General features: G+C 68.3%; 56 protein-coding genes and 15 pseudogenes. 44 read left to right on the top strand and 27 right to left on the bottom strand.

Annotated features, from left to right (window positions below):
• Window positions 1-945: 945 nt before the first annotated feature.
• Complete coding sequence (locus E6R62_RS40370; RefSeq protein ID WP_206308889.1) at window positions 946-1,116, bottom strand: hypothetical protein; 171 nt, start codon at window positions 1,114-1,116, stop codon at window positions 946-948.
• A gap of 9 nt (window positions 1,117-1,125) precedes the next feature.
• Here E6R62_RS40370 and E6R62_RS40365 point away from each other — a divergent pair, with 9 nt between their 5' ends.
• Together E6R62_RS40365 and E6R62_RS30505 are read left to right on the top strand one after the other, a co-directional pair.
• Complete coding sequence (locus E6R62_RS40365; RefSeq protein ID WP_206308888.1) at window positions 1,126-1,833, top strand: hypothetical protein; 708 nt, start codon at window positions 1,126-1,128, stop codon at window positions 1,831-1,833.
• The gene (locus E6R62_RS30505; RefSeq protein ID WP_240801997.1) at window positions 1,830-2,465 is read left to right on the top strand and encodes an HAD-IA family hydrolase; all 636 of its coding nucleotides are present in this window, start codon (window positions 1,830-1,832) and stop codon (window positions 2,463-2,465) included. Before E6R62_RS40365 ends, E6R62_RS30505 begins: the two co-directional genes overlap by 4 nt.
• Window positions 2,466-3,093: 628 nt before the next feature.
• On the opposite strand, the pseudogene E6R62_RS30495 reads toward E6R62_RS30505, so the two are convergent.
• Window positions 3,094-3,309, bottom strand: a pseudogene (locus tag E6R62_RS30495) (IS256 family transposase); the annotation flags it as partial.
• 371 nt (window positions 3,310-3,680) lie between these two features.
• A complete protein-coding gene (locus tag E6R62_RS30490) occupies window positions 3,681-4,904 on the bottom strand; it encodes an alpha/beta hydrolase (RefSeq protein ID WP_240801996.1) in 1,224 nt (407 codons plus the stop codon).
• Between the two features lie 142 nt (window positions 4,905-5,046).
• On the opposite strand from E6R62_RS30490, the gene E6R62_RS30485 reads away from it, so the two are divergent.
• From E6R62_RS30485 to E6R62_RS41355, 3 genes are read left to right on the top strand one after another with little or no spacing between them, the layout of a single operon-like run.
• A complete protein-coding gene (locus tag E6R62_RS30485; RefSeq protein WP_206308887.1) occupies window positions 5,047-6,246 on the top strand; it encodes a sensor histidine kinase in 1,200 nt (399 codons plus the stop codon).
• A complete protein-coding gene (locus E6R62_RS30480) occupies window positions 6,243-6,929 on the top strand; it encodes a response regulator transcription factor (RefSeq protein WP_136216706.1) in 687 nt (228 codons plus the stop codon). Before E6R62_RS30485 ends, E6R62_RS30480 begins: the two co-directional genes overlap by 4 nt.
• 32 nt (window positions 6,930-6,961) lie before the next feature.
• Window positions 6,962-7,240 carry a hypothetical protein gene (locus E6R62_RS41355; protein ID WP_240801995.1) on the top strand — a complete coding sequence of 93 codons (279 nt, stop codon included), beginning with the start codon at window positions 6,962-6,964 and terminating at the stop codon, window positions 7,238-7,240.
• A 470-nt stretch (window positions 7,241-7,710) separates the two neighbouring features.
• Here E6R62_RS41355 and E6R62_RS30470 read toward each other — a convergent pair.
• A pseudogene (locus E6R62_RS30470) lies at window positions 7,711-8,961 on the bottom strand (IS256 family transposase).
• A 299-nt stretch (window positions 8,962-9,260) separates the two neighbouring features.
• Window positions 9,261-9,662: a hypothetical protein gene (locus E6R62_RS30465; RefSeq protein ID WP_136216705.1), complete on the bottom strand. Its 402-nt coding sequence runs from the start codon at window positions 9,660-9,662 to the stop codon at window positions 9,261-9,263.
• A gap of 382 nt (window positions 9,663-10,044) precedes the next feature.
• Here E6R62_RS30465 and E6R62_RS30460 point away from each other — a divergent pair, with 382 nt between their 5' ends.
• The 5 genes from E6R62_RS30460 to E6R62_RS30435 all read left to right on the top strand — a co-directional run bounded on the left by E6R62_RS30460 (window position 10,045) and on the right by E6R62_RS30435 (window position 14,954).
• Window positions 10,045-10,287 carry a hypothetical protein gene (locus E6R62_RS30460; RefSeq protein ID WP_136216704.1) on the top strand — a complete coding sequence of 81 codons (243 nt, stop codon included), beginning with the start codon at window positions 10,045-10,047 and terminating at the stop codon, window positions 10,285-10,287.
• Window positions 10,288-10,918: 631 nt separating this feature from the next.
• Window positions 10,919-11,467 (top strand): hypothetical protein, encoded by a 549-nt coding sequence (locus tag E6R62_RS30455; protein ID WP_136216703.1) that lies wholly within the window; start codon window positions 10,919-10,921, stop codon window positions 11,465-11,467.
• Window positions 11,468-12,032: 565 nt separating this feature from the next.
• Window positions 12,033-13,382 carry an SMI1/KNR4 family protein gene (locus tag E6R62_RS30445; RefSeq protein ID WP_136216702.1) on the top strand — a complete coding sequence of 450 codons (1,350 nt, stop codon included), beginning with the start codon at window positions 12,033-12,035 and terminating at the stop codon, window positions 13,380-13,382.
• Window positions 13,383-13,555: 173 nt separating this feature from the next.
• Window positions 13,556-13,969, top strand: a complete 414-nt coding sequence (locus E6R62_RS30440; RefSeq protein WP_206308892.1) for an SgcJ/EcaC family oxidoreductase — start codon at window positions 13,556-13,558, stop codon at window positions 13,967-13,969.
• A gap of 53 nt (window positions 13,970-14,022) precedes the next feature.
• Window positions 14,023-14,954 (top strand): IS5 family transposase gene (locus tag E6R62_RS30435; protein WP_240802001.1). Its coding sequence is split into 2 segments (ribosomal slippage): window positions 14,023-14,386 and window positions 14,386-14,954, totalling 933 coding nucleotides; the frame shifts between segments, so codons are not numbered across the junction.
• Between the two features lie 130 nt (window positions 14,955-15,084).
• On the opposite strand, the pseudogene E6R62_RS30430 reads toward E6R62_RS30435, so the two are convergent.
• Window positions 15,085-15,497, bottom strand: a pseudogene (locus E6R62_RS30430) (IS5 family transposase).
• Between the two features lie 426 nt (window positions 15,498-15,923).
• Here E6R62_RS30430 and E6R62_RS41920 point away from each other — a divergent pair.
• From E6R62_RS41920 to E6R62_RS41340, 6 genes and pseudogenes are all read left to right on the top strand, one after another.
• A pseudogene (locus E6R62_RS41920) lies at window positions 15,924-16,388 on the top strand (SMI1/KNR4 family protein); the annotation flags it as partial.
• A 33-nt stretch (window positions 16,389-16,421) separates the two neighbouring features.
• Entirely contained in the window at window positions 16,422-16,625 is a 204-nt protein-coding gene (locus E6R62_RS41345; RefSeq protein WP_240802000.1) for a histone-like nucleoid-structuring protein Lsr2, read from the top strand.
• 508 nt (window positions 16,626-17,133) lie between these two features.
• The gene (locus E6R62_RS30420; protein ID WP_136216699.1) at window positions 17,134-17,613 is read left to right on the top strand and encodes an Imm49 family immunity protein; all 480 of its coding nucleotides are present in this window, start codon (window positions 17,134-17,136) and stop codon (window positions 17,611-17,613) included.
• A gap of 335 nt (window positions 17,614-17,948) precedes the next feature.
• Window positions 17,949-18,166: pseudogene (locus tag E6R62_RS30410) on the top strand (IS110 family transposase); the annotation flags it as partial.
• Between the two features lie 363 nt (window positions 18,167-18,529).
• Entirely contained in the window at window positions 18,530-18,829 is a 300-nt protein-coding gene (locus tag E6R62_RS39880) for a hypothetical protein (RefSeq protein ID WP_168714223.1), read from the top strand.
• Between the two features lie 19 nt (window positions 18,830-18,848).
• The gene (locus E6R62_RS41340) at window positions 18,849-19,001 is read left to right on the top strand and encodes a hypothetical protein (protein ID WP_240802002.1); all 153 of its coding nucleotides are present in this window, start codon (window positions 18,849-18,851) and stop codon (window positions 18,999-19,001) included.
• A 39-nt stretch (window positions 19,002-19,040) separates the two neighbouring features.
• Here E6R62_RS41340 and E6R62_RS41335 read toward each other — a convergent pair.
• Window positions 19,041-19,391: pseudogene (locus E6R62_RS41335) on the bottom strand (transposase); the annotation flags it as partial.
• 94 nt (window positions 19,392-19,485) lie between these two features.
• Between E6R62_RS41335 and E6R62_RS30400 the strand changes: the two are divergent.
• A pseudogene (locus tag E6R62_RS30400) lies at window positions 19,486-19,649 on the top strand (ISL3 family transposase); the annotation flags it as partial.
• 63 nt (window positions 19,650-19,712) lie between these two features.
• On the opposite strand, the gene E6R62_RS30395 reads toward E6R62_RS30400, so the two are convergent.
• A complete protein-coding gene (locus E6R62_RS30395; RefSeq protein ID WP_136216698.1) occupies window positions 19,713-20,315 on the bottom strand; it encodes a DUF6000 family protein in 603 nt (200 codons plus the stop codon).
• Window positions 20,316-20,563: 248 nt separating this feature from the next.
• Between E6R62_RS30395 and E6R62_RS30390 the strand changes: the two are divergent.
• The 3 genes and pseudogenes from E6R62_RS30390 to E6R62_RS30380 all read left to right on the top strand — a co-directional run.
• Window positions 20,564-20,887 (top strand): annotated as a pseudogene (locus tag E6R62_RS30390) (transposase); the annotation flags it as partial.
• Window positions 20,888-20,930: 43 nt separating this feature from the next.
• Window positions 20,931-21,518, top strand: a complete 588-nt coding sequence (locus E6R62_RS30385; RefSeq protein WP_136216697.1) for an SMI1/KNR4 family protein — start codon at window positions 20,931-20,933, stop codon at window positions 21,516-21,518.
• A gap of 98 nt (window positions 21,519-21,616) precedes the next feature.
• Complete coding sequence (locus tag E6R62_RS30380) at window positions 21,617-22,030, top strand: hypothetical protein (RefSeq protein WP_136216696.1); 414 nt, start codon at window positions 21,617-21,619, stop codon at window positions 22,028-22,030.
• Between the two features lie 33 nt (window positions 22,031-22,063).
• Here the strand turns inward: E6R62_RS30380 and E6R62_RS30375 are convergent, their stop codons facing one another.
• Complete coding sequence (locus tag E6R62_RS30375; RefSeq protein WP_136216695.1) at window positions 22,064-22,447, bottom strand: ribosomal protein L7/L12; 384 nt, start codon at window positions 22,445-22,447, stop codon at window positions 22,064-22,066.
• A gap of 85 nt (window positions 22,448-22,532) precedes the next feature.
• Here E6R62_RS30375 and E6R62_RS30370 point away from each other — a divergent pair, with 85 nt between their 5' ends.
• Together E6R62_RS30370 and E6R62_RS41330 are read left to right on the top strand one after the other, a co-directional pair.
• Entirely contained in the window at window positions 22,533-23,081 is a 549-nt protein-coding gene (locus tag E6R62_RS30370) for a transposase (RefSeq protein ID WP_136216694.1), read from the top strand.
• Window positions 23,078-23,431: pseudogene (locus tag E6R62_RS41330) on the top strand (HNH endonuclease family protein); the annotation flags it as partial. The gene E6R62_RS30370 and the pseudogene E6R62_RS41330, both read left to right, overlap by 4 nt.
• Window positions 23,432-23,770: 339 nt before the next feature.
• Here E6R62_RS41330 and E6R62_RS42270 read toward each other — a convergent pair.
• Both E6R62_RS42270 and E6R62_RS30360 read right to left on the bottom strand, forming a co-directional pair.
• Window positions 23,771-24,172, bottom strand: a complete 402-nt coding sequence (locus E6R62_RS42270; protein ID WP_368773876.1) for an HTH domain-containing protein — start codon at window positions 24,170-24,172, stop codon at window positions 23,771-23,773.
• A gap of 736 nt (window positions 24,173-24,908) precedes the next feature.
• Window positions 24,909-25,325 (bottom strand): DUF5958 family protein, encoded by a 417-nt coding sequence (locus E6R62_RS30360; RefSeq protein WP_136216692.1) that lies wholly within the window; start codon window positions 25,323-25,325, stop codon window positions 24,909-24,911.
• A 216-nt stretch (window positions 25,326-25,541) separates the two neighbouring features.
• Here E6R62_RS30360 and E6R62_RS30355 point away from each other — a divergent pair, with 216 nt between their 5' ends.
• Window positions 25,542-26,732: a HEAT repeat domain-containing protein gene (locus E6R62_RS30355; protein WP_136216691.1), complete on the top strand. Its 1,191-nt coding sequence runs from the start codon at window positions 25,542-25,544 to the stop codon at window positions 26,730-26,732.
• A gap of 186 nt (window positions 26,733-26,918) precedes the next feature.
• Here the strand turns inward: E6R62_RS30355 and E6R62_RS39875 are convergent, their stop codons facing one another.
• Window positions 26,919-27,062 (bottom strand): hypothetical protein, encoded by a 144-nt coding sequence (locus tag E6R62_RS39875; protein ID WP_168714228.1) that lies wholly within the window; start codon window positions 27,060-27,062, stop codon window positions 26,919-26,921.
• 160 nt (window positions 27,063-27,222) lie between these two features.
• Here E6R62_RS39875 and E6R62_RS30350 point away from each other — a divergent pair, with 160 nt between their 5' ends.
• The 3 genes and pseudogenes from E6R62_RS30350 (at window position 27,223) to E6R62_RS30340 (ending at window position 29,880) form a co-directional block, all read left to right on the top strand.
• Window positions 27,223-27,936 carry a hypothetical protein gene (locus tag E6R62_RS30350; RefSeq protein WP_136216690.1) on the top strand — a complete coding sequence of 238 codons (714 nt, stop codon included), beginning with the start codon at window positions 27,223-27,225 and terminating at the stop codon, window positions 27,934-27,936.
• Window positions 27,937-28,011: 75 nt separating this feature from the next.
• Window positions 28,012-28,443: a hypothetical protein gene (locus E6R62_RS30345; protein WP_136216689.1), complete on the top strand. Its 432-nt coding sequence runs from the start codon at window positions 28,012-28,014 to the stop codon at window positions 28,441-28,443.
• Window positions 28,444-28,750: 307 nt separating this feature from the next.
• A pseudogene (locus tag E6R62_RS30340) lies at window positions 28,751-29,880 on the top strand (IS630 family transposase).
• Window positions 29,881-29,882: 2 nt separating this feature from the next.
• Here the strand turns inward: E6R62_RS30340 and E6R62_RS30335 are convergent.
• A complete protein-coding gene (locus E6R62_RS30335) occupies window positions 29,883-30,281 on the bottom strand; it encodes a pyridoxamine 5'-phosphate oxidase family protein (RefSeq protein ID WP_168714227.1) in 399 nt (132 codons plus the stop codon).
• Between the two features lie 758 nt (window positions 30,282-31,039).
• On the opposite strand from E6R62_RS30335, the gene E6R62_RS30330 reads away from it, so the two are divergent.
• Window positions 31,040-32,053 carry an NAD(P)H-dependent glycerol-3-phosphate dehydrogenase gene (locus E6R62_RS30330; RefSeq protein ID WP_240801994.1) on the top strand — a complete coding sequence of 338 codons (1,014 nt, stop codon included), beginning with the start codon at window positions 31,040-31,042 and terminating at the stop codon, window positions 32,051-32,053.
• A 479-nt stretch (window positions 32,054-32,532) separates the two neighbouring features.
• On the opposite strand, the gene E6R62_RS41325 is transcribed toward E6R62_RS30330, so the two are convergent.
• Window positions 32,533-32,997, bottom strand: a complete 465-nt coding sequence (locus E6R62_RS41325; protein ID WP_240801993.1) for a helix-turn-helix domain-containing protein — start codon at window positions 32,995-32,997, stop codon at window positions 32,533-32,535.
• Window positions 32,998-33,048: 51 nt separating this feature from the next.
• Entirely contained in the window at window positions 33,049-33,957 is a 909-nt protein-coding gene (locus E6R62_RS30320) for an aldo/keto reductase (protein ID WP_136216688.1), read from the bottom strand.
• Between the two features lie 73 nt (window positions 33,958-34,030).
• Here E6R62_RS30320 and E6R62_RS30315 point away from each other — a divergent pair, with 73 nt between their 5' ends.
• Window positions 34,031-35,023: a DUF5937 family protein gene (locus tag E6R62_RS30315; protein WP_240801999.1), complete on the top strand. Its 993-nt coding sequence runs from the start codon at window positions 34,031-34,033 to the stop codon at window positions 35,021-35,023.
• A gap of 143 nt (window positions 35,024-35,166) precedes the next feature.
• On the opposite strand, the gene E6R62_RS30310 is transcribed toward E6R62_RS30315, so the two are convergent.
• From E6R62_RS30310 to E6R62_RS30300, 3 genes are all read right to left on the bottom strand, one after another.
• The gene (locus E6R62_RS30310; RefSeq protein ID WP_136216687.1) at window positions 35,167-35,421 is read right to left on the bottom strand and encodes a hypothetical protein; all 255 of its coding nucleotides are present in this window, start codon (window positions 35,419-35,421) and stop codon (window positions 35,167-35,169) included.
• A 68-nt stretch (window positions 35,422-35,489) separates the two neighbouring features.
• Window positions 35,490-35,669 (bottom strand): hypothetical protein, encoded by a 180-nt coding sequence (locus tag E6R62_RS30305; RefSeq protein WP_136216686.1) that lies wholly within the window; start codon window positions 35,667-35,669, stop codon window positions 35,490-35,492.
• Window positions 35,670-35,737: 68 nt separating this feature from the next.
• On the bottom strand, window positions 35,738-36,052 hold the full coding sequence (locus E6R62_RS30300; RefSeq protein WP_136216685.1) for a hypothetical protein: 315 nt from the start codon (window positions 36,050-36,052) through the stop codon (window positions 35,738-35,740).
• Between the two features lie 54 nt (window positions 36,053-36,106).
• On the opposite strand from E6R62_RS30300, the pseudogene E6R62_RS42085 reads away from it, so the two are divergent.
• Both E6R62_RS42085 and E6R62_RS40360 read left to right on the top strand, forming a co-directional pair.
• Window positions 36,107-36,349, top strand: a pseudogene (locus tag E6R62_RS42085) (transposase); the annotation flags it as partial.
• A pseudogene (locus E6R62_RS40360) lies at window positions 36,346-36,444 on the top strand (IS5/IS1182 family transposase); the annotation flags it as partial. The pseudogenes E6R62_RS42085 and E6R62_RS40360, both read left to right, overlap by 4 nt.
• A gap of 72 nt (window positions 36,445-36,516) precedes the next feature.
• Here E6R62_RS40360 and E6R62_RS30285 read toward each other — a convergent pair.
• Both E6R62_RS30285 and E6R62_RS30280 read right to left on the bottom strand, forming a co-directional pair.
• Entirely contained in the window at window positions 36,517-36,714 is a 198-nt protein-coding gene (locus E6R62_RS30285) for a DUF6233 domain-containing protein (protein WP_136216684.1), read from the bottom strand.
• A 127-nt stretch (window positions 36,715-36,841) separates the two neighbouring features.
• Complete coding sequence (locus E6R62_RS30280) at window positions 36,842-37,138, bottom strand: hypothetical protein (RefSeq protein WP_206308886.1); 297 nt, start codon at window positions 37,136-37,138, stop codon at window positions 36,842-36,844.
• A 168-nt stretch (window positions 37,139-37,306) separates the two neighbouring features.
• Between E6R62_RS30280 and E6R62_RS30275 the strand changes: the two genes are divergently transcribed.
• The 3 genes from E6R62_RS30275 (at window position 37,307) to E6R62_RS30265 (ending at window position 40,704) form a co-directional block, all read left to right on the top strand.
• Window positions 37,307-38,095 carry a hypothetical protein gene (locus E6R62_RS30275; protein WP_136216683.1) on the top strand — a complete coding sequence of 263 codons (789 nt, stop codon included), beginning with the start codon at window positions 37,307-37,309 and terminating at the stop codon, window positions 38,093-38,095.
• A 975-nt stretch (window positions 38,096-39,070) separates the two neighbouring features.
• Window positions 39,071-39,256, top strand: coding sequence for a hypothetical protein (locus E6R62_RS30270; RefSeq protein WP_136216682.1), 186 nt, complete (start codon window positions 39,071-39,073; stop codon window positions 39,254-39,256).
• Between the two features lie 425 nt (window positions 39,257-39,681).
• Window positions 39,682-40,704, top strand: a complete 1,023-nt coding sequence (locus E6R62_RS30265) for an ATP-dependent DNA ligase (RefSeq protein WP_240801992.1) — start codon at window positions 39,682-39,684, stop codon at window positions 40,702-40,704.
• 14 nt (window positions 40,705-40,718) lie between these two features.
• Here the strand turns inward: E6R62_RS30265 and E6R62_RS30260 are convergent, their stop codons facing one another.
• Complete coding sequence (locus E6R62_RS30260) at window positions 40,719-40,961, bottom strand: hypothetical protein (protein WP_240801991.1); 243 nt, start codon at window positions 40,959-40,961, stop codon at window positions 40,719-40,721.
• A 173-nt stretch (window positions 40,962-41,134) separates the two neighbouring features.
• On the opposite strand from E6R62_RS30260, the gene E6R62_RS30255 reads away from it, so the two are divergent.
• Window positions 41,135-42,040 (top strand): Ku protein, encoded by a 906-nt coding sequence (locus tag E6R62_RS30255; RefSeq protein ID WP_136216681.1) that lies wholly within the window; start codon window positions 41,135-41,137, stop codon window positions 42,038-42,040.
• A 161-nt stretch (window positions 42,041-42,201) separates the two neighbouring features.
• A pseudogene (locus E6R62_RS41320) lies at window positions 42,202-42,276 on the top strand (carbonic anhydrase); the annotation flags it as partial.
• On the opposite strand, the pseudogene E6R62_RS41315 reads toward E6R62_RS41320, so the two are convergent.
• Window positions 42,266-42,418 (bottom strand): annotated as a pseudogene (locus tag E6R62_RS41315) (carbonic anhydrase); the annotation flags it as partial. The pseudogenes E6R62_RS41320 and E6R62_RS41315 overlap by 11 nt on opposite strands.
• A gap of 288 nt (window positions 42,419-42,706) precedes the next feature.
• Between E6R62_RS41315 and E6R62_RS30240 the strand changes: the two are divergent.
• The 5 genes from E6R62_RS30240 (at window position 42,707) to E6R62_RS30220 (ending at window position 48,133) form a co-directional block, all read left to right on the top strand.
• Window positions 42,707-43,003 (top strand): hypothetical protein, encoded by a 297-nt coding sequence (locus E6R62_RS30240; protein ID WP_136216680.1) that lies wholly within the window; start codon window positions 42,707-42,709, stop codon window positions 43,001-43,003.
• Entirely contained in the window at window positions 43,000-44,835 is a 1,836-nt protein-coding gene (locus E6R62_RS30235) for an AAA family ATPase (RefSeq protein ID WP_136216679.1), read from the top strand. Before E6R62_RS30240 ends, E6R62_RS30235 begins: the two co-directional genes overlap by 4 nt.
• A 175-nt stretch (window positions 44,836-45,010) precedes the next feature.
• Window positions 45,011-46,630, top strand: coding sequence for an IS21 family transposase (gene istA / locus E6R62_RS30230; RefSeq protein WP_136216678.1), 1,620 nt, complete (start codon window positions 45,011-45,013; stop codon window positions 46,628-46,630).
• Between the two features lie 10 nt (window positions 46,631-46,640).
• Window positions 46,641-47,435 carry an IS21-like element helper ATPase IstB gene (istB, locus tag E6R62_RS30225; protein ID WP_136216677.1) on the top strand — a complete coding sequence of 265 codons (795 nt, stop codon included), beginning with the start codon at window positions 46,641-46,643 and terminating at the stop codon, window positions 47,433-47,435.
• 65 nt (window positions 47,436-47,500) lie between these two features.
• Entirely contained in the window at window positions 47,501-48,133 is a 633-nt protein-coding gene (locus E6R62_RS30220; RefSeq protein WP_136216676.1) for an SMI1/KNR4 family protein, read from the top strand.
• Between the two features lie 364 nt (window positions 48,134-48,497).
• Here E6R62_RS30220 and E6R62_RS30215 read toward each other — a convergent pair.
• The 4 genes and pseudogenes from E6R62_RS30215 to E6R62_RS41915 form a co-directional block, all read right to left on the bottom strand.
• Window positions 48,498-48,902 (bottom strand): annotated as a pseudogene (locus E6R62_RS30215) (DEAD/DEAH box helicase family protein); the annotation flags it as partial.
• 69 nt (window positions 48,903-48,971) lie between these two features.
• A complete protein-coding gene (locus E6R62_RS30210; RefSeq protein WP_136216675.1) occupies window positions 48,972-49,400 on the bottom strand; it encodes a MarR family winged helix-turn-helix transcriptional regulator in 429 nt (142 codons plus the stop codon).
• Window positions 49,400-49,816 (bottom strand): polyketide cyclase, encoded by a 417-nt coding sequence (locus tag E6R62_RS30205; protein ID WP_136216674.1) that lies wholly within the window; start codon window positions 49,814-49,816, stop codon window positions 49,400-49,402. Before E6R62_RS30205 ends, E6R62_RS30210 begins: the two co-directional genes overlap by 1 nt.
• A gap of 216 nt (window positions 49,817-50,032) precedes the next feature.
• Complete coding sequence (locus E6R62_RS41915; protein ID WP_276615672.1) at window positions 50,033-50,161, bottom strand: hypothetical protein; 129 nt, start codon at window positions 50,159-50,161, stop codon at window positions 50,033-50,035.
• A 39-nt stretch (window positions 50,162-50,200) separates the two neighbouring features.
• Between E6R62_RS41915 and E6R62_RS39870 the strand changes: the two genes are divergently transcribed.
• From E6R62_RS39870 to E6R62_RS40355, 3 genes are all read left to right on the top strand, one after another.
• Window positions 50,201-50,350: a hypothetical protein gene (locus E6R62_RS39870; protein WP_168714226.1), complete on the top strand. Its 150-nt coding sequence runs from the start codon at window positions 50,201-50,203 to the stop codon at window positions 50,348-50,350.
• A gap of 198 nt (window positions 50,351-50,548) precedes the next feature.
• Window positions 50,549-51,400 (top strand): ATP-dependent DNA ligase, encoded by an 852-nt coding sequence (locus tag E6R62_RS30200; protein WP_240801990.1) that lies wholly within the window; start codon window positions 50,549-50,551, stop codon window positions 51,398-51,400.
• Between the two features lie 266 nt (window positions 51,401-51,666).
• Window positions 51,667-52,920 carry a hypothetical protein gene (locus E6R62_RS40355; RefSeq protein WP_206308893.1) on the top strand — a complete coding sequence of 418 codons (1,254 nt, stop codon included), beginning with the start codon at window positions 51,667-51,669 and terminating at the stop codon, window positions 52,918-52,920.
• Between the two features lie 462 nt (window positions 52,921-53,382).
• Here E6R62_RS40355 and E6R62_RS39860 read toward each other — a convergent pair whose 3' ends face one another.
• Complete coding sequence (locus E6R62_RS39860; RefSeq protein ID WP_168714225.1) at window positions 53,383-53,853, bottom strand: transposase; 471 nt, start codon at window positions 53,851-53,853, stop codon at window positions 53,383-53,385.
• Here E6R62_RS39860 and E6R62_RS39855 point away from each other — a divergent pair.
• Window positions 53,827-54,156 carry a hypothetical protein gene (locus tag E6R62_RS39855; protein ID WP_168714224.1) on the top strand — a complete coding sequence of 110 codons (330 nt, stop codon included), beginning with the start codon at window positions 53,827-53,829 and terminating at the stop codon, window positions 54,154-54,156. The genes E6R62_RS39860 and E6R62_RS39855 overlap by 27 nt on opposite strands.
• The last annotated feature ends 898 nt before the right edge of the window (window positions 54,157-55,054 follow it).

The following is a 55,054-nucleotide window of genomic DNA, read 5'->3' as shown; positions in this document are numbered from 1 at the left end:
CCCAGCTCTGCTGACCGGCGACGGTCACCTCGCACCCCACCGCGCGATCCTCAAGCTGATCGACCTGCTGCACGAGGCCGGCATCGCCGGGATCGTCCGGCCGTCCTGCCCCGGCTGCCACAGAGTCGTACGCATCGACAAGCCTCTGGATGGAAAGCGGGTCTGCCGCATGTGCATCTCCCACTCCCGTATAGAGGAGTGCTCGGGATGCGGAGCCCGCCGAGAGCCCGCCACCCGCGACGACCAAGGCCGGCCGGTGTGTCCGAACTGCCTGGTCAGCGACCCGGCGAACCTGGAGACCTGCATCAACTGCGGCCGACGAAGGGTCGTGAACACCCGCACACCGGACGGCCCGCTCTGCCAAGGCTGCCCCTCCTTGCCCACCGCGACTTGCAGCATCTGCGACGCGGAGAAACCTTGCGGCACCTCCCGGACTACGGGTCGGCCATGGTGCCTGGACTGCCAGCGTCACTCTGCGCCGTGCTCGGCCTGCGGCGGCGTCGCGGCGGTCGTCTCCGGAACTCTCGACCAGCCCCTTTGCCTGGGCTGCACCGCGCCTGAGGTCTGGCACACCTGCCCCACCTGCAGCGAGCCCGATTACCCGCACCCCGGCCAGTGCGCTCGTTGTCTCATCAATCGGCGCCTCAACGAGCTCCTGGGCCCTCCGTCCGCTGCCCTCCATCCCGGTCTCGAAGCCCTGCGGAACAACATCGCCACCACCGAGCACCCACTCACCGCCAATCGGTGGCTGAACAAGCCGCTCGTGTCTCCGGTCCTGGCCGACCTCGCGGCCGGCAGACGAGCCCTGACTCACGAGGCCCTCGACGAGCTGCCCGACAGCCCGCCCCTCGCCCACCTCGCCAAGTCCTCGTCGGTGTCGGTGCCCTGCCCGAGCGGGACGAGTACATGGTCCGCCTCGAACGTTTCCTCACGGGCCTTCTCGCATCACAGCAAGACCCCGAACAGCGCAAAGTCCTGCATCAGTACGCGATATGGCACCTGGTCCGTCGACGACGCCGACGCAGCAACGGCCGCCACCTCACTCCGCAGCAGTTCGCATCCGCGCGTCAACGCACCCATGCGGCCGTCGCCTTCCTTACCTGGCTTCAGGCTCACGACCTCGCCTTGGAGACGTGCCGACAGGCCAACCTCGACCAGTGGCTCACCGACGACTCCGCGACCTACCGCCACACAGCCGGGCACTTCGTCCGCTGGGCTCGCGCCAACAAGCTCACCACCGTCCACGTCCCCGCTGTCCGCTGGCACGGCCCCACCCAGCCACTGGATGACGAGCACCGGTGGAACGTCGCACGCCGGCTCCTGCACGACGACACCCTCAAACCCGAAGACCGCCTCGCAGGACTGCTTCTCCTCCTCTACGCACAAGGGCCATCGGCGATCCACCGACTGACCATCGAGGACGTCGAGGTCGGCGCCCAAAAGGTACGTCTCCACCTCGGTAATGCACCCGTTCAGCTGCCCGAGCCCGTCGCCCAGCTGGCCCGCACCGTCGCCGCGAACCGCAAGGGGCACGCGACCATCGGCGCCCTGGCTCCCTCTACATGGCTCTTCCCCGGAGGCCAGCCCGGACGCCCGATCAGCACCACACAGTTGACGCAGCGGCTGAACAATCTCGGTATCCGCCCCAACCAGGCCCGCAGCACCGCTCTTTTCCAGCTCGCCACCGAGATCCCCGCCGCGATCCTCGCCCGCACCCTGGGCATCCACACCGACGTCGCCGTCGCCTGGCAACGCCTCTCGGCAGGCGACTGGGCCAACTACGCCGCCGAAGTGAGCTCGCGGACAACCACCATCAAGGAGTCCTCATCATGATTTCGCGCCCCTACGACGCGGTTCTCTGCGACATCGACGGTGTCCTTCGGCACTGGCCGAGCGCCGACGACCTCGAACGCAGCCACGGACTTCCCGAAGGCGCGCTCGCGGCCGCAGCCTTCGCGCCTTCCCGCCTGCACCCCGCGATCACCGGAGAAATCACCGACGAGCAGTGGCGCTCCGCAGTGGCCGAGGACCTCGCTGAAATCTGCGGATCGAGCGACCGCGCCCACGCCGCAGTCACCGCCTGGTCCGATCTGATGCCCCGTGTCGACCATGAGGTCGTGTCGCTCCTCACCCAGGCCCGCGCGGTCGCAACCGTCGCCCTGGTCTCCAACGCGACCACCCGGCTGGAGAGAGACCTCGCCCGACAAGGGCTCGACGATCTCGCCGACACCGTGGTGAACACTGCCCGCATCGGCCTCATCAAGCCCGATCCTCGCGTCTACCAGCTGGCCGCCGAGCGGGTCGGAGCCCCGGTCCACCGCTGTCTGTTCATCGACGACACCGCCGCCAACGTCACAGCAGCCCGCGACGTGGGGATGACCGCCCTCCACTACCGACAGATCGAAGATCTCCGCGCAACCCTGGCAGTCCTCGTCAGCGCGGCACCAGACGCGCAGCACAGGTGACCCGCAGGAGGCATTCGGACGGTTCCAATACCCGACGTCACCATTAGCGCCGGTTTCCCATCTGCAGCTGGAGTCGATCCTGGCCATGTGTCGGCGTACTTCGTTGAGTGCTCCACGAAGTACGGAGATACGTGCACCACGCGAGGCGAGCGACCTGGACGTGCTGTTCGGCGGTGAGCTCGCATGACCCGGCAGGGATCGCGGGCCAACTCTGGATCTTCCGGGCCAGGCGCAGGGGGGGGCAGGCAGGTGGACGAAGATGTCGAACCGCACGTTCGCTGTTCGCGGGGTGACATGACGGGCGAAGAGGCCGTCCACGATGACAACGGGCGGAGCTGGCCAACGCGGCGTCGGTGTCGTGCGCGAGACGCGTGAAATCCAGCGACCGGGGATCGCCGACGTCCAACCGCGGCACCCCGGGTTCATCCGGCTCCCAAACCCCCTGCTCAGGAGTGAGGAATTAGTAGTCGTCACCGCAGAGTACCCGCGCTGGCCCCCGGGGCGTCGTAGCCGCCAGTGCGGTAGCCAGTGTGGTCTTTCCCGCCCCGGCACCTCCAGTCAGCGTGACCAGCATGTTCTCTCCTCGCTGTCGTGGTGACGCCCGGAGCATCGCATACGACCCGAGGACTCACGCCACCAGGTCCGAGGCGCGCTCCACGAGGTGACCGTTCATGAAGCGGGCGCCGGCACGGACCAGGGGCACCAGGTGCGCCCCGGTGATCGCGCGCCAGCGGGCCTGTGCGGACTCGACCAGTTTGAACACCATCGCCAGGGCCGCCGCCGGGCTGCCGGCACCGCGGGTGACCTTCGTCCGCAGCTTGACCGTGGAGAACGTCGACTCGACACGTCGCAACCCGTCTCATACACGCCCACTGCCACCGCCGCCTCCGCGACGGCAGCACCGGGACAGCACTTCTGCCTGCCCGACAGCCCTCGCGGCTTGCTTGAGCCGGTTGCCTGGAAATCGGGCACGGCCGGATCTGAGGGGGCCCCAGCGCGGAGACGCGCTGAGGCTACCCGACGAGCTGTTCTTCTCCACCCTGACCCGACGTCTACTACGCCGCGGCCAGTTCGCCTTCCGCGACGAACTGGCCGCGGCCATCGACACCTTCGTCTTGGCCTACGACGAACACGACGCCAAGCCCTACCGCTGGCCCTACGACGGCAGCCCACTCAAAGCCGCATCAACCCCCGAAGGATCAACGCGGCGCTGCACTAGTGCTGGAAGAGTACTTCCGGATTGTTCGGCGAGGGGCCGTCCAGCAGCGGACTGTGGATCCCCTTCAGCGTCTGGTCGAAGAACGCCGTCACGTACTCGCGGGTGATCACCAGCCCGCGTTCCGGGGAGAGGCCCTGCGTCGGGAACCCGGCCTGCTTCTTAAGCAGGTCCAGGTCGCTGAAGTTGAAGTGGTCGGCGTCGGTGACCGTCAGCCACTCCTTGTAGCCGCCGAGGGCGGCCCATGCCTGCTCCCACGTGGTGTTGTGGCCGCCGGCCGAGTGGTTTTCGGCCGTGCCCAGCATGAGGAACGGCCGGTTGATCTGGCCGGGCATCGGGGTCGGGTGGAAGGTGCCGTCCATGTTCACTCCGGCCCGTACTCGCGGGTCGGCGATCATCGTGGCGGCGGCCGACGCTCCGCCGAGGGAGTGTCCGGCCATGCCGATCTGGTGCTTGTCGATGAGGTGTGCCAGGCGCCACGCGGTATTGCCGTGCGTCAACTGGTCGATCACGAAGGACACATCCGTCGCGCGGCTGGCGACGACGGAGTCGAGGTTGAGCGCCGGGTTGTCGCAGATCACGCACGACGACGTCTGGCCGTTCGCCAGCGTCTCGCCGCTGTCCTCGTTGGTGTGGCCGACGAGCGCGACGACGTAGCCGTGGCTGGCCAGGTCGGTCGCGAGCGCGGTGAGCGTCATGCGCGGGTTCTCGTGCGCGGCTGAGAGGACCACCAGCGGATACTTGCCCCTCTGCGGCCGCGCGCCGTCGAAGGCGTGGGTGGTGACGCTGGAAAGGGTCTGCGGGGTGACGCCGGAGCTCGCCGGCGTCTTCTGGCGCTGGAGGATTCCGGCTGCCTCGCCGAGGGTCATGTAAGGGGCCGGAGTCCCGGTCCCGGGGACGGCCGGATAGATCATCGTGACGGTCAGTTGGCGGGGGCCGGATGACGGCACCCACGGGTCGGTACGGTTCGCGTCGGTGAGGTGGATGACCTCCTTGCCGGCGGCGTAGGGGCCGGTCGGCGCGGGGAGGGTGCCTTGGAAGGACCGTGTGGGCGCGGTGGCCGTGGCCGTGGCCGGTGCGGTGTCGAACGCGTGCGTGGCCACCGATGTGGCCACCGGTGTGGCCGACGGTGTGGTCGTGGCGGCGAACCCGGTGCCGGTTCCGGTGACGAGGGCGGCGAGCGCCAGCGCCGCGACAGCGCTGATACGGCGATTGCGTTTCATGGGATCGACGCTAGGTTCCGCAGCTCCTCCGTCGCGTCGGCCGGTGGATGTCACCGTTCCCCAGGCCGTCGGCCCGGGGGTGTACCCCGCGTACATCCCCGGGGCGACGCGCGGAGCCGACGCCGCTGAATACGATCTCCGTATGGAAGAGCTTCTCCAGCGTCTCTCGACATCGAAGCGCGTGACCTGGCTGACGGACCGGGCCGTGGTACTGGCCACCGCCTGCTTCTACGCGCTGATGCTCTGCTGGTCGATCCGTCGTGGTCCCGGCCTGTTCCGGTTTCCCGGCCTCGGGCCCTTCCAGATGATGGGTCTGTGCGTCGTGCTCGCCCTTCCGGTTCTGCTGATGCGCCGTCTGCCGGCGGCGGTCTTCGCGGCGATCCTGGGCGAATCGGTCCTCGGCGACCTCTTCGGCGTGCGGCCCTTGATCGTGTTCGTCCTGCTCGTCTTCTTGGGCGGGCACCTCGCCGTCCGGCGGCCAAAGGCTGCCGCCGTCGGCTCCGTCGCGGCCGTCGCGGCCGCGTTCGTCGAGAACATCCACGTCTACCCCGGGGAGACCGTCAGCGACGCGGCCCAGTGGGCCGGGCAGTTCGCGTTGTGGTTCGCGGTCGCGTGGGTCTTCGGGGGGGTGTATCGCAAACGCCGTGAGTACCTCGGAGCCTTGCATGAGCAGAGGGCGGCCCGCGCCGTCATGGCCGAGCGGCTGCGGATCGCCCGCGAACTGCACGACAGCGTCGCGCACAGCATCGGGATCATCACGGTGCTGTCGGGAGCGGCGGCGCGGGTCGTGGAGACCAAGCCCGAGCAGACGCGGCAGGCGCTGACCGGCATCGAGTCCACCAGCCGCCAGACGCTGCTCGAGCTGCAGCGCATGCTCGGAGCGCTCCGCCGCGCCGAGCCGGACGACGCCATGCCGGGGGCCGCTCCGCTGGCGCCGGCCGGCAGCCTGGCGGATATCCCGCGGCTCGCCGAACGCACGGCCGACGCCGGGGTGCGGGTCCACGTGGCCTGGCGGGGCGAGCGGCGTCTGCTGCCGCCGGAGATCGAGCTGTCGGCGTTCCGGATCGTCCAGGAGTCGGTGACGAACGTGGTGCGGCATTCCGGGGCGCGGACGTGCCGGGTCGCGGTCGGATACGAGCCGGAGGGAGTGACGATCGAGGTGGTGGACGACGGGGGCGACGGTCCCGGCGGGCCCGGCCGTCCCAGGCGCTCGGCGGCGGCCGGCGGGAGCGGCTTCGGCCTGCTCGGCATGCGCGAGCGGGTGTCGCTGCTGTCCGGCCAGTTCAGCGCGGGCCGGCGTCCGGAGGGCGGATTCCGGGTGGCTGCGAGGCTCCCGGCATGAGCGTGCGAGTACTGCTGGTCGATGACCAGCCGCTGATGCTGGTCGGGCTCGGGATCCTGATCGGCGGCACCGCCGACCTGGAGGTGGTCGGGGAGGCCGGCGACGGCGTCGAGGCGGTGCGCCTGGTGCGCGAGCTGCGGCCGGACGTCGTGGTGATGGACATCCGGATGCCGGGCATGGACGGGATCGAGGCGACCCGGCAGGCGACCGCCGAGCCGGACCCGCCCAAGGTGCTGGTGCTGACGACCTTCGACGACGACGAGTACGTCTACGGCGCTCTGCGCGCCGGCGCCAGCGGATTCCTGCTCAAGAGCATGGCCCTGGACGCGGTCCTGGCCGCGATCCGCGTGGTGGCGGCCGGCGACGCGTTGCTCGCGCCGAGCGTCACCCGACGGCTGATCGCCGCCTTCGCCGGAACCTCCGCCACCCCCGCGGCCCCCGCACCGGCCACCGAGCCCGCCCAGGACTCACGTCTCATCGCTGGGATCACCGACCGGGAGCGCGAGGTGCTGGCACTGGTCGGACAGGGGCTGTCGAACGGTGAGATAGCCGAGCGGTTGGTGATCAGCGGGGCGACGGCGAAGACCCATGTCGCGCGTCTGTTCGCCAAGCTCGAGGCCCGGGACCGCGTCCACCTGGCGATCATCGCCTACGAGAACGGACTCACGCCGGGTAGACGGTAGGGCAGGGTGAGAAAGAGCAATAGTCAAGACCTGTGAACGAGATGACGTGCGAGCAGGCTGCGGCACCCACCGAGTTCGATCCTATGCTGACGGTCGTGCAGGTACTGGGTGTGAGCAATGAGGACGAGATGGTCGCCTGCTTCTTGAGCGGCGAGCTGTCTAGCCAGAGGTTCGGACAGAACCTCCGGCCCCATCTGGCGGTAGCCGGGCAGGCAGAGCAGTTGCTGACGCATCCGGACCTCTCCGACGCTGGAGCGAACTTCGCACGTCGCGCTCTGCTCGCCGCGACGCGGGTACGGCGAGAACCGTGACCTGTTCGAGAACTTCCCCGCTCACGTCACATGGACCAGGGCACTCCTGTCCACCGACGAGGCGGCCGACGTGCGGTACCTCGACTATCCCTACTGGGTCGAACTGTCGGGTGGCAGCCGCCGGCCGGCCGACGCGGCCGCACGCATCAAGGCAGGGCTACGGGGCGTTCGACGTGCCCAACAAACCGTTCGTCGACGCGGCCCACGCGTTCATCAGAGGTGAGCGATTTCCTCCGCTCACCTCGTCGGAGAGAGGCAGGACAACCTGGTCTGCCTTGAGGGCCACCTGCGCCTGACCGCCTACGCCCTCGCCGGCTTCCCGGCCGACATCGAGTGCCTGATCGGCACCGCGCCAGCCATGGGACGCTGGGCGCGGTAGTCCAGTCGCGCCAAGCTCTCGCCGCCCCAAATCAGCCTGACTGAGGATAGGCCAGCTCAGCCATGGGTCGGCTGGTGGCTCCTTCAGCCAATCAGGCTGCCTGCTCCTCGCGTTCGACGAGGACGCCGTTCTCGAACCGTGCCCCGGCGCGGACCAGGGGCACCAGATGGGCACCGGTGATCGCACGCCATCGAGCCCGAGCTGACTCGACCAGCTTGAACACCATCGCGAGCGCGGCCGCCGGGCTGCCCGCACCTCGCGTGACCTTGGTCCGGAGCTTGACCGTCGAGAACGTCGACTCGATCGGGTTCGTGGTCCGCAGGTGGATCCAATGCTCGGCCGGGAAGTCGTAGAACGCCAGGAGTTCCTCCCGGTCGGCGGTGATTTTCGCGACGGCCTTGGGGAACTTGGCGCCGTAGGTCTTCGCGAACGCCTCGATCGCCTTCTCCGCGTGGCCGCGGTCCTCCGCGTTGTAGATCTCCTGCATCGCCTTCGTCGCCCCGGGCTGCGCGGACTTGGGCAGGCAGTTCGTGACGTTGCGGGATTTGTGGACTCAGCACCTCTGCGGCCGTGCGGCCGGGAACACTTCGGCGAGCGCCCGCCACAGGCCCATCGCGCCGTCGCCGACCACCAGCTCGGGGTCACGCATGCCGCGTCGGCGGCAGTCTCGCAGCAGGTCGGCCCACGACTCGGTGGACTCCCGCAGGCCCTCGGCCAGGGCGATGAGTTCCTTGGTGCCGTCCAAACGGACCCCGAGCAGGACCAGGACGCACGAGTGCGCCTGGCCGAGGCGGACCTTGGGGTGCACGCCGTCGGCCCACACGTAGACGAAGTCGCGGTCGGACAGCTCCCGGGCCTGGAAGGCGGCGTGATCGTCGCTCCACTGCCTGGTCAGCCGTGTCACGGTGGCGGGCGACAGGCCGGCGGTGCCGCCGAGAAACTGCTCCAGAGCGGGCACGAAGTCCCCGGACGACAATCCGTGCAGGTAGAGCAGCGGCAGGACCTCGGAGATCTTCGGCGACTTGCGGCACCACGGAGCCAGGATCTTCGAGGAGAACCGCTTGCGCTCGCCCGTGACTTCGTCGACGCGGCGGTCGTTCACCCGCGGTGCCCTGACCTCGACCGGGCCGGCCGCGGTGACCACGGTCCGGATCTGATGGTGGCCGTTGCGGACCACGAGACGTCGGCCGGCAGAATCGGTCTCGGCAGTCAACTCGGCTATGTACTGGTTGACTTCCGCCTCCAGCGTGGCGGCGAGCATCCGGCGGGCGCCCTCACGGACGATTTCGTCGATCAGGGAGCCGGACTGGGTCGAGCCGTCGTCGGTGACTACGCTGAGCACGGGCGTGCCTTCCCAACCCGCGCTGCAACGCGGGCCTATTCGGAGACCATCAAAGGATCATTCGGGAAGGTACGCCCTTCGCGTTCCCTCGCCGATCCACAGGTTCCGAGCATTGCTCTCAAGGCCCGGCACTCTGACAGCGGACGCCGTCGCTTTTGAAGCCAGCAAGGCAGCAGGGGCGGGGAAGTTGTCGGTCAGCGTGGAGAGCAGGCGGTTGAAGCCCGAGTGCGGTCACGGACAATTGGCAAGCGGCCGAAGTGGACGCGGGTCTTCAAGGGCAGCCGAGCGATGAGGGCGCCTTACCAGCCGCGGTCATTCACCCGGCCGCGTTCGACGGTCACGTTCGGGGGCCAGACGCCATGCTCGATGAGGTGTGCCACGGCATGGCCGGCGGCATCGAAGGTGACGGTGTCGCGGTCGTCGTAGCTATCGACCTGTCCGGTGGACATTACGTAGCCGCCGGAGCAGCCTGCACCGCGTGGATCGACGAGGTGCTCATCGAGCTCGCCTGACCGACCCCTCAATGTGACCTTCGCACGTTGGCCATTGGTGACCACAGCCAGGAGCTCACCAGTGTCATTTTCAAACCAAGTCTCCTGGCTCGCCCAGTCCCACCGGTGTCGAAGCAGGTGTCGAGCTTCTTCGCCGGAGTACGCATGACCGGCGGAACCTTGCAGATGCCAGCGGTTGGTGTAGGACACGGCGCTCCTGTTTTGATCTTGCTGCGTGGGAAATGGACAGCCAGGGGGACAGCGGGGCCGATGGGAGGGGCCGCCCAGGGCTGGTGCCCACCGTACGAAGAGCCCCGCTTCCGATGCGAGGCGGGGCGGGGCGGTGGTAAGAGGGGCACGGCGAGCTTGGGCTCCCATGCTTCTCGCCTGGCACCGGATGACGACGGACGTCGCTCTGGTGCGCCCCGCGATGTGCGCCACCGGACCGATCCGGTGTGCGCCACCCGACGATGCGCGACAGTCTCGCGCGCACCCGGTACACCGCCCCCCCCGCACAGCACCGCGCCCCCCGGTCCGAGCTTTCGTCTGCGCCGACCGTGCCGGTCCGCGGTGCGGCTGCGAGCGTGGGCGGATGTTGCTGCGACGCCTCATCGCGATGGACATGCGTCCGGTCGCGATCGACCGACTCGGCCAGGACGCACCGCTCGCCGCACTCAAGGCAGCCCGCACACTGGAGATCATCGCCCAGCGCACCGCACACTGGCCGGCGCGGCATGCCCGCGCTCAAGAGCCCGCCGCCGTGGCGGCCGCGCTGGGCCTGAACACTGATGAGGCCCGCAAGCTCACGGCCAGGTACGGCGGCTGGAGCCGCTGACCTGTGGTCGGCCCTGGCTCGACCTCTCGGAAGCACACAGGGTCCTTCCCCCCAGCCCAATCACGCCAGACCCTGACCAGTGCGAGTAGCAGCGGCCTACCGCTGGGGTTGAATACCGGGAGCCGCTCGTGCTCTCGATTCGGCGGCTGCACCCACCTCAACCTCGGCCGCAGCGCACTCGCCGACCTGAAATGGTGTACAGCTGCCATCGCCCGCCACGGAGCTCGGCTCGGCGTGCGCCTGTCCGTCCGCACCACCGGTCGACGTTCGAGGCGATGGCGACGCTGTTCTTCTCCTCGGCGGCTTCGACGAGCTCGTTCACCAGCTTTGTCACCAGGACGTGACATAGCGGTTCGGGACATCGGAAGTTGACGGGCCGCCACTGCCGTCACTGTCATCTGCGTGCCTCGCCGCCCCATCTGCCCGGCCACTGGCGGTCCCTGATGGACGTCACCCCTGTGTGATATGCGGCCGATGGTGATCTCGGGCGGACCCGACTGTGAAGGCCGAGTAGAGATAACCCGATGTTCACCGCAAGGCTCTATCCGCGTAGATGCGGGGAGTGGTGTCATTCCGTCAGCCGAGCCCCACGCTCGACGCACCCGCCACCCCCACACTTGCGGAGATCCCCATGCGTGCGATACGTCGTCTCACCGCCACTACCGCTTCGATAGCCCTCGCCACCGCGGGACTGATCGCCGCCACCGGCAGCACCGCCCACGCCACCGCCGCCTCCACCACGGCCACCTGCTCCCAGGCGTACCTGCCGCGGCCCGTCTCCTCCTGTCAGCCGGGCGCGCTGAACCCCAACGTCACGCAGGCGAACATCCACTCCACGATCTGCGTGGGCGGCTACAGCTCCTCGATCCGACCCTCCACCAGCTACACCAACGCCTTGAAGGTGAAGCAGATCGCCGAGTACGGCTACGCCGACACCAATACGGCGGACTACGAGGAGGACCACCTCGTCGCACTCAGCCTCGGCGGAAACCCCACGAGCCCGCAGAACCTGTGGCCCGAGCCCCGCTACCAGGCCGGCGGCTCCACGGCGGGGGACAAGGACACCGTGGAATACAAGCTGTACAAGGCGGTCTGCGCGGGCACCATCCAGCTCGCTCCGGCACAGCGCGCCATCGCCACCGACTGGACAACGGCGCTGGCCGCCGTCGGCCTCAACTGACACCCGCCGCCCGCGGCGGCGAGGAGCACCGGCCGCGTGGGGCGCGGCGTAAACTGCCGCCCCCGCGCTGAACCGGCTCTCACGGTGCTTCGTCGATGATCGCCTGGGATCCGGGGCGCACCACGATCCCGGTGGGAAGTCGACCCGACGGGCGCGGCGGGTCCGGCGAACCCAACTCCGGCTCCACCTGGTCGACGGCTGCCTCACCACCGCAAGCCTGGCTATCAACCCACCGACCCCACCCTGAAAACCTCAGTAACAGCAAGAGAGCACCGTTTTTGATGGGGGCCATGACCTTCCCGTTCCTGCCCCCGCCCTCCGCGCTCGGCGCGATCCAGCGCGTCCTGCTGGTCGCCCTCCTCACCCCGGCCGTCTGGCCGATCCCTTGACGGCGCTGGCGGCCGGCGCCACCCCGTCAGTACAAGGACGCTGCAGGTCAGTGGTGCCCACCGCGCACAGCACGGTGGGGGAAGCCGATGGCGGACGAGGGACGCCGCCTGTCAGCACGGGGCCAGGACACCTCGCCGAAGGAGCAACGTCAGACCCCCCGGGTACGGTCGGCCTCATGAACGATCAAGAGAATCGCCGGTCGTCGATCCATGCATTTGCAACGTGGGAGCCGCTGCTGCAGCTCATACGGGCAGAGAACGTGGAGCGGCTTGCCGTGCCGGGCGGTCGGGTGGTGGGCCGTATCACGCGCAGCGCCTGGAGCGTGCCCCTGCAGCAGATGCACAACGACGCCGTGCTGCGGGTGCGCGACGTCCTGGTGAAGGACGGCATCGGTGCCGTGACATTCGTGATGGAGACGGAGACGTCGGGACGCACCCGGCTCCACCTCCTCATACCCAGCAGGGCGGTGGAGCTCGGCTTCGCATTCAACCCAGGTGCGCTCGTCCTGGTTGAGGACGCGCTTCCTGAGCCCTGGCGGCGCCTTCCGGACCCGACGCCGGGGGCGGTTTCGGCGGCTTCGGCGGACCTGGCGCTGCTCGAACGGACGGTGCGCGGACGACTGCCCGACGCCGTCGGCGCCACCGACGCCGAGATCGCGGGGGCCGAGTCGCGTCTGGGCATCCCTCTGCCCGAGGAGCTCAAGAGCCTGTATCGGGTGACACGGGCCCAGTGGGCGGACTGGAGGGGCGACCACGAGGCGGCGAGCCGCCATTCCGAGGCGGTCCGCTGCGAACTCTTCGATCTCGAAGGCTTGTACGTCGCCGAAGCGAGAACCCGCGAGTGCCCCTGGCATCACGCGGCGATGGAAGCGGTCCAGACACCGCCGACGGCGGCCGTGCAGGGACTGGCCGGTTCGCCGGGCTGGATCGCGTTCGCCGACAACGGAGGAGGCGACCGACTGGCCATCGATCTGACCCCAGGCCCCCACGGCCACACCGGGCAGGTCATCCTTATATCCCACGAGGAGGAGATCGGCGCCCGCCTCCTCGCCGACTCCCTGACCGACCTGCTGCTGGACCGGCCCCCCACGCAATCCGACGGCGCAGAGCCCCACGCACCGGCCGCGACCTCCTTCGCCTACGACCAGGAGACCTTGGAGAACGCCGTGCATCCCGACTTGGAAACCCTGACCCTCGGCGCGCAGGGCGCACATTCAGTCAGCCTTGCGCCGCTCATCGGGCTGCCCAGGCTGCGATCCCTCGTCGCCCAGCCTGGGACTCTCGCTGACCCCACTGAGATCGCGGGGCTGACCGGGCTTGAGTACCTGGAGCTTGGATCCCCGGAGTGGGGTGCCCTTCTCGATGCAGACGCCGTCCCGCAGGGCCTGTTGGCGGCTGCTGTCAACGGGCCCTTCGACGAAGACCCCCTGGCCGTCGCCGGTCTCGCCAACGAACTCCTCGCCCTGTGGGGCCGGCCCCGCATCCTCCAGACCGTCGTCGAGGGCGACCTCGGCCCGCAGGCCTAGGGCGGGAGAGCCAAGCGGGGACTAGGACATGTCCGGCCGATCATGTAAATGTCTCGTGCCGGGTCGTTGCCCTGGACTCAGACTGCCGGGCGACTTGCGCCGGAATCGCGCTGGATATCCGGTGATCTTTACATCGCCACACCCTTGACCTCAATCACGCTTGAGGTGTGACGATGATCCACATGGCCACGGAATCCACATCCCAGGCGGCGGACATCGAAGCGATCAGCCAACTCGTCGCCACCGTCGAGCACTCCCAGCAGAACAAGGACCCCGAAGAGTTCCTCGGCCTCTTCCACCCGGACGCGGTCTGGACGACGGCCCACGGCAAGGTCCTCATCGGCCTCGACGCGATCTCGGAGTTCACCCGCACGGTCCTCCCCGCGGCGAGCTGGGACGGCAAGGTCACCTACGAGGTGGTCCACGTGCTCTTCATCCGCCCCGACGTCGCGGCGGTCAAGGTCCGTCAGCGTTACCTGGCTCCGGGCGAGGAGAGCGAGGGTGCCCCCCTGTACGTGATCTCGAAGCAAACCGACGGCCGGTGGCTGCTGACCGCCTGTCAGAACACGGGAGTCGTCGCCGACTAGGACTTGTCCGGTCGATCATGTGACTACTCCGCGCTCGGGTCGTTGATATGGGCATGGGGCGGGGTGATCTGACAGACGCTGAGTGGGAACGGTTACGGCCGTTCCTGCCTGTCAGTAACAGGCGTTGTGGCAGGTGGCGGGATCACCGGCAGGTGATCGACGGAATTCTGCACCGAGTGCGGACCGGGGTGCAGTGGCGTGACCTGCCCGAACGGTTCGGGCCGTGGAAGACCGTCTGTGAACGCCACCGGCTGTGGTCGGCCGACGGCACGTGGGAGCGTCTGCTCCAGCAGGTCCAGGCCGCAGCCGATGCGGCAGGTGAGATCGACTGGGACATCTCGGTCGACTCCACCATCGTGCGTGCTCATCAGCACGCGGCCGGCGCTCGGACCGAGCCGCCTCCGGCGCCTGCGTCAAAGGGGGCCGAGGAGGTGGAACACCAGGGCGAAACGCCATGGCAGAGCCTGGTCGCCCGCCTGGTGGAGGTGGTGCTGGAGGTGAGGGCTTGGGCCGCTCGCGGGGAGGATTCACCAGCAAGGTCCACCTGAGCGCGGACGGACGCTGCCGCCCGTTGTCCCTGGTGGTCACCGGTGGACAACGGGCGGACTGCACTCAGTTCAGCCCGGTTCTGGAGAAGATCCGGGTTCCCAGGACCGGTCCGGGCAGGCCGCGCAAGAAGCCCGACAGCCTGGCTGCCGACAGGGCTTACAGCAACGGACCCTGCCGTGAGTACCTGCGACGACGGGGCATTCGGCACACGATCCCGGAGAAGACCGACAGTCATGCCGCCCGCCTGCGAAAGGGCTCGCGCGGTGGACGGCCGCCCGGCTTCGACGAAGACCGCTACAAGAAGCGCAACACCGTCGAACGGGCGATCAACCGCCTGAAACAGTCCCGGGCAGTCGCCACCCGCTATGACAAGCGCGGGTACGTCTTCCTCGGCACCGCCACAGCAACAGCCCTCGTCATCTGGCTGCGAACTTGATCGCCCGGACAAGTCCTAGACGAAAGCGCATCTGCCCGGCAGCCTGCCGGGATCCCCACGTGTTGCGACATCGTCGAGCGTATGGCTCCTGACGCTGGGCCAACTCGTATCCCTCGACTAAGACCGTGTCCTACATGGTCAGTTTGAGGAGGCGTTTGTAGCAGCAGAGGGCTGCGGCGAGGCCAAGAAAGGCCAGGTAATTGCGGGGATGCCGTTCATAGCGGTGGTTGAGCCGGCGGTAGTCGGTCAGCCAGGACATGGTCCGTTCGATGACCCACCTGTGGCGCCCGAGTTGCTTGCTGGACTCGATGCCCTCCGCGCGATACGGGCGCCGATGCGCTTGCCCCAGAGCCATTTCCGCAGTTCAGGGATGTCGTATGCCTTGTCAGCATGCAGGCGCTGGGGCTTGGAATCGGCTGCGTGGGATTCGTGTCCCATGTGGAAATGGGACAGCATCGGCTTCAAGGCCTGGCTGTCGTGGGTGTTGGCCGCGGAGAGTCCGACGCGTAGGGGCAGTCCGGCCGCGTCGGACAGGACATGCATCTTGGAACCGGACTTACCCCGGTCCACGGGGCTCGGACCTGCAAGTTCGCCCCCTTTTTAGCGCGGACATGAGCGGAGTCCCGGCAGTCTCTCAGAAGTGCCTCGCACAACATGCCGGTCTCGAGAAGACTTTTGCGAACGGCGGCCTGCGGAAACGCGATCATCCCGAAGGGTCTCGCAGAACTCATGAGAAACGCCGTGTGTCACGTCCGTCTCCGAAGGCCTTCCACCACACCAAGCGGGTTGGCCCGCCACAGCACGGGGGACCAAAGGGTTCGATGTCAGTGCACCCACGTACGGTCTGCCCATGGATGATCAGTGGTCGCCTTCGTTCTCGATAGATGACGTCAGAACCTTGGAGCCCGTGCTCCGGTTCCTGAGGGACAGCAACGCGAACAGGCGTGCTCCTTCCGTCGGGGATCGCACATGAGTGAAATACCGGCGCCTGAAGCAGAAGACGTAAGACAGGCGTGGAGCCGCGTCACCAACTGGCTCGAACAGAACGCTCCCGACGTTTTCGCGACTCTTGGCGGCCCAGGCAGTTCGACAGCCGTCAGCGATGCTGAAGAGCGCATGGGACTGAAGCTGCCGAAGGAACTGCGGCAGTGGCTCCTGGCGAACGACGTCGGTACTGGGAAGCAACCCGATGCCGGCTCATGTCTGGTGGCGCTGGGATGCGCGGGAGTCATCCCCAGCGGCGGCCTCCTTCTCGGGCTCACGGACATCGAGCGTGTCTACTCACACAAGGTGGACATGGAGGAGATGGAACCCTCCGAAGACTCGGACTATCCGTCCTGGCGCCGTGAGTGGGTGCCGATCGTCGCGGAGAGCGACGGCTTCTACGGCAGGTTCCTGAACACCCGGACTGGAGGCGTCGGGTCTTGGAATGAGGGCTCCAACCCCGAGGAGGGAGAATTCACCTCGTTGTTCGCCTTCTTTCAGGATGTAGCGGACCATCTGGAAGGGGTCTCCTCGGGCGTCGCAAGGGAGAGCACCGGGGGCCGGATGCACAATCACGGTCCGGAGGGCGAGGCGATACGGCTCTGGGCCCGCGCGAACGGCTACCTCGTCAATGACAACGGACGCATCCTTGCCTCCATCCGCGAGGCGTACGAAGCATCACTGTGAGCAGTCCGGCAGCGAAGTCGCCGACCAAGGCGGCAGCAAGCCCATTGGTGCCCTGGTTTCCTGACGCCGTCAGTCCGCGCCGTCCTCGTCGTCGCGAGGACCAGTCGCGCTCCATTACAGCAGGAGCACCGATCGCCGCCGCCAGTCGGCCGGTGGCACACGATGCGGTACGGCGGCATGCCGCTGCGGCAAGGACTCAGGGAACTCGGAGAGGAACTGGCCGAGCACGTCGCCGCGCGTACCGTGCCCGACCCCGCCCTGCACCTCCGAGTCGCGCGCCGCGCTGATCACAGCCGCGGAGTGCGCCATGGGTGCGTGCCTAGCCTCGCGTGCTTCCCCGACGGTGACTTTTCGGTGCATCTCCCGCTCGTGACGGAGACCCTCACGAGCGAGGAGCTGTATTACGAGGAGACGTGGGAGCCGACTGCCCCCGTGACCTCGGCGCGGACGTGGACGGATGCGTTCGCGTGGTCCGTGATCAGCGGACTGATATGGGAGCGGAAGCTGGATGATCGGTCCTCTCCTGCGCGAGGACTACGCCGCCGCCATCCGTGACGGCGTTCCGTACTCGAAGCGGGAGTCGGTGTCCGACCCGGCCGACGTCGTGGAGATGGACGCGTTGTGCGGCTACCTGACCGTCGTCCAAGGGCCCTACCAGGGCGTGCTCCCCGGCCCGGTGCCGCTGGCCAAGCGGGACGCCGCCGAGCGGGCGCGTACTGCCGAGCAACTCGATGTGGCCGGGACGCGGACGTCGGACCAGCGGCTGTTGTGCGTCCTCCCGGACGACGACCAGGACGAGTGCGAGCAGGCCCTTCGGGAACGACTGGTGACGCGCCGAGAGAGCGTTGGCGCGGACCCGGCTGCCCGGAGCCTGCTGCCGTTGGGAGCCGTCACGCTGGCGACCATCGCCAGTCTGGCGCACGGCTGGCAGTTGGGTACCCGATCCGCCTACCTGCCTGAAGCGCTGCTGAGTGCCCCGCAGCAGTAAACGGCCCGCGCCCGTACCAGCCCCCGCCGCCCCGAGCGGCCCACGGTCACGAACGTCCCGTCCTCACTCGCCAGTGGCCGCATCAGTCAATGGTTCGCGCTCGGGCTGTCCGCCCAAGAAACCGGGACCCGACTGACCACAGCCAGCCCTGCTTCAGAGCCCGGGGACCGGGCGGCCGACACCGACTGGCGCCGGCCCGGCCCCGCCGAGGTATGGGCCCCGGTGGGCTGGCTGCGGCACCACCGGCAGGCAGGCATACGAACGTGGCTACAAGGTCATCGTCGAATCTGACGTCACGGCCGCCGACGACGGCAGATCCCCAGGGCCGGACGGGGCGTCGCCAGGTCACCCTCCTGCGGCCCGAGGCACCGAGGATCGCGGGAGCATGGTCGAGGACAGCTTCAACGCCCTGGACGAGCAGACCGTCACCGTGCCGGGCACCGAGGCGGCCGCGCTGATCGTCCCGAGCCTGGCCGGACCCCTGACCGCCGTCCTTGACCAGCGGAAACTGCCGGCTGGGCGGATCGAGGAGCTGCTGGAGGCTCACTCCCTCTTTCCAGGGCAAGCACCACACCCGGGCCTTGGCCGCGAGGCCGGGTCGCCCGGGCCGCTGGAGGGCCGAGGCGTAGTGTGCCGGGTGTGATCGAATTGAACTTCCCGTCGGGGGGCCGGAGTCGTCCGGCGAAGTCATCCGTGGCGCTGGCGCTTGTCCTCGTGGTCGTCGAGGGGGTCACAGCGTTCGTCCGGCTCGGTGCGGTGGGGTTCTGCTGGCTGGTGGGCGGGTATCGCCCTCCTCGCCCCGCTTGTCCTCCTGTCGTGCCGGAGTTGGAGCAGGGTCGGGGCCGACGGAATAACCATCTCTTGGGGTCTGGGGCACGGCCGCACATACCCCTGGCACGAGATCCAGTGGATTGACGTGCGCGAGACCAAGGGCCAGGGTTCGTCCTCGCACGCGGTCCGAATGTTCCTCTCGGGCGGCCGGCGTCGTTCGTTGCCCGGGCTCTACCGCAGTGACATGCACCCCGCCCCCGACTTCGACGAGCAGTTCCAACGGGTCGTCAACTGGTGGGAGCTGAGCACGGACCAGACCGCACGGGTTCGGCCGTCCGAGCAGTTCCGAGACCGGCTGACTCCGACCGTGGTCGGACTGGTCGGAACCATTGCCTTTGTCGTCGTGATGTTCGCCGCCTTCGTGATCGTAAGGCAGCTCTACTGATCTTTCGTAAGTTCGGTGGGTGTTGTGGGTGGATGGTCAGGCCGGTATGGGCGAGGAAGGACCATGGCAGTTGTGGGTTGTCGTTGATGCGGTGGATGCCTTGCTCGGTGGCGTCGGCGACATCGGCGAGGTGGTCGCCGGCGAGGTTGGCGAGTTCACGTTTCTTGAGTGAGGACCACAGCAGCTCCACCGGGTTCAGCTCGGGTGCGTAGGCGGGTAATCGCTCCAGGGTGAGCCAGTCCTGGCCGGCGACCCAAGCCCGCATCGCCCGGCTCCAATGGGCGGAAAGGCCGTCCCAGACCAGGACCACCCGCTCGCCGCGGTAGAACGCCTTCATCTGCTCCAGGACCTCGATGAGGGTGGCGGTGTCATAGCTGCCGGGCTTGAGATGGAAGCACAGGCGGGCCCCTCGGTCGGGGTCGGTGGGGTGGTAGCCCAAGGCCCCGGCCATCGATGCACGCTTCCAGTTCAGGCGGTGCCGCAGGAGCGGGGTCCGGCCTCGGGGCGAGTAGGTGCGGCGGATCTGAGGGAGCAGGGAGACGCCTGATTCGTCGAGGAACACGATCCAGGCACGTGTGTTCACGGCCCCTCAGGGCGAGCGCCTCCCGGACTGGCTCGACGCCGTCCGCCAGGACGACCTGCCTAGCCTCCACACCCTCGCTGCCGGCATCGACCGCGACCTCGACGCCGTCACCGCCGGATTGACCCTGCCCTGGAGCTCGGGCGCGGTCGAAGGGCATGTCAACCGGATCAAGATGCTCAAGCGCCAGATGTGCGGGCGGGCTTCCACCTTCTCCGCAAGCGCGTCCTACTGGCATGACGGAGAGCGGCCGCGGCACGGACGTCGAGCCAGAGCCTGTGAAAGCGAACAAATCAAATGCAGTCAGGTGTTGGCGCAATCGTCGATGACGGCGCAGGCGAGGCGGATGCCGCCCAGATAGTTGGAGATGCCGTCATCGCCTTGCATGTGGGGCGCGTCCTTGAACCACTGCCGCCACAGGCCGCCCTCCTGAAGGAAGGGGTTGGCCAGCTCGCCGTTCAGGACGGAGTCGGTGTACGCCAGGGCCCCCATGGCCGTCGGCTGGTCGTAGGCAAGGTCGGGCCGACGCAGGTAGCGATCCAGGTAAGCGGCAATCAGGTCGGCGTCCCGTGTGGTGCCGAAACTCGCCAGAGCCACGCAGTAGGCCCCACCCGCGCAGCAGACCTCGCTCTTCAGCAGCAGCGCTCCCAGACGCTCGCGGAAGTGGTCACGGCGCGAAACAGCGACGAGCCATGCCGCGGTCCGCCGCTCGCGCCAGCTGCCCTCGAAGAGGACGGTGAGCTCGGCGTCGGAAACAGTCTTCGCATCAGCGGCCAGGGCATGAACGAACGGCTCGTACTCCTCGCGCGACATGCGAAGTACTGCTCCGCCAAGCTTCAGGTAGCGGCGTGCCGGGAGGCAGTAGCGGCGGTACAGAGCCTGTATCTCGGGGTCGTAGCGGATCACCACCCCATCCTCTCGCAGGTCGGATGAGTACGGTTTCGACAGCACGCAGCGTTATTGCTCCACAGAAGATGAGCCAGAGCCAGAAATGGTTCTGGCTCACTTTCTGTGAATCATCACGCGGAGTGACCTTTGTCGGGCGGGCGGGGCCTCCGGAAGCTGCCTGAAAATGATTCGCCCCCAGTGTGGTGTGGCTGACAGTTCGGCCCGTGGAAGAAGTAATGCCCCGGCTGGAGGAGATCGACCACCTTCGGCTCAAGGCAGTCTTGGCCCACTGCCCCGAACTCGACGCCCTCACCACTCACGTCCGGTCCTTCGCCCAGATGCTCACCGAGCGCCAGGGCGAACGGCTTCCGCAGTGGCTCGACGCCGTCCGGCGCGACGACCTCCCCAGCCTCCACACCCTGGCCGCAGGCATCGAACGTGACCGTGATGCCGTCATTGCCGGGCTCACCCTGCCCTGGAACTCCGGCGTCGTCGAGGGACACGTCAACCGGATCAAGATGCTCAAACGCCAGATGTTCGGCCGGGCCGGCTTCGCTCTCCTGAGGAAGAGAGTTCTTCTGGCCAGCTGACCACAGCCACCCATAGGGTGACGGGGACGAGAGAAGATGCACCATGGATCCCCGCATACCCCGCCTGCGTCGCAAGCTGGCCGCGATCCCTTTCCAACCCCTGCGCAGCCACTCCTTCGGAGAAGAGAAACACGAGTTTCGCCTTGGACCGAAGCTGGCGGAAGCACGCGTTGCTGCATTCGAGGCCAAGCACGACATCGTCCTGCCCGACGCCTATCGGCAGTTCCTGACGCACATCGGCGGCTCAGGCGCGGCGCCGTTCTACGGCCTCATGCCGCTGGAGCGATGTTCCCTGCGGGTCATGAATCCGCGCGGAGAACCAGGGACACCCCGCGGCTTTGACGGCAGAGACCCCAGGGGCCACGGACGCGACCTCTTCCTCCACATCATCGAGATGGGCTGCACCGACGTATGCCTCATCGCGGTGACCGGACCCCTCACCGGCCGTATCCTCATTGGTAACAGCGACGGGTACTGGGGCCCCAACGTCTCCTCCGCCACCGACTTTCTCGACTGGTACGAACGCTGGCTCAATCACATGAGCGCCGGACGCGACAACCGGGCCCTGGAACTCACCTCGCCGAAGCTTCGCGCTCATCCAAACCGCCATCGCATGGCTCCGAAGATCTGACTCTTCGTAATCACTCCACGGAAAGTGAGCCAGAACCCGAGAAATGACGGCAGTGCCGTGCCGCTGAGGCAGACGGACGGAGGTGCGATGATCTGTTCGTGGTGACAGATGCCGAGTGGACTCGGATTCGGAGGGACCTGCGCTTCGGGCAGGTCTTCAAGGGCACCGTGGTGGAGGTTCCCAGGCCCGGTGCGATCGGGATCTTCGTGGACATCGGCCTGAGCGTCGGAGGCTTTGTCGACGTTCTGCTGCTGCCGAGCGAGGTCGAAGACTGGCCGGCGGAGGGCACGGTTGCCGATTTCGAGATCTGGTGGACAGACAGCCGCCAGCAGATCCGGCTGAAGCCGTCCGACTCTCGGTATCTGCGGACCGACTTCACAGACTTCGTCGAACGCTTCCGTCCCAGTTGGCCTGCCGATGTCGGCCAGCCCGTTCGTGACCCGGGGCCTGTCACCCCCGACGAGTTGCGGGCCCTGCTTCGCTCCGATGGGTCGTCGGCCAGCTCCCCCTGAGACTGGAGAAGCGGCCGACGCTCCCGGCGGGACCTAGAGCGTGTCTCTCAGGTCTGGCTGTGAGTCCGTCAGCAGTGGGCGTACCCAGTCCGTGGCTGGTGGGCAACTCGCTCGACAGGTCTCGGGAGGCCATGGCCCGCTGCACGGGGTCGGGTCAAGCGGGCCAGCCTCTCGCGTGATGGTGCGGTCGCACCAGTCGCATAGCACCGTCGCGTGGGCACCTGCGGCCTCAAGGGCACCGGCCGCGTCCTGGGCGGCTTCGAGCCAGTCGGGTTCTGTGACCGCTACGGGCGCACTGTCCAGCAGGAGCTTGCTGTTCCAAAGGCTGAGGCCGATGATCGTTCGGATCGCACGGATCGCCTCCGCCTTCCGGTCTCCTGACTCCGTGAGCAGAACTCGGAATCCTGGCTCTTCCACACACCCTCCCCGGCGGCCTTACGCTGTCCAGCCAGTGAACCATCCCCGCAGCTGAGCGCCATGGGGCGGACAAGCCGGATTCTCGATGACGCCGCCGACCTCCCGCACCTGGGCCAGACGCGGAACCACACCGGTCATCCGGGTCCGCGGACGCTCCCAGCGCCGCTTCTCCATCGCGGCAATGTGCTGCTACAAGCCCGGCGAACGCTCCCGCCTCGTCTACCGGCCCAAACGGCATACCGACCACAAGAGTGGCGGGCGCAAGAGCTTCGCCTGGACCGAGTACCGCGACCTCCTCATCGCCGCCCACCAGCAGCTCGGCGGACCGATCGTCCTCGTATGGGACAACCTCAATGTCCACAAAGACCGCCGCATGCGGGCCTTCATCGACGCACACGACTGGATCACCGCCTACCATCTGCCGCCCTACGCACCCGACCTCAACCCGGTGGAAGGCATCTGGTCCATCCTCCGCCGGACCAGCCAGGCGAACACCGCCTTCACCGACCCCGACCACCTCATGCGCCGACTCCGACACGGCCTCCGCCAGATCCAATACCGCAGCGACATCATCGACGGATGCCTCACCGGAACCGGACTCACACTGACGACACCACGACTACAAGCTCAGTAACGGGTGGGGTGTGGTGGTCGTGCTACGACGACACCACCGTCACGGAGGCGTCCAAGCTGGACATCGACCACATGGTCCCGCTCGCCGAAGCGTGGGACAGCGGGGCCTCGGCGTGGACGCCGGTGCGGCGGGAGGCGTACGCGAACGACCAGGGCCAGCTGTCCTCGCTGGTGGCGGTGACGGCTCGCTCGAACCGGAGCAAGGCGGACCAAGACCCGGCCCAGTGGCTGCCGCTGGCGCCGGACGCCGTGTGCCGCTACGGCGCGGAGTGGACCGCGACCAAGCTCCGCTGGGGCCTGGCCGTCGACGAGGCGGAGCGGGAGCGGCTGCTGGACATCGCGGCCGGCTGCGGCGGCACGGACGTGGAGTTCACCCGGCACCGTAGGCCGGGCGTTGAAGGGCTGGGGGCAGGGCCATTGGGCCTGCCCCCAGCCCGCTGTGCCCCACTACCGCTCACGCGGCGCCCGGACAGCCGGCGTCCGCGGTGCCGCTGCAAGCAGGCCGCTCCGGCCGTGCCGAGGCGGGAGCGGAGAGACGACTACAACCCCTGGAAAAACATCGTGCGACTGCGTTGGTCCCTTCCACTGCCGGGTCCGTTGTCCATCGGAGGCTCCGCCCGGCTCACCCCGGGCTCCAGCCGCAAGGGCGGAGCCGGTCTCATCTCCGGCATGATCAAATTGTGTGCCTACCTACTGGTGGCCGAAGCATGGGCCATCTGGTGGCTCGGGAAGGTCTACTACATCCTGGGCGTCGTGGAGCACAGGAAGATCACGGGTCAGCCCACCCCGATCTGGCGCTCCCGCAACGGCTGGTGGTAACCGGCGAAGTCGAGCTTCCGGCCAGTTGCCGGCGCGGGCTTTGGCGATGCGGCGTTCGACGGTGCGGGTGCTGACACCGTAGCGGGCGGCGAGGGAGCCCCCGGTGACGGCTGGCCGACCCTTGCCACTGCTGCCCGGCGGCAAGGGCGGCGGCGATCTCCGAACGCCTCTGTCCGGTGCGGTGCGGCGGGGGATGCGGTCCTTTGTCCGGCTGGTCCACCGATGCGGACGCCGACGAACTGGCCACCCTGACGGCCGGGGAGTTCGGGGCATCGGTGCTTTCGTTGACGCGCCGGGAACGGCCACGTTGGCGGTGCTCGGCCAGGTACGGGTGATCGAGCGATTCCGGTCGGGGTCGGGCGGCCTGCGGGTGACTCTGGCGGGCCGGCCAGTGCCGTCGCGCCGACGTCGATGGGTGGGGTGGTCCGGTACGGGGTCCCGTACGCCGGCTCGGGTGACTGGTGCGTGTCCCGCCGATACGACCGCAGTGGCCTGGTCCCGGTGCCCCGGTGCCACACGGGGACACGGCGGGGCCGGTGGGGGAGTGGCATCCCGGAGACGGGGTTCACTGCACGTTCCTGGACCAGAAGACTCCGTCAGCTCAGGCTCCGGTCTGGCTTGGCTTCTGCTGGGCTTCCCGCAGGGCGGCACAGCAGGTCACACAGAGCGAGTCCTCTCAGGGAGTACCCGTGGTGCACGGCGGGTGTGTACGAGCCGATGCAGCTCAGCGCCAGTGCGGGCCACCGTAGCGAGTGCAAAATGTGTGGCCCTATCGCTGGATCGAGCGACACCAGGGATCTGGCCCGTATATAGCCCGGCAGGCTACGACTTGCAGTAGGGATCCGGCCGTTTGGATACGCGAGCCGAGTAAGGTGCGTTCAAAAATTGGGATGGAAGATCTTGAATTTTGGGCCATGACCTGGTCTAAAATCGCCCGCCAACGAGCAGGGTCTACGCCATGGCTGGCGGCCAAAGCACCATCTTCAAAAGTCCACACAACCATTGATGATCACGCGGTACCCGTTCCTCGATCGGTTCCACTCGCCAACTGGTGCCAAGCATGACCACACCAGGGGGCGCAGAACCGCTCCCGGCGACGTTCGTCCGACACCCCCAGCAGCGCGACCAGCAGCCGAAATGACTTCACCCGCTCGTCCTGCGGCAGATTGATGATCTTTTCCAACTGCACGTTGAGCTGCCCACGCGTGATCAAAACCGCGGGGGTATGCGTCGGCCGAAGGCCGGCGCGTCGAACGCTCTCGGGCCCGTCCTCCTCCGTTGCGCGGGCCTGCAAACAGTGTCCGCCCAGCTCCCGCAGGACCTCGAACTGGTTGTCAGCTGGCAGGGCTTCGAACCACTCGACACCCTGCTCGATCGGGCGCAGGTCCTGCGCGAGCATGTTCAGCATGACCGTGCGCTCGTTCATCTGTCTCCCCCTGCGATCCGGCCGAGGCGAGTCGCCCCCGTGAGCCCTCGAGCCTGATCACGAAGTATGACTGGAGTACGAAGCGCCTGGTGCTTCGGGCTCCTGTACGCGCTGGTCGGGCCGTTCGAGATGATGCGTAGGGGTCGAGCAGCCCCAGAGCAGGTCCTCGCGAGCTGCTGGAGCCGCCCTGTCAGTGCGACCGGCTAGCGTGCGCTCGTGACCACACTCGAACTGGTTCTCGCTCTCGGGGCCGATGACCTGACAGAACGGGATGCCGCCGCCACTGCCGTAGCTGAACTGGGGGCCGAGGCCCTACCAGTACTGATCGGGCAACTGCAGGAACCGGCCTCGCCCGTGAGCGAGCCAGTCATGCTGGCCGTCTTGCACCGCATGGGCACGGAGGCGTTCGAGGCGGTGCTCTGCGCCCTGCAGACCTCGGCACCAGGAGAAGCGCCTCATCGGCTGTTGCGGGCGTTCGCCGGATTCGGCGCGGCGGCACTGCACGGCTACGTTGACGCCCTCCTGCTTGACGATTCGACCCTGCGGCGTGCCGCTGTGACAGCGATCAGCCGCTGGAGCAGCCACGTGCCCGCTGCCGCGCGACATGTGTTGCCGCTGCTGGGTGACCGGGACGCGAAGGTCAGGCAGGCTGCGGTTCAGGCGTTCTCGCCGTGGGGAACCGCCGTGGTGCCGCTGCTCCAGGCGGTCCGCGTCGACGGTCCCGGGGCGGCGCGTGCGGGTGCTCTGGAGGCCTTGGCGGAGATCGGCGGCGAGGCGGTGATCAGTGCCCGTGACATCGCGGCACTGGAGCGGCTGGCCAGGATCGAAATCGCCGGCGACGCACCAGTTCCGCTCTCCTGCTGCTTCCTCTCCTGGATCGCGGTGCCTACCGGGGACCAGGCCGGTGTCATGGAGATGCTCGGGCTGTCGCAACCGCGTCCGGTCCCGTTCGCCGTCGGGGTGTATGCCGCGGACATCGACAGCCATGGCGGCCTCGACGCCGATCCGCTCGATGTGTACCGCAGGGTGTTCGTTACTCCTGAGCTCGCTGGCTGGACCTTGGTGGTGGGTTCCTGGTGCGATCCCAGCGCAACCGAACGCCAGAACGAGGTCCTCGAAGCGTGCGAACGACTCAGCACTCGCTTCGGTCGCGCGCAGGCCTACTGGTGGAGCGCCTCGCAGGACGGCTCAGCGATCCTGATCGCCGAGGATGGCGTCGTCGTCCGCCGCTTCGGCTACTTCCCCGACGAGGATGTGCAGCACCTGGAACTGGGAGGACTCTCGCGTGCGAGCAGCAGCGGCGCGCCGCGCTGGCAGCCAACCGGGTGGACACCGAGGAAGACGCCGACGAATGGATGTGGGAACTCCTCGACCTCGCGCCCAACCTGGCCGGCGCCTTGGGGCTGAACCCTCTGTCTATCGATGCTTCGACACCGACCCGGGGCACCGGAAAACTCGCTCTGACCGAGTACGGCCACCGCCTGGGCCCGCCGCCCGGAGCACTCAAACGGTGATCGAAATGACGTGGCATCGCAGGCGAGTGCCCGCAAAAGCCTGTGAAGACGCGTCAGCTCTTTTGGTTGAGGGCGCGGGTCAGGTCACGGTTGGCTGCTCGGGCGGCTTCGCTTGCACGCGCGGGGTGATGTCTTGGGCGAGGGCGAGGAGCTGCTCGTACAGGTCGGGGTGGGCGTCGTGCGGGAGGTGGAAGTGGGCGTGGAAAATTCGGGGCTGCTTCATGTCGCTGCCCCCTCGCCGCGCTCTATACCCCGCCGCACCAATTTGCCAAACTGGTGGACCTCATTCCACTCCTGTCCCAGCCTGTGGAATCTCCTTGGTGACTCCCAACGCGGTTAGTAGGGTGGTGAGTTCATTCCATCTGACCAGAATTCTTGGAGACATGTTGAAGACCGGAAAGATCGCCATACCCTTCGCCGCCGCGCTGCTCGTGTTCGCCGGAGCCCAGGTCGCCAGTGCCGACACCGTCGACCCCGCCGCAGAGCAAGCCAAGGAGCAGGCCGACCGGGCCGGTACCAAGAAGACCGGTGACATCTTCGCCACGTACAAGGGCAAGAAGATCAACCTGACCAAGAACGGCTGGGACACAGCCAAAAACTGCGCCGAATACCCTGACCTCACCGTCAAGTGCTTCGACACCGAAGACGAGGAGAAGGCCGCCACCAACTCCTACAAGAAGGCCAAGAAAGGGACCAAGTACGCGATCCCCGAGGCGCCCGAAGGCAGATCCGACCTGACGGTGAAGAAGGGCGCACCGAACAAGTCCGGCTCGATGGCCATCGCGGTCGACGGTGACGGCACCGCCTACGCCCCGTTCGGTTCCACCCGCATCTGGGCCGACATCTGGTACTACGGCCGCCAGCTCACCTTCTACAGTGACGGTTCGAAGAACCTGGGCGACTACTCCTTCCGCGACCAGGCGTCGTCCACCTGCAACAACGACGAGTCCGGCGGCATGGCACTCTACGACTGGCGCACCGGCATGCCGGACCCGTCCATCATCACCACACTGGGCGGATGCCTCGGAAACCTGCACAGCTACAGCTACCCGTACGGCGGGAACTGGGGCGACAAGGCCGACGAACTCACCATGTAACACCCACTGTCATCCGAGCCCCCGCGCTGACTACGGTGTGGGGGCTCTCCCATTCCTGGACCCGAGGAGCCCGCCTTGATCGCACGCCGTCTGCTGCTGACCGCATCCCTCCTTGCACTGGCCGGATGCTCACTGGAGGACCATCCGAAGGGAGACCTCGCCGTACCCGACCGCCTTACGCGCCAGCCCCACGGGTTCTACCTCCAAGACGAGGCGAGGGACGGTGATCTCTTCAAGGCGTGGGCAGCCTCCGAAAACAACCCGGACCGGTCCGTCGTGAGCCACGTGAAGGCGGTGCAGCGCGTGGTGGAGGGAGACGCCGTGTACGCCTACATCCACACCGACTTGAATCCGAAGAAGGACGATCCCGACACGCAGGCCCAGGCGATCGGCGAGGCGTACACGCAGTGGCCTCAGCGTGCCACCGACGCGGTCCGGATCGGTGTCTTCGACGCACAGGGCAAGCGCATGGGAAGGGCCATGATGGTGGAGCCTCAGCGAAGCTGACGGCATCCCCTGGCGGCCTGGTGGAGCCACGGCATCCGACCCAGCCATGCCGGGTTCGGTCGTCCTCAGGCGCCGCCCCGATCGCCGAAGAAGTCGCTGCGGGACGTGGGTGCCGAGGCGGAAGGGCCTGGGCATGAGGCACCACTCGCGCGAGACTGCGCGCGAGTCGTTCCCGGCCGTCTTGCAGTAGCCGGGTCTCGACCACCACAAGCCGACCATGGTGGCTAGTGCTGTGACCGGAGAGGTTCGCCGGGTTGCTCGTGGTGCTGGTTGGAAATGAGTTCTCCAATCCGCGCAGGGAGGCGGGATGGCGCAACCGGTCCGGGTTCGCGGGGTGACCGAGCAGGAGGGACAGAAACTCCAGCACATCGTCCGGCGGGGAAGTACCAGCTCAGTGCGGTTCCGGCGGGCGATGATGCTGCTGACCTCGGCCGGCGGCAGCACGGTCCCGGTCATAGCCCGGCTGGTCCAGGCGGACGAGGACACCGTCCGCGACGTGATCCACAGGTTCAACGAGATCGGGCTCGCATGCCTGGACCCTCGCTGGGCGGGAGGCCGTCCCCGCCTTCTCGACCGTGACGACGAGGACTTCGTCGTCCAGACGGCCACCACCCGCCCAACCGTGCTGGGCAAGCCCTTCACCCGCTGGTCCAACGCAAGCTAGCCGATCACCTGCGACGCAACACCATCCGGCCTGTCTGGATCAGCCGTGAGGCCCTGCGGTGCTTACTGGGCCGCCGCGGGATCTCCTTCCAGCGCACGAAGACCTGGAAGGAGTCCCCGGATCCGGACTTCGACGCCAAGCTGGCCAGGATCGAGTACGCGATCAACCAGCGGCCCAACCGAACCTTCGCCTTTGACGAGTTCGGCCCGCTCGGTATCCGACCGACCGCCGGCTCCTGCTGGGCTGTGGAAAGCCGCCCCGACCGACTGCCGTCCACCTACCGCCGCACCCAAGGAATCACTTACTTCCACGGCTGCTACTCCGTCGGAGACGACCAGCTCTGGGGCGTCAACCGCAGGCGCAAGGGAATCGACCACACCTGGGCTGCCTTGAGAACGATTCGGGCCGCCCGCCCGGACGGCGCTCCGATCTACGTGATCCTCGACAACCTCTCCGCCCACATGAACGGGCGGATGAAGCGATGGGCGATGAAGAACAAGGTCGAGCTGTGCTTCACCCCCACCTACGCCTCTTGGGCCAACCCCATCGAGGCCCACTTCGGACCGCTACGTCAGTTCACCCTGGCCAACTCGAACCATCCCAACCACACCGTCCAGACTCGGGCCCTGCACGCATACCTGCGCTGGCGCAATAAGAACGCCCGCCACCCCGACGTCCTCGCTGCCCAAGCCCGCGAACGCGCCCGTATCCGCAGCGAGAAAGGCATCCGCTGGGGCGGGCGCACACTCGTGAGATGCGAAAACGGCATCTGAACCTACCAAGACCGATCCTGCAGCCTAGGAGGATGGTCGGGCACAAACCGCACCATCTTGGTAGCCGGATCCTCTAGCGGCTCCGAGAAACGTGCTGGCCAGAGCTCCACCGGCCCGAGGTACTTACCCAACTTCCGTTCCGCCCGCGCCCGGTCAAGCGCCACTGTTTCGGCGCTCCCCCGGCACGTCACGGAGAACACCTCCCCCGTGGCCGGCTCGCAGGTATCCACAACCAGTGCCATGCGCGGATCTTCGGCGATGACCCGCTCCAGCCGGGAGTATGAGCCAGTAAGCCACCAAAATGCCTCCTCCTCCCAGATGAACCACACCGGGCGGACCGAGGGGCCCACGGTTGCCACACGGGCGACCAGAGGGCGGGCCAGGAATTCGTTCACGTCCATCGCGGCAATGTAGCGGCGCACCGCCGGGCGCAGTCTCGCAGGGTGGTTCGAGACTCCGACTACGGACACCCGGGCTGGGCAGGATCGCGGAACGATCAAGTGGCAACGCTCCACGCACGCAGCCTGGCCGATCGACCCGGTGAACCTATGCGGTCACAGCACTAGGCATGTCGTTCAGCCTCGGGGCTCGATGAAGTGGGTGAGTGTCGCTGTCGGCACTTGAGAAACGAGTGGGCGCTGACCCAGCCCTGCCGCTTGTCGAGGAAGAGCGGTGCTTCATCACGGCAGCCGTGGCGCAGGTAGCGGCGGCGATCGGTGCTCCCGCTGTCAGCGGCTCTGGTGAGGCGACGAGGACGGCCGTCCCGTTCGGCGGGCGGCTGAACTGCGACGGGAGGGCGCACCTGGCAGCTGCGCGTCGCGGCGGCCCCGGATGTCGACGCCTTTATGGACTCTGCTGGCGACCCGGAGGGCGAGGACGTCCGAGCCGCGTCCGTCGGGCAACTGTCCGTCGAAGCGTTACCCCAGCGCTCCTCCGCCGTCTACTGGCGAGCGCCGTCAGCGGGCGTTGCCCGTTGCCGTACTTCTGGCAGGGCCTGCCTGCGGTGGAGCGGGTGGCGTGGAAGGCCTGCGAGGCCGGGCGCCTGCTGATGCTGCGGTGCTTGGCGGCAGACCCGGCCGAAGTGGGGTTGGCCGATAGGATGGTCGCGCCCGTCCGCCACCCCGGCGACGGGCCCCGCGTCCGGCAAGGAGACCCGGTAGTGAACCAGCAGCACCGCGCCCGTACGGCGGTGTCCTCGGCTGGTTCGTGGGGCACTGCCGTGGGCAAGATCATGGCCGACGCGGGCACCCGCGTGATCATGCACGCGCGCCGCGCTGAGATCGCCGACGCGATCAACACGACGCACCGCAACGCCGGGTACTTCCCGGACGTTGAGCTGCCCCACACGGTGACCGCGACGACCGATCCGGCCGCCGCGCTGGACGGCGCGGACTTCCTCGTGCTGTCCATCCCCGCGCAGTCCCTGCGCACCAGCCTCGCGGCGTGGGCCCGGCATATCGGCCCGGACACCGTGATCGTGTCGCTGATGAAGGGCATCGAGATCGGCTCCGGGCTGCGGGCGAGCCAGGTCATCACCGAGGTGACCGGCCTGCCCGCCGAGCGGGTCGCGGTGCTGTCCGGCCCGAACCTGGCGCGCGAGATCATGGAGGGCCAGCCCGCTGCCGCTACCATCGCCTGCCCCGACGAGGACGCCGCCCACCGCGTCCAGCGCGCGTGCCACACCCCGTACTTCCGGCCCTACACCTCCACCGACGTCATCGGATGCGAGCTCGGCGGCGCGGTGAAGAACGTCATCGCCCTCGCCGTCGGCATCGCCTCCGGTATGGGACTGGGCCACAACGCGCAGGCCATGCTCATCACCCGGGGACTCGCGGAGACCACCCGGCTGGCCACCGCGATGGGCGCCCACCCGGCCACCCTCGCCGGGCTCGCCGGCCTCGGCGACCTGGTGGCGACCTGCTCCTCCCCGCTCTCCCGCAACCGCACCTTCGGCACCCACCTCGGCCACGGCTTGACCGTGACCGAGGCGACCGCAGCCACCCGCCAGACCACCGAAGGCGTCAAGTCCGCCGAGGCGATCCTCGCCCTGGCCGGCGCCCACGACGTCGAGATGCCGATCACCGAGATCGTCTCCGACCTGCTGCACGAGAAGGTCACGCTCGACCAGGCCGCGTCCGCGCTGATGCAGCGGCCCCCAAAGTCCGAGCGCTGACCCCCGCGGCACCCCGGCCCAGCGTGGACAGGGGTGTGGACCATGACCGCGTTCGGAAACGCCTTGGTCAGACGGTCAATGGCCTTCTTCCCCCGATGAGAGGAGCCATTGTCGACGATCCAGAAGACGCGTCTGGCACTGGCATAGGGTTCGGTGGTCATGACCTGTTCGACCAAGGCCATGAACGGCGCGATGCCGGTGTTGGCCTCGCAGCGGCCGAAGACTCGCGCCTGGTGGACGTCGTAGGCGGCCAGGTAGGCCACGGCCCCGCCGCGGCCGTATTCATGGTTGACGTGCATCGCCCTGGCCCGGCCTGGGGCGACGGTCGGGTGGCAGCGACAGCGGGCCTGGATCGAGGTCTTCTCGTCGCTGGAGACCACGTACTCGTCCGCGCCGAGGGGTTCGCCTTCGTAGTTTCGGGCGTATAGGTCAAGGATGCGCTGGGCCTTGGCGCCGAAGTCTGGGTCCCGGATGAAGATTCAGGCCTGGTACTGCCAGGGCTTGAGCGCGTCCTGGCGAAGCCATCGACGCACGGTGGACGCCGAAACGGTGTCGGTGATCCCGCGCGCGGTCAGCTCGGCGGCCAGTTCCGGGCACGACCAGCGCGCCAGCGGCACCCCGGTCTCGGCCGGGAGCTGGCAGGCCAGGGCCTTGGCCTCGGCGACCTGCACGGGGGTGAAGCGGGCCGGGCGCCCGCTGCGCCTGCGGTCGGCCAGGGCTGGCAAGCCGCCGTCGGCGAACCGGCCCCGCCAGGTGCGCACGGTGTCCACGTGCACACCCACCTCGACAGCGATCCGCGCGTTGGACCTGCCCCGAGTCGCCAGGAGCACGATCTGTGACCGGACCCTGGCCTGGTGCGGAGTCTTGTGACCGTAGGCCGCCTTCTTCAACCGTTGCCGTTCGGCGGCCGTCAGGGCTATGGGGCGGGCGGCAGGAACAGGCAAGGCAGACAGGCCGATCAGCAGATGTGGATCACAACGCCATGGGGGTCTTGCTCATGCCGTCTCGTGGTGGAGGGGGTCCAAGGCGCTGAGTTCTTCCACCGACAGGCGCAGGGAGCCGACGGCGACGTTCTGGGCGAGGTGGTCGAGGTCGCCGGTGCCGGGGATGGCCAGGACGTGGGGGCCCTGGTGGAGTGTCCACGCCAGCCGGATCTGGGCTGCGCTCACGCCGTGGGCGCGGGCGATGGCGTGCACCTCCGGGCTGTGGTCGGTGGTCGCACCAGCGGTGCGTCCGGTGCCGGCGATCGAGTAGAACGGCACGAACGCGATGCGTTGTCCACCGCAGATGCCCATGAACTCCTTCTGCTCGGGCGATGCGCCGATGCCGTACATGTTCTGGACGCAGACCACCGGTGCGATGGTCTGGGCCTCGGCGAGGTGGTGGGGGCGGATGTTGGACAGGCCTAGGTGCCGGATGAGTCCGGCCTCGCGCAGTTCGGCAAGTGCGCCGAAGCGTTCGGCGATGGAGTCGGTGCCGACGATGCGCAGGTTCACCACGTCGAGGTGGTCGCGGCCGAGCTGGCGCAGGTTCTCCTCGACCTGGCCGCGGAGTTGCTCGGGGGTGGCGTGCGGAAGCCATTGGCCTGAGGGGTCGCGGCCCGGCCCGACCTTGGTGGTGATGACGAGGTCGTCCGGGTAGGGGGCCAGTGCCTGGTTGATCAGCTCGTTGGCACAGCGCAGCGACGAGAAGTAGAACGCGGCGGTGTCGATGTGGTTCACGCCGAGTTCGACCGCGCGACGCAGCACACTGATCGCCTGGTCGCGGTCGCGTGGGACGGCATCGGCCGCGAATGCCTCGCCGTGCTGCGTCAGGCGCATCGCGCCGAAACCGATCCGGTTGACCGTCAGGTCGCCGAGCTTCCAGGTGCCCGATGCCGCCGCGGTAATCGTTTGTGAGGTCATGGCGGGATGATCTACGCACGGTACGCTGGCCCGCCATTGATTCATACATGCCTGAATCCATTGAGGAGCGTTCATCGTGGCAGAGCTGGCGTTCTCGACGAGCGATCTGGCGCAGGTGCGGTTCGCCGTCTCACCGATGTGGGAGGTCGCACCCAGCTTCCGACTGCTGACGTCCGCCGCCGCGCATCCAATCCACGGACCCTGGGCCGACCAGGTACGCCCGCGTATGGTGGCCGCCGGGCTGGACCGGGGCTGGCTCTGCGAGCTGGTCCCGCCCACCGGCGGCTACGTCCCCGACTTCCTCAACCCGGCCCCCGCCGGACCGGCCCCCACCCCGGCGGCAGAGCGAGACGCGATCCGGACCTCGCCCGCCGACCGGGTACGCCAGGACCTCGATCACCTCGCCCGCCACCAGGGGAACCTCGGCCCCCGGCTGCGAGCCCTGCACAACGACCCACAGGGCCTCCTGGCCAAGCTCGCAGAAGAGCTCGAAACGTACTGGGAGCTGGTACTCGCCCCCTACTGGGCACGAATCCGGGCAGTCCTGGACGCAGACATCCTCTACCGGGCCCGCCTGGCCGCCGAGCACGGCGCCGGCCACCTCCTCAACGACCTGCACACGTCCGTGAGCTGGGACGACAACGCGCTCCGGATGTCCCGCCGAAAGCAGCCGCTGACCCGCACGACGGCAGGCACGGGACTGCTGCTGATCCCCTCAGCCTTCACCGGACCAGGGTTGCGCACCCGAACGACGCCGCCGGACCCGCCCCAACTCGCCTATCCGGCGCGCGGTGTCGGCTCACTATGGACGAAGCGCCCCGTCACCCAGACCGACACCCTCTCCGCCGTACTCGGCCGCTCGCGGACCCTGCTGCTAACCGAGTTGGAGATCCCGGCCTCCACCACACAGCTGGCCCACCGCACCGGACTCTCCCCCGCAGGGGTATCCCAATACCTCACCGCGCTCCGCAACGCGGGCCTGGTCAGCGCCCACCGCGCCGGCCGCTCCGTCCTCTACGCCCGCACCGCCGCAGCCGAAGCCCTTCTCCAAGCCGCCTCCGCCTGACCTCACGTCAACGCCCGAAGGATTTACGGAGCCGACCACTTAGCCACGTACGGATGAACGTGCCCAACTGGTGATGTGCTGGGCCGGTGGATCGCCCGGGCAGTACCCGCGCCCACGACGAAGGCCCCGACCGGTGTGCCCGACTACACCTCGTTGAAGCCACGCGACGCGTCGTAGATGTCAGCCTCGATGACGACCACGAAGAAGCTCGTCACGACGTAGTGGACCATTACGCGGTCTTCCCAGGCCGCGCGCGTCACAGCGTCGCTCGTGTAGGCAAGGTGGCTGTCGGCGCCTTCGGGCTCGGCTGCGATCCTGGCAACGAGACGCAGGAACTTTTCCCGGTCCGCAGCCGGCATGTAGTCACGGAACCGCACAACCTGCTCGGTGAACTGCACGCGTCTCTTCATCGAAGCAGGATTCTAGGGACACGGTGAGGTCCCCTGCCGGGAATATCGGCCGGGGCCTACTCGCCTACAGGTAGCTCAGAGGGCGGTTTTCTCCCGGAGGTCGGAGACCAGGCCAGATTGTCGAGCTCCAGGATGGTGCGGCAGCGGCCGCACGTGTACTCGATGCCGCCGTTGCCGAGCTTCGCGGCGTCCGTGTCGTCGTCGCAGCAGACGGGGATGTCGTCGGCGATCTTCAACTGAGCACGTTTGTCTGTACCTCGTTGAGCACTTTCTCAAGTACGCCGACACCAGGATGCACGGGCGTTTAGACGTCAATGCCCGGCGCACTCGGAACGTCCCGGATCCAGGCGGCACGGTCCCGCTCCGCTGCGGCGACACGCTCAAGCGCCTCGAAGAACCGCCGGGTCTTCTCTGATTCCATCTCGCTGAGCTCGAAGCCGATCTCTTTCAGGGCGCTCAAGGCCATGTGCGAGTCCGGTCCGACCTTGACGAGATCCTCCAGGATCGCCACCGCCGCCAGAAGAGCACGCACCACGCCATCTTCCCGAAGCACGACTTCACCCTTCCCCGAGACCGACGATACGACGCGATGCTGCCACTCCGCGTGCTTCCAGGGCACCTGACGCGCGACACCAACTGTGCTCAGCAGGCCAAGAGGAACAACGTCTCCGCAACTCGGGAAGCGGGCGACCGGTGGACCTGGTTGGTGATCGCCGCCTACGCCCAGCTCCGGCTCGTCCGCCCACTGGCCGCTGACCTCCGCAGGCCCTGGGAGAAGCCGACCGAGCCGAACAAACTGACACCTGCCCGCGTCCGCAGAGGGTTCGGGAACCTGTGCACGAAGGCCGGCTCTCCGGCCGGTGCACCGAATCCATCCCGTCCCGGCCCTGGTCGGCCGCCGGGGTTGGAAGAAACCACCGCTACGAACGCCACCCCCGCAACTACCTGGCCTTTCTCGGCCTCGCAGCCGCCATCTGCTGCTACAAGCGACTCGTCCGCCTCACCACATAGGACACGGTTCCATTCCCTGCAGGCATCCGACACCGGATTGGCATGGGCCGTGAGCGGGCCGCGTCCTGTCGGTCATCCGGGCATGCCGAGGGCGGTGTCGGGGCTGCAGTACGGGCAGGATTCCACGCCGTCGGCGAGCATGCGCCGCGCCTGCTCCCGGCCGATGGGCTTGCCCTTGCCCATCCGGCACGCGCCGAGGTGAACACGCAGCACCTGTGGGCCGCCGGGGGTCCGTATCGCCTCCGCCTTCCAGTCCGGAGGCGGCGGCAACGTAGCCGGCTCTGCTCCTCGGCCAGGGCCGCCTCCAGGGCGGCGATGGTGCGCGCGACCTGGTGCTGCTGCCAGGTCAGCCATGCCTGGACGGCCCGCCACCGCTCCAGCCGCTCCTTGGTGTCGCTCATGACGGTCGCGGTCCTGGGTCGGAGACGGTGAAGGTGCCGTCGGTGTAGCGCACCACGAACTGCTGTTCCCCGCCCGCTGCGGCCTCGGCGGCCCGCCGCAGCTCCACCCGCCGGACCGCGCTGTACCCGCCGGCCCGCCAGAACGGAAGCCCGCTGATCAAGCAGGACAGGCCGATCAGTTCCCGCCGCAGCTCCGCAGCTCCCTTCTCCTGTCCGACGGCGAGCAGGTTGTACGTGCGGGTCCACTGCTGCTGGAGGTGGATCAGATCGTCGGGGAAGCGGAGTGATGCCATCCACTTAGTGAAACATGTGTTCGAATACTTGCGCGACGCGCCCACGAGGTCATCTCCAGGGGCGGTGTGACTGATTCCCAATCATGTTTGTCAAGGGCGCCGGGAACGTGGTGGAGGCCGGGAAGTGATCCCGGCGCTCGCCGCTGCGGCGAGTGAGATCCTGAACGGATGAACGAGACATCCGCTGCTCCGGCGACCGCTCGGTGGCCGCTGACCGCGGCTGGGGAGACTGATTGGCTGCGGGAGCTGGCCGACGATGACGGGCTCACCGGCTTCATGCCGCCGGCACTGCCCGACGCCGCCTGGGTGCTCCACTCCATGTACGAACACGAACTCGGGCCGACCGGCATGTCCTATGTCGCGTATCAACGAGCAGTGCTGAATGGCGGCGGGCCCGAGATCATCCCGGGCCTCGATCCCGCGGACGTGTCCGGGGGGACGCCGGGTGAGCCCCGCGGCCCCCGTTGGCGTCGGCTGCGCTGGGCGGAGCTCTCGCGGCGGACCGGTGATCCCGTGGCGGCCGAGGGGCGGCTGCCCTGCTATCGCTCATTCCCCTCGCTCCGGGAGCCGAGTGGCTGGCCTGTCGGCATCGCGGGGCCGTCGGAGGGCAGCCTGGACCGGGACGACTGGAACCGCCTGGTCGACATCCTCACCGAGCACAGCCCGCAGGGTGCTGAGACCCGCTGCCTGGCCTACTACAACCCGCTGTTGCAGAGGGCTGAGGACTTCGACAACCTGCACGTCCGGGCTGGCGCGCTCGCGGATGCCAAGGTGTTGTACGACCACCCGGAGGAGGACGGTTGGACCCCGTCCAACCTCTGGTCCCAGGACCGGTCCTGGGTCCTCTGCACGGACTACGACCTCTGGGCCACCAAGGTGGCAGGCCCTGCCCCGCTCGTCGAGGCCCTCCTGAACGACACGGAAATCGAGGCCCTCCGACTGCCCTGGGCCCTTTGATCCCGACTGCCCGGCCTGGGAACGACCAGGTGTGGCCAAGAGGCCACATGAAGCGCACGGTCACAAGGGCAGAGCGCCGGTTCCACGACCGGGCTCGGCAAGACCAGGCCGAGCGTGGTCCGACCGTCCGGCTGGATCTCCGCCCTGAACGCGATCTCCTGGACTCCGCCGCGCGCGAGCGCCCGCTATATGTTCTCCACCGCGGTCCGCGCTTTCGACGACATGGATCCTCGATACGCAAGGCTCGTGCCGTATTGGCTGATGCGCCCTGCGACACGCGCAAACCGGGCGGCACGCCGATCCGTGTCGTCGGCCAGCATGAGCCGCAGAACGGGCTCCCAGGTCGCGAAGTCGGATACCGATGACAAGGGGGGTCTCTGATCAAGCATGCGCAGACCGTACGCGGAGCCAATGACAAGTGGAGGCGCCGGGCCGCTGCTCGCAAACACCTCAGGTGAGAGGCGGCCGCCGCTGTCGGGCCGCTACCTAAAACGCTCAAGGGGCCAAGTAGAACGCTCCGGGGCCAAGTGCAGCCCTCAGTCACAGGCGGCGAAACGGTTCACCACAGTGCCGTCATCGAGAAGACCCGCCCATGAGCACCCCCATACCGCGCCCGGTGCCCGTGACCTGGTCGCGGGACCAGGCCGGCCCCTGTCGGTGATGGCTTGTTGACTGCACTAACGGTCCTCCACCACGTCGCCGTGAAATGGGGGTCGGGCGGCAGTCAGATCCCGGGAAGCGGATCGGCGCGTCGGAACCCCGAGAAGTGATGGGAGGGACGAATTGCGCCTGGCCATGGGACAGTTCGTGATGCTGTGTCACTGGCTGCCGGGAGAGGGGCACGATATGGCTGGCGAGTTCGAGGGCGTCTGGCTGACGGCGCGCCAGGTCAGCACTTTGTGGCCGGGCGTGGGTGCTCGCTCGGTGTATGTAAATGCGCTGGCCCACGGAGTGCGGGTCCGTACGGACAGCTGGATGACCACTACCGGGTCCGCCAGTAAGACGTGGTATCACGCCGACGACGTGCGCCGAGTGGCCCCGCAGATAGCAGCCCAGCCGCCCCTCAAGGGGCCGTCCCCGCTGCCGTGCTGTCTACTGCTGATCGTTCTGGCAGCGGTACCAGTCGTCTGGCTGGTGCTGGCCATACGAGGCGGGCAGTAGAGGTCAAGCGTGTGGCTGCGGCTCGCCAGTCACGAGATGCTGCGGTGTCAACTGCAGCATCTCTGGCTCGTTGGGCAGGGCGCCGCCGAGCCTCGAGGGGAGGCCAGTCAGATGCCTGCACGCGAGGGTACGGCGTCCGCAGGTCCGTAGCCGAGCACCCGGGGCAGGACTTGTCGAAACGAGAAGGTCTTCGGCCGGCGCTTCGATGACGGCGCCGATCTCGCTGTCGGTGGAGAGAAGTCAGACGACCACCCATAGATACGGGGTGGGTGGGAACCCCTTGTGTGCGGGGTGCAGAGAACGTCTCAGGCTGGAGCAGCACCGCCCGCGTAAGCCAGTCGTGCGCCTCGCCGAGCTGGCCACCCGTCTCGCATCACGGTGGGCGCCGGCTGTGGGGAGCGCGCGTGCATGAAGGAGGGGCCGGGGTGACGTTGCGGCCGCCGGTGGAGCCGATGCTGGCGCAGGCTGTGGAGTCGGTGCCGGGCTCCGGCGTGCTGGGCGAGCCGGCGTTTGAGCAGAAGTTCGACGGTTACCGGGCGCTGCTGTTCACCCCGACCGGCGCCGGCGAGCGGCTACTGGTGCAGACCCGGCGCGGGAGGCTGATCCAGGACCGGTTTCCCGACCTCGTCGCCGCGGCCGAGCAGCTGCCCGACGGCCTGGTCCTCGACGGTGAACTCGTCGTGTGGGACACGGCAGCGGGCCGATTGTCGTTCGAGGGGCTGCAACGCCGCGCCGCCGCCCGCGGCCGCGCCGCGCGCGAGCTCGCAGCGTCGCTGCCCGCGTTCTTCATCGCCTTCGACGTCCTCCAGGAGGACGGTGTCGAGTTGCTGCGCCATCCGTATCGCCGGCGCCGCCTGCGACTGGAAGCCCTCTTTACCACCCACCGGCTCAAGGCCCCGTGGACGTTGTGCCCCATGAGCACGGACTTGATCAAGGCCCAGAAGTGGCTGGAGTCCTGGACCGACGTCCCCGGCCTCGAAGGCATCGTGGTCAAAGCCATGAACCAGCCCTACCGGCCGGGATACAGAGGCTGGTACAAACTGAGGTGGCGGGACACCGCCGAAGCGATCATCGGCGCGATCACCGGCACCCTCGCCCGCCCCCACCTCCTCCTCCTGGGCCGCCACGACACCCACGACCGCCTGCGCTCGATCGGCCGCACGGTCCCCCTGCGCCCGGAGGCGGCCCACCTGGTCGGCGAGAATCTGACCGCGGCAGACCCCGAGCACCCGTGGACGGGCATGCGGTTCGTCTCGGCGTGGGGCAGCCGCGATGCCTTGGATGTGACCCTGGTCCGTCCCGAGCTGGTCGCGGAGATCAGCGCCGACACCGCCGTCGACCACGGCGGCATCTACCGGCACCCCGTCCGCTTCAAACGCCTGCGCTTGGACCTCACGGCGCGGGACGTGTCCCGGTTCCGGGCGGATCCAGGTACATCTGCGAGCTGAGACAGCAAGTTCGGTCATGGCCACGCCGCGTCGGGGCTTGTCGTCACGACGGCATCGGGCCGTAGGCCGCTGGGGCTCCGAGGCATGATCCGAGGCGGAAGCGCATCTCGCCTGGCCCGGCGAACCTCTTCTGAGCGGGTCTCGTCCTCGAGGGCGCCCAGAAGCATCATGACGGCTCTGGCCTCGTCCTCGGTCAGTAGCTTGAGTCGGGTCTCGCCCGCGGCATCGAGGAGCGCGTCGAGGAAGTCTTCGTCCATGCCGGATCAACGCTCGACGAACTCCACCGTCACAGGCGTGCGCTGCTGGCGGGCTGGCTGCGGGGGGTACACGGCAGGGTGTCGGGCATGCGCCCGGCCGGTTCCGCTGGGGCGGTGGAGGGGCCGGTGATGGTGCGAGGCTGGAATGAGAGCCTTCGCGAGGAGAAACGTAAATGCGCCCTATTTGGTCTGGTGCGATCAGTTTTGGCCTGGTCACGATTCCGATCAAGGTGTTCCCGGCGACCGAGTCGCATGCGATCTCGCTTCACCAGTTCCACGTCGCGGATGGCGGCCGGATCCGGTACCGGAAGGTGTGCGAGGTCGACGGCAAGGAGTTGACCTCGGAGGAGATCACCCGCGGCTATGAGACGGCGGTGGGCACCATTCCGGTCACCGACGAGGATCTGGACGCGCTGCCCCTGCCCACCGCGAAGGCCATCGAGATCGTGGCATTCGTGCCCACCGAGAGCATCGACCCGATCCGTATCGGAGCCTCCTACTACCTCGCCGCCGAAGGAGTCGCGGCGAAGCCGTACGAACTGCTGCGCCAAGCCTTGGAGCGGTCCTCGAAGGTGGCGGTGGCCAAGTTCGCGATGCGCGACCGTGAGCGGCTCGGGCTGCTCAGGGTGCTGGACGATGTGATCGTTTTGCACGGGATGCGGTGGCCGGACGAGATCCGCGACGCCTCCCAGGTCGAGGTGCCGGACGTGGAGGTCTCCGACGAGGAGATCGAGGCGGCCATCGCGCTCGCGGACACCCTCTCCGGCCGTGACCTCGGCCAGATGCACGACGAGTACCGCGAGGCGCTGGACAAACTGATCCAGGCCAAGACCGCCGGCACCCGCCCCGAGCCGGTCGAGACCCCCGCCCCGGCCTCGGCGGAGGTCGTGGACCTCATGGCCATGCTGGAGAAGTCCGTCAGCCAGGCCAAAGCCTCCCGCACCGGCGGCGGTGACGCCACCGTCCACGACCTGCCCGCCGCGAAGAAGACCACCAAGAAGACCGCCCCGGCGAAGAAGACGGCCGCGAAGGAGGCTGCGGCGAAGAAGACTGCCGGCCGCAAACCCCGCAGCGCCTGAACCGGTTCGAGCATCGAGTTCGGAGTGCATGTGCTGAATGCGCCGTTGGTCGTGGTCCTCGGCCACGCCACGGCACGCGACCCCCACCGGGACCCCCAAACCGACCCCGGGCCAAGCTCCCTGAAAAGGACCGGCGGTCGGCCCGCGAGGCCGAGCCGGCCATCCTCGACCGCGGCCTGGGCGACCTGTTCGTAGTCCGCACCGCCGGGCATGTCGCCGGTACGGAAGTCCTCGGGAGATCTCGGCGGCCAGCCGGGAGTCGGAGCATCCGAACAGCACGGCGAAGGGCTGCTGGGACGGTGCGGTCTCGGTGCGGCGGGTGGCGTCCTGGTTCGGGTGCTCGGGCGTGCCGGTGACGAAGCGCTGGTTACCGGCCATGAGCAGGTCCGGAGGAGCGTGGCGGAGACAGGAACTTGAAGGACTCGGGTCGGCGCCTCTCGGGTAAAGAGGCTGTGTACCCGGCGGTAGGGCTCTAGCGTCGTAGTGCGAATCGCAGGCAGTGAGTGACAGCAGGGGGGCCGGATGTTGAGTGAGTCGTTGACGGCGTTGGCCGCGGCGGGGGGCACGGCGGTGGTGCAGGCAGTGGGAACCGATGCGTGGAACGGCCTGCGTGGTCAGGTGGCGCGGTGGTTCGGCCGTGGGGACGCCGAGCGGGAGCGCCGGTAGGTGGAGCGGCTGGACAGCAGTGCGGCCGAGCTCGCGGCCGCCGACGACACCGCGGTGGAGCTGGTCCGGGTCCGCCACCAGAGCATGTGGCGGACCCGTATCGAGACCCTGCTGGAAGACTTGGACCATGAGCGGCGCGCCCAGGCCGCCGATCAGCTGAGGGAGGTGCTGGAGCAGGCCGGGTCGGGGCTGGCTGTCAACGGCGGGCTGATGTCCGGCAACACGTTCAGCGGACCGACCGTGTTCCAAGCCGGGAACAACAACCGGCAGGATGTCCGCTTCGGCCCCGGAGCATGACCGGCGGCGACCCCGGTGGCGCCGAGGCCGGCGTACGGGGCAGCGTTTTCCACGGACCGACTGCACTGCAGGTCGGTGACCACGGCACCCAGCATGTCCAGTTCGTCTACCACTGGAAGCCCGGCTACCGGATCGAGGACTTCCCCGCCGCGGCCCGTCCGGTGCGGGCCCGCGAACTGATGACACAGCCCTCCCGGTTGCTCCGGGCAGGGCATCAGGTGGTGCCCTTCACCGGACGGCGCAGCGACTTGGACACCTTGGCCCACTGGCGGGACGAGGCAGCCGATCGGTTCGCCGTCCGGCTGGTCCACGGTCCCGGCGGGCAGGGCAAGACCCGCGTTGCCGCCCACTTCGCCGAAATCAGCCGCCAGGCGGGCTGGACGGTGTGGCAGGCGGCCGTCAACGAGGCCGACGCCGTCCCCGTCGCCACCACCCCACCCCCCGAGACCAAGGCAGGAATCCTGCTGGTGGCCGACTACGCCGAACGCTGGCCCGCTGCCGACCTGCGCAGACTGCTGCGCGAAGCGCTGCTGAACCGCGGCAGCGTCCCGGTCCGTGTCCTGCTGCTGGCCCGCCCGGCCGGAGTCTGGTGGGACAGCCTGGACACCTGGATCGGCGACCACCTCGATGCCGGTGTCAGCACCCACCTGCTGCCGCCGCTGGCCGCCGACCCGCAGGCACGCGCCGAACTGTTCCAGCAGGCACGGGACCGCTTCGCCGACCACCTCGGCCTGCTCACCGATCAGGCCCGCCCCATCGATCCGCCCCCGGCCTTGGACACTGACGAGGACTACGCCCAGGTCCTGACCATCCATATTGCGGCCCTGGCCGCCGTCGACGCCCGCCGCCACGGTGACCCTGCCCCCACTGACCCGGCCCGCGCCTCCGCCTACCTCCTGAAACGCGAACGTGCCTACTGGAGCGAGCTGCATCGGTCCCCGACCGGGGTACTGTCCACCGGGCCGACCGCGATGGGCCGCACCGTGCTGACCGCCACCCTCACCGGCCCCCTGGCCCGCGACCCGCACGGCTGGGACGCCCTGCACCGCGCCGGGCTCGCCGACACCGACGCAGCGGCCAACACCCTCCTGGACGACCACCAGTACTGCTACCCCCCGGCACACAGCCACACGGTCCTGGAACCGCTGTATCCCGACCGCCTCGGCGAAGACTTCATCGGCCTGACCACCCCGCCCAGCCCTGACGATCCCGGCGCACCCCAGCCCGTGTCCGGGGCGGTCACCGACGACTGGGCCCACCAGGTCGCTCAACGCCTCGTCCTCAGACGCGCCGGCACCGACACACCCGCACCCTGGACCCGCGGCACCCTGACCGTGCTGATCGAAACCGCCCGCCGCTGGCCGCACATCGCCACCGGCCAGCTCTACCCCCTGCTCACCAATTACCCCGAACTCGCCCTGCACGCAGGCGGCGCCGCCCTCGCGGCCCTGGCCGGCCTCGACCACATCGACATCACGGTCCTGGAAGCCATCGAGCCCCACCTACCTACCGGCCGGCACACCGACCTCGACGTCGGCGTCGCCGCCATCACCTCCCGCCTGGCCCGCCACCGCCTCGACACCACACAAGATCCCCTCACCCACGCCCGCACCAACGAGGCCCTCGCCGTACGTCTCTCCTACGCCGGACTTCGCGACAACGCCCTCACAGCCGCACAAGACGCCCGCGGAGCCTGGCAACGCCTCACTCGGACCACCCCTGCCTACGAACCCGACCTTGCACGCTCGCTGTCCAACCTCGGGTCCTTCCTGTCGGCGGTGGGGCGGCGCGCGGAGGCCCTGACCGCCGAGCAGCAGGCGGTGGAAATCTGACCCTGGGCAAGCCCCCGCTGTCGGCTGCTTGGCTTTGTTAGCGAGTTAGAGGAACGCCTGTAGCTCAACCACAGGAACGCCCTCTTCCACTGACGAGTGATGTTGCTGAGTTCCGAGAACGCTCCGGTCCTTGATTCGGGACCCTTGTTGTGCTCTGCACGACGAGGGGGCCCGGATGCTGCCGAAGTCCAAGGTCGATCTGTACGCGGCGATCCGCCGTGACGCCAGGACGGGCATGTCGCTGCGGGCGGTCATGCGGAAGTACGGCGTCGGCTTCGAGACCGTGCAGCGGGCTCTGGTGTCGGCGGTGCCGGAGCCGCGGAAGAAGATGCGGCCGCGGGAGACGCGGCTGGACCCCTACAGGCCCTTGATCGACGCCATTCTCACGGCGGATCTGACCGCGCCGCGGAAGCAGCGGCACACGGTCAAGCGGATCTACGACCGGCTGCTGGACGAGCACGACGCCGTTGACGTCTCCTACCAGATGGTCCGCGCATACGTCGCTGGCCGCCGTGAGGAGATCCGTCTGCAGGCCGGCAAGGGGGTCGTGGACGCCTTCGTCCCGCAGACCCACAAGCCCGGCGCCGAGGCCGAAGTCGACTTCGGGGACGTCACGGTGAAGCTGGCCGGCGAGTTGGTGACCTGCTACTTGTTCGCGTTCCGGCTGTCGTACTCGGGGAAAGCCGTGCACCGGATCTTCGCCTCGGCCGGCCAGGAGGCGTTCTTCGAGGGCCACGTCCACGCTCTCAACGTGCTGGGCGGGGTGCCGACCGGGAAGGTCCGCTACGACAACCTTAGGGCCGCCGTCGCCCAGGTGCTGGGCCTCTCACGCCGCCGGGTTGAAGCCGAACGCTGGACCGCCTTCCGCTCGCACTACTGGCTGGAAGCCTTCTACTGCCAGCCTGGCATCCGCGGCGCCCACGAGAAGGGCGGAGTCGAGGGCCAGATCGGCTGGTTCCGCCGCAACCACCTCGTCCCGGTCCCCGAAGTCGACACGCTCGCCGAGCTCAACGCGAAGATCGACCGATGGGATCAGGAGGACGACGCCCGCCGCATCCGCTCCCGTCCCCGCACCATCGGCGAGTACTTCGCGACCGAGCAGCCGCTGCTGGCGCCGCTGCCGGAGGATCCGTTCGAGACGGGCAGGCTCTCCACTCCACGGGTCGACCGCTACAGCCAGATCTGTGTCCGGATGAACCGCTACTCGGTGCCGGTCCGCCTGATCGGCCGCACCGTCCGCGTCATGCTGCACGCCTCTGAGCTGGTGGTCTACGACGGCCGCGAGGAAGTCGCCCGGCACGAACGGCTCATCGCCCGCGGCGCTACCCGCCTCGAACTCGACCACTACCTGGAGGCCCTGATCCGCAAACCGGGTGCCCTGCCCGGCGCCACCGCCCTCGACCAGGCCCGCGCCGCCGGCCGGTTCACCCCCATTCACGACGCCTGGTGGCAGGCCGCGGTGAAGGCCCACGGCGAACGCGAGGGCACCCGGGCCCTGATCGAAGTCCTCCTCCTCAGCCGCCACCTGCCCCACGAACACCTGATCACCGGCCTCGCCGCAGCGCTGAAATCTGGCGCGTTGACCGCGGACGCCGTCGCCCTGGAGGCCCGCAAGGCGGCTGACGCCGAGCCCGAGGAGCCCGCGCAGCCCGTCGTCCCTGGAAGTCAGCCCGGTATCGCTCCGCTGCCCGCTGCCGTTCGGGCCCGTCTGCCGCCCGACACACGCCCGCTGCCTTCCGTCGCCCACTACGACCAGCTCCTGCGACTCCGCCGATCCGACCGCCCCACCCCTTGAGGAGAACACCGTGTCCCTTCCCCGCCAGCGAGGACTCACCGAGCAGGCCGCCACCACCGCCGTCGACCAGGCATGCAGGATGCTGCGGCTGCCCACCATCCGGTCCCAGTTCCCCGAGCTCGCCGAGAAGGCCGAACGCGAGCAGATGTCCTACCTCGGCTTCCCCGCCGAGCTCCTCCTCGCCGAGTGCGACGACCGGGCCCGCCGACGCTCCGAACGCCGCATCAAGGCCGCCGGTTTCCCCCGTGACAAGGCACTCCGCAAGTTCGACTTCGACGCCAACCTGAACATCGACGCGGCCATGGTCCACACTCTCGCCAAGTGCGAATGGATCAAGAAGGGTCTGCCTCTCTGCCTGATCGGCGACTCCGGCACCGGCAAGTCCCACCTGCTAATCGCCCTCGGCACCGAGGCCGCGATGGCTGGCTACCGGGTCAAGTACGTGCTGGCGACGAAGCTGGTCAACGAGCTCGTCGAGGCCGCTGACGAGAAGCAGCTGACCAAGACCATTGCCCGCTACGGCCGCGTTGATCTTTTGTGCATCGACGAGCTCGGCTACACGGAACTCGACCGCCGCGGCGCCGAACTCCTCTTCCAGGTTCTGACCGAGCGGGAGGAGAAGAACAGCGTGGCAATCGCCTCCAACGAATCCTTCTCTGGGTGGACAAAGACGTTCACCGACCCCCGCCTCTGCGCGGCCATCGTCGACCGCCTCACCTTCGGCGGCAACATCATCGAGACCGGAACCGACTCCTACCGCCTCGCCACCACCCGCGCCCGCGCCGAACAGCAGGCCGCTGGCTGACCTCGCTTCATCACTCGGCAGGGGCCTCTCTTCGCCTTGTCAGACGTGTGGGGCAGGATGACGCCATGGCACAGCAGATCTTGCCCCCGTCGGAGTCCTGGCGCCTGATCGACGCCTGGCTGGCTACGCGCGTGGCCTCCGATTTCGCACTTCTCAATCCGCCGGCGACATCGGACGAGATCCGGCATGCGGAACGGATCCTCGGCGCCCGACTGCCCGATGATCTCGCTGAATCTCTGCGATGCCACAACAGCGTGAGCGCCTGGACAACCATCCTGCCGGAGCAGTCCCCGCTCACAGTGAGCGGCATCGTGGACCATTGGCAGACCTGCATGGACGTCGCGGCGGAGAACGAAGGCCTGACCCCTCGCCCCTGGGAAGAGGAGCCTTGGTGGCACCGCCTCTGGATTCCCTGGGCTGAGAGCGCCGATGGCGCTGCCCAGGTCATCGACCAACGTCCTGGTTCTGACACGGGGCGTCTCGGCTGGGCGGGCCACAGCGGTGGCGGTGACTTCACCGATTCCTGGCCTGATCTGGCGAGCCTTCTCCACGCGGTCGCGCAGGCACTTCATGAAGGTGGAGACGTCCGCGGACTACACCCCTACCTCACCGCGCAAGGTGGGATGTGGTGGGACGAAGAGGGCTGCGGCGAGCTGAACGGTCACCCGCTGAGGTCCGCACCAATCGGGCTGCCCTAACCACCAGCCAACGCAGACCACCACCGGGTCGACACGAACCACCCCGACCGTTCCTACTTCTCACCAACATTTCCGAGGCCTCTGACCCACCGTCGTTCTCACAACGCGTCGACAAACGTTCTTGCTCGTGGCCTACGCAGCCAGCTGCTGGCACTTCGGCCCCGATTGGCTGCGGGGTGGTCACGATCGGATGCTGGCTCAGATCGGACAGGCCGACGGGCATGTCGGCGGTCTTGAGGACTTCGAGGATCTCCAGGCGCCGCATGACCGCATCGGTGTCCTGGTGGCCGCGACGGGTGCGCGGTGTCCACAGGGTGTCTGGCTGGTAGGGGCGGTCAGTGCCGGAGGCCCTCGGTGTGAGAGGCGACAAGGTGAAGCACCTGCTGCGGAACGGGCCGTCCGGATCGTCGTCCATGCTCGCGACCAGCTCGCCGGGTGCGCCGGCTTCTTCCTCGTTTCCGAGCTGCCACAGCCGGGGCGTGGCCGTCATGTACAGCCGGCGCAGCGAGGGGATGCGGGTGTTGTCGTGGATGACCGCCCACGGCTTCCCGATCCGGCCCGACGTCCGGTGCGCCTCGTCCACGACGATGAGGTCCCAGGCCGCCAAGCCCCCGGCGTGCGCCCGCTCCAGCGTGCCCAGGCCGAGGCTCGCGTACGTGGCGTACACCGTGACCTTGTCCAGGCCCGGCGTCCACTCCACCAGCTCGTCCACGTTAGTGGTGTTGGGGAAGGACACCTCCTCCCGCAGTGAGGACACCCCGATCATCGGGACCGGGCGGTGTCACGCGGACACCGTCGGGCGACGGATTTGGGGCCGACGGTGTCCGCGTTGGGGGCTTCAGGATTCGGGGTTGGCCAGGCGGCTGAGCATGGTTACGGCGTCGTCGTGCGCCACCGGCTGGAAGAAACGTGCGTCGACGTTCTCGACGGCGGCGATCGCGCGCGGAGCCAGCTCGGCTCCGGCACTGGTGATACGCAGCCGTTTGGCGCGGGTGTCGGCGGGGTCGACCTCGCGCTCGATCAAACCCTTGGCCTCCAGGGCGCGTAGGACCTGCGAGGTCATCTTGACGTCGGTGCCGGCCTGGCCGGCCAGGGCCTGCTGGTTGGGGTGTTCGCCGTGCGTGTTCAGCCACCAGGTGCAGGCAAGCAGAACGAACTGGACGTGGGTGAGGTCCATTGGGCCGAGGGCCGCGTTGATATCGCGCTGCCAGCGCAGCGTGGCGTGCCAGAGCAGGAATCCGGGGCTGTCGCCGGGGCTGAGGGCCATCAGTCCTGTGCCAGCTTGACCAGGGCGGCCATGGTCTCGGGCCAGTCCGCGGTGACGGCCGGACCGATCCGCGGGCCGAGCTGGTCGGCGCCGGTGCCGGTGATCTCCATCCGGTACGTCACTCGAGTGCGGCCTCGCTCGCCCTGGTCGAGCCGGTGAATGGTGCGAAGGAGCAGCCCGTCGAACCGGGCCTCGTCCACAAACAGTTTGTTGACGGTCGCCTCGGCGACGATCAGGTGCACCGGGTCCTGGCCGGCTGGCGTCATCACGATCTCAGCGCCCGCCGCGAACGGGCCGCTGATCTGGATGCTCGCGATGTCGGTGTTCCAGACTCCCCAATTCTCGACGTCAGCCCACAGACGCCAGATCGCCTCGGGTGCGGCGTCGGTCTCGGTGCTGTGCTCGTACGTCCACATCAGTGGCCTCCTGATCAAGAAGATTCTCTTCGAGAAGACTATCTGTGCGGAGATTATCTGTCTACACGCCCCTCAGCGCCCCTCCTTCGCCCCAGGGGCAGCCCTCACGCAGCACCACTGCTACGTCAACCCCTGAAAGACTCCCGGAGCCGACCACTAAGCAGTCCAAGGTCGACTGGAAGTGGAAGGGGAAAGAAGGCGGAAGGTACTCACCACCTACCTGCGCAGCCTGCGCCATGGCCTGAGCGACACGGCCACCGGCAGCGCGCTGATGCCCTGGTCGCCCAAGCCGACCGCGACCCCGAAGCCGACCAGGCACTGACCCGGATCAGTCAGGACCGCCACCAAGCACTCAACGAACTCCTGGCACCCTCTGGCGTGCAGATGACGGCCGACGAGTTCACGTTGCTGATCGGACCGGTGATGGTCCGCCGCTTCCTCGACTGCCAGCCCCTCACCGACGCCTACATCGACACCGTCGTCACCCACTGGCTGACCGCGACCAGAGCCCAGGACATCCCGCCTACCGAGTAGGGCACCGCCCACACCAGCCAGGTCAGCGGTAGGTCTGGTGACACAGTGGGGCGATGGCGGGGCTGGTGACGCCGTGGGCCGCGCGACACAGCTCCCTAATGTCCCCGGTTCCCGCCCCGGGCACGGGCCGGGCGGGCAGGGGGCCGGCCGGATGCTTGTGATCGGCCACCGCAGGGGCGCGGATGCCGCGGGTCCCTGGTGCAGGGCGCGTTCCCCGATCTTGTCGCGGCTGCCGAGGCGCGGCTCCCCGCCGGCCTGGTCCTGGACGGCGAACTCCTCGCGTGGGACGTGGAGGCCGGCGCCCTGTCGTTCGAGGGGTTGCAGCGTCGCTCCGCCGCCCGCACCCGCAGCGCCTCCGCGCTGGCCGCGAAGCTGCCGGCCTTTTTCTTGACGTTCGACGTCTTGCAGCAAGGTGGCCGGGAGCTGCTCGACCTGCCCTACGTCGAGCGCCGCGCCCGCCTGGAGGCCCTGTTCGCCGACCACGCGCTGACGGCCCCGTGGACCTTGTGTCCGATGACCACGGACCCGGCCCAGGCCCGGGAATGGCTCGACTCTTGGACGGACGTGTCCGGCGTCGAAGGCATCGTCGTCAAACCCCTGACCAGCCGCTACATGCCGGGCCACAGGGGGGCGTGGATCAAGGTTCGTCGCCGGGACACCACTGAGGCGATCATCGGCGCCACCACCGGCACCCTCACCCGCCCGCAGCTCCTGATCCTCGGCCGCCACGACCAGGACGGCCGGCTGCGCGCGGTCGGCCGCACCGTACCGCTGCGCACGGAGGCGGCCCGCCTGGTCGCCGAGCACCTGACGGCCGCCGACACCGGACATCCCTGGGAGGGCGTCACGTTCGCCGCGACCTGGGGGTCCCGTGACGTCCTGGACGTGCGCCTGGTCCGCCCCGACCTGGTGGCCGAGATCAGCGCCGACCGGGCCGTGGACCGGGGCGGCGTCTGGCGCCACCCGGTGCGCTTCAAGCGGCTGCGCCTGGACGTGACTGTGGACGACGTCCCGCGGTTCGGGGAGGGTCCGGCCGCTGCGGCCGGCTGAGAGGGCGCCTCTGACGAACTCGGCGCGGGCCGCCACCACTCCGGTGGCGGCCCGCGCTGTCGTGTGTCGGAAGCCGGCCCCGGTCTCCCCCGCAGGGGTGAATTTTTCCCTCGCGTACGCGTAGGCGGCTTGTGCGGTGTGCCCCCAACTCTCCCTGAAACCACAGCGATTGACATAAACCGGGATGTTCAGTCATGTTTCGGGCGCGGTTCGGTGGTCGGACCGCCTCGGTGTGCGATTGGGGTGCGGTTCGGATGGGGCGTTCGGTGCGTGAGGAGTACGACGAGTACGCGGCGGCGGGCCGGTTGCGGGTTCCGGTGGCGGCCTGGCGGTGGGCGACCGGGAGCGGTCTGGTGACGCCAGCGGACGCCGGTACCCGGTTGTGGTCGCGGGCGGTGGTGGAGGCCGCCGACCCCGAGGCGGTGCGTGCGGCGCTGCGCGGCCCGGTCGGGGCGGGGTGGGCGGCGGACCGGCTGACGGAGGCCCTGGGGGTGCCGCTGCCGATTCTCCGGCCGAGGGTGACGGCCTCGGCGGTCGGCCGCCTCGTGAAGGCCGGTCTGCTGGTCTACCTCGGCGGGGATGTCGAGTTCCCCGACGTCCACCCGGACCAGGTGGCCGCCCTCGCCCGCCGCCGGGACCTGCCCGCCCTGCTCGACCGACACGTGCCACTCGGCCCGGACCAGGCCGCCCGCCGCCTCGGCGTCCGCCGCGTCGACTTCGACCAGGTCGTCTGGCTTGGCTGGGTCGCCCCGGGCACTCGCTCCCCGCTCGCCGCCCTTGACGCGAGTCCGGTGTGGGAGCGGGTGTTGTTGGCGGGGGTGGCGCGGATGGCGGGGGTAACCCGGGCCGCGGTGGTGAACTGGCGCCGCCGGCACGGCGACTTCCCGGAGCCGGTGGCGGGCACGGACGTGCGCCCGCAGTTCGACCGCCCCCAGGTGGTTGCCTGGCTGCTGGCTCACGACAAGATCGGAATCCCCACGGGGCCCACGGTCGCCCCGCTGGTGTTGGCCGGAACCGGGGGCGCCACCCGCCGGTTCCGGCTCGATGACCCGCACCTGGTCCTGGCCGACGACCCGGCGTGGGAGGACGTGTTGTCCGGTTGGTCCACCGACACGGACGCCGACACGGTGGCCGAGCTGGTGGCCGGCGAGTTCGGGGCGTCGCTTCGCTGGCTGACCGCGCCCGGCACCAACCCGTTGGCGGTCATGGGCGAGGTGCGGGTGATCGACCGGTTCCGGTCCGGGTCCGGTGGCCTGCGCCTCACCCTGGCCTGGTGGAACCGGTGGAGGCGGCTTGCGAGCTTGACCTTGCCGTTGCGTCAACTTCTACGGTCGTGTGTGGGCCGGAAAGTCCGGCTGGGATGGGAGTCGGTGATGGCCTGGTCGATCGCGGAGGTGGCCCGGATGTCGGGTGTGACGTCGCGGACGCTGCGCCATTACTGCCCCGATCTCCACCAGCCCAAGGCCCAACTCCCGCATCACAAGGATCCGCTGCAACCGCAGCAACTCGCTCTGAGCTGACCGGGGCGTGTGGCCGGTAGGCCGCAGACTCCGATAGAGCGCATGGCCGACCTTTCTCATCAATGAGGGGACCAAATCAATGAACATTTCGCGCAAGATGAAATCCGGCGCCGTTGCGACCGCAGTGGCCCTCGCCCTGCCCGTACTCGGCTTGGCGACCGCCTCGCCTGCGGCGGCCGGGAGCTGTGACTTCGGGGGCGGCAGTGGTGACAGCTGCACTTCGCGATTCCAACCGACGAGGTCGAATTGTGATGGAGTCATGGGATATCTGCGGTCGCATGGCGGAAACCTCGGAAGGATGAACAACACTTTCCAGGATGAATGGCGCCAGTGCGCTGCCGCCTACATCGGGTTCGGCCGGGGCTGAGATTTTATCTCTCCTTCCTCCGGGCGGAAGGAGGTTTGCAAGGAGGTGCCGGGAGCGTAATGTTCCCGGCACCTTGCTAAGAGCTCGTAACACGATCATGAGTCGGGCTTGTTGAGGCGTCGCCAGCAGATGAGGCTGCAGGCGAGGGAGACGAAGGCGTCGTGGAGTTCGGTGCGGCGTTCCCAGCGGACGGCGAGTCGTTTGAACTGGTGGAGCAGGGCGAAGGTCTGCTCGACGACGTAGCGGAGCTTGCCCATGCCTTTGACGTTCGGGGCTCCTTTGCGGGGGATGACGGGCAGGATCCGGCGTTTGCGCAGTTCATCGCGGTTGGGATTGGAGTCGTAGCCCTTGTCGCCGAGCAGGGCCTCGGGCCTGCGGCGGGGACGGCCGGGACGGCCTGCCACCGGTGGGATGCCGTCGACCAGGGCGAGGGTCTGGGTGACGTCGTTGACGTTCGCCGCGGTCGTGATGACCCGGAGCGGGGTGCCGCGTGCGCGAGCCGGCCACCGGTGAGGCGCCGGTATGCCCTCGGTCAGAGGGTGTTCGACCGCGACCGTCAGGCCCACGGCGTCATCGTCTGGGTCTACCCCTCCCCGTTGGTGGTGCGGCTGGTGGACGCCTCGGGGTTCCAGTGGGTCGCCCGTACCGTCGACTGCGTGCAGCTCGACGCCCAGCCGGCCGGACCCGAGGAGGGGACGCGTGCCGGGTGGGTGCCGGTGGACGTGCCGCCCACCGAACTGCGGGTGGGGGACCAGGTCCTTGCCGGTGGCCGTCTGGTCGCGATCACCGATCTGCGCTACCGCTACGGCGCCACCCGCACGATGATCCAGGCCGGTGGCGGCGATAACCGGATCGCTCTGACGAGGTAGGGGGGCCATGGTCTGAGTCCTGAGTTGATCCGTGGCTCAGTTCGAAGCAGGGTGGTGGTGCAGCGGGTCGACAGTGCTGGCCGAATCATGTGATCATGGGAGGTATGACGATCGCTGCCCGAAAGGGTTATGCCGCGTAGGCGGCCGGGCGCGTTGCGCGCCCCACATGTGCGGCTTTCTGGATGGGGTCGCCCCTGCAGGATTGACCGTTTGTCACGGCGGACGTCTGCTGCGGTCCACAGGCTGGAGCGGCGGGCCGATATCGATGACGTGTGGCCGGGCTGTGTTGAAGTGGCCCTGCATTGGTATCGGCAGTTCTTGGCTCAGCCAGGCCGGTATCTGGAGATTCCGTACGCTGTATGTCCGTGTCCTTCTGACAGCCTTGAGGATGTTGCTGAGGCGAGGGACATGCTTGAGCGGGTGTTGCCGCTCCTTCCGGCGCCAGCACGTCAGGAACTTGAAGACACGGTTGTGCGCTTGGATGAGGAGTTGTGGCGAAGGACGCTGCCCGATCCCTTCGCGGGTCGGGACCCTTGGAGGAGGGGTGCTTGGTGGCATTACAGGCTCCGAGGGGCTCGTCCGTTTGGTTAAAATGAACAAGACTGCCTCGATCAGGCAGCCCGCGGAGCGGGCTGGTCCTGGAGGCGAAGCCGGAAGGGCCCTGCGTGGGGGAGCGAAGCGGACCCGCCCAACGGGCCGCAGGCCCGGACCCCGTGAAGCGGGGTCACCTCCGGCCGCGCAGCGGCCTGTTCAGGGCGAAGCCCTGAACCCGTCCGGAGCGAAGCGCAGGACCCCGGCCGAAGGCCGGCCCTGGCTCGGCGAAGCCGAGCCCCGCCGAGCGCAGCGAGGCCGGTCTCTCCTGAGCGCGCAGCGCTCAGGTACCCGCGGAGCGGGTACC

Source organism: Streptomyces sp. A1136, from assembly GCF_004795055.1.
Lineage (GTDB): Bacteria > Actinomycetota > Actinomycetes > Streptomycetales > Streptomycetaceae > Streptomyces.
This window is presented reverse-complemented; position numbering and strand designations above follow the sequence as displayed.

Coding starts and splice junctions, on each gene's coding strand:
- E6R62_RS30505 (WP_240801997.1), top strand. CDS start 1,830: ATGATTTCGCGCCCCTACGACGCGGTTCTCTGCGACATCGACGGTGTC.
- E6R62_RS30490 (WP_240801996.1), bottom strand. CDS start 4,904: ATGAAACGCAATCGCCGTATCAGCGCTGTCGCGGCGCTGGCGCTCGCC.
- E6R62_RS30485 (WP_206308887.1), top strand. CDS start 5,047: ATGGAAGAGCTTCTCCAGCGTCTCTCGACATCGAAGCGCGTGACCTGG.
- E6R62_RS30480 (WP_136216706.1), top strand. CDS start 6,243: ATGAGCGTGCGAGTACTGCTGGTCGATGACCAGCCGCTGATGCTGGTC.
- E6R62_RS30460 (WP_136216704.1), top strand. CDS start 10,045: ATGTTGCTGCGACGCCTCATCGCGATGGACATGCGTCCGGTCGCGATC.
- E6R62_RS30455 (WP_136216703.1), top strand. CDS start 10,919: ATGCGTGCGATACGTCGTCTCACCGCCACTACCGCTTCGATAGCCCTC.
- E6R62_RS30445 (WP_136216702.1), top strand. CDS start 12,033: ATGAACGATCAAGAGAATCGCCGGTCGTCGATCCATGCATTTGCAACG.
- E6R62_RS30440 (WP_206308892.1), top strand. CDS start 13,556: ATGATCCACATGGCCACGGAATCCACATCCCAGGCGGCGGACATCGAA.
- E6R62_RS30420 (WP_136216699.1), top strand. CDS start 17,134: ATGATCGGTCCTCTCCTGCGCGAGGACTACGCCGCCGCCATCCGTGAC.
- E6R62_RS30385 (WP_136216697.1), top strand. CDS start 20,931: ATGGATCCCCGCATACCCCGCCTGCGTCGCAAGCTGGCCGCGATCCCT.
- E6R62_RS30370 (WP_136216694.1), top strand. CDS start 22,533: ATGACGCCGCCGACCTCCCGCACCTGGGCCAGACGCGGAACCACACCG.
- E6R62_RS42270 (WP_368773876.1), bottom strand. CDS start 24,172: ATGCCCCGAACTCCCCGGCCGTCAGGGTGGCCAGTTCGTCGGCGTCCG.
- E6R62_RS30360 (WP_136216692.1), bottom strand. CDS start 25,325: ATGAACGAGCGCACGGTCATGCTGAACATGCTCGCGCAGGACCTGCGC.
- E6R62_RS39875 (WP_168714228.1), bottom strand. CDS start 27,062: ATGAAGCAGCCCCGAATTTTCCACGCCCACTTCCACCTCCCGCACGAC.
- E6R62_RS30350 (WP_136216690.1), top strand. CDS start 27,223: ATGTTGAAGACCGGAAAGATCGCCATACCCTTCGCCGCCGCGCTGCTC.
- E6R62_RS30335 (WP_168714227.1), bottom strand. CDS start 30,281: ATGGACGTGAACGAATTCCTGGCCCGCCCTCTGGTCGCCCGTGTGGCA.
- E6R62_RS30320 (WP_136216688.1), bottom strand. CDS start 33,957: ATGACCTCACAAACGATTACCGCGGCGGCATCGGGCACCTGGAAGCTC.
- E6R62_RS30280 (WP_206308886.1), bottom strand. CDS start 37,138: ATGGCATCACTCCGCTTCCCCGACGATCTGATCCACCTCCAGCAGCAG.
- E6R62_RS30275 (WP_136216683.1), top strand. CDS start 37,307: ATGAACGAGACATCCGCTGCTCCGGCGACCGCTCGGTGGCCGCTGACC.
- E6R62_RS30270 (WP_136216682.1), top strand. CDS start 39,071: ATGACCACTACCGGGTCCGCCAGTAAGACGTGGTATCACGCCGACGAC.
- E6R62_RS30260 (WP_240801991.1), bottom strand. CDS start 40,961: ATGGACGAAGACTTCCTCGACGCGCTCCTCGATGCCGCGGGCGAGACC.
- E6R62_RS30255 (WP_136216681.1), top strand. CDS start 41,135: ATGCGCCCTATTTGGTCTGGTGCGATCAGTTTTGGCCTGGTCACGATT.
- E6R62_RS30235 (WP_136216679.1), top strand. CDS start 43,000: ATGACCGGCGGCGACCCCGGTGGCGCCGAGGCCGGCGTACGGGGCAGC.
- istA (WP_136216678.1), top strand. CDS start 45,011: ATGCTGCCGAAGTCCAAGGTCGATCTGTACGCGGCGATCCGCCGTGAC.
- E6R62_RS30220 (WP_136216676.1), top strand. CDS start 47,501: ATGGCACAGCAGATCTTGCCCCCGTCGGAGTCCTGGCGCCTGATCGAC.
- E6R62_RS30210 (WP_136216675.1), bottom strand. CDS start 49,400: ATGGCCCTCAGCCCCGGCGACAGCCCCGGATTCCTGCTCTGGCACGCC.
- E6R62_RS30205 (WP_136216674.1), bottom strand. CDS start 49,816: ATGTGGACGTACGAGCACAGCACCGAGACCGACGCCGCACCCGAGGCG.
- E6R62_RS39870 (WP_168714226.1), top strand. CDS start 50,201: ATGACGGCCGACGAGTTCACGTTGCTGATCGGACCGGTGATGGTCCGC.